This is a genomic window from Aeromonas sp. R6-2 (assembly GCF_040908155.1).
GTDB lineage: Bacteria > Pseudomonadota > Gammaproteobacteria > Enterobacterales > Aeromonadaceae > Aeromonas > Aeromonas schubertii.
Genome location: NZ_JBFODE010000038.1, coordinates 1 through 57,671, shown reverse-complemented (window position 1 = coordinate 57,671; position 57,671 = coordinate 1). Strand labels below are relative to the sequence as shown.

48 protein-coding genes and 1 pseudogene (1 of these 49 running past the window's edge) are annotated in these 57,671 nt (G+C 62.5%); 25 read left to right on the top strand and 24 right to left on the bottom strand.

Features of this window, described 5'->3' with window-relative positions; genetic code table 11:
- From AB5Y48_RS10060 to AB5Y48_RS10040, 5 genes are all read left to right on the top strand, one after another.
- Positions 1-373: the 3' end of a putative nucleotidyltransferase substrate binding domain-containing protein gene (locus tag AB5Y48_RS10060; RefSeq protein WP_368164310.1), read on the top strand. Its footprint begins 1,427 nt before the window's first position; only the last 373 of its 1,800 coding nucleotides appear in the window; its start codon lies off the left edge, out of view; its stop codon occupies positions 371-373.
- Positions 373-999: a 3'-5' exonuclease gene (locus AB5Y48_RS10055; RefSeq protein WP_368164309.1), complete on the top strand. Its 627-nt coding sequence runs from the start codon at positions 373-375 to the stop codon at positions 997-999. Before AB5Y48_RS10060 ends, AB5Y48_RS10055 begins: the two co-directional genes overlap by 1 nt.
- Positions 1,000-1,086: 87 nt before the next feature.
- Positions 1,087-1,398 (top strand): DUF485 domain-containing protein, encoded by a 312-nt coding sequence (locus tag AB5Y48_RS10050; protein ID WP_060586861.1) that lies wholly within the window; start codon positions 1,087-1,089, stop codon positions 1,396-1,398.
- Complete coding sequence (locus AB5Y48_RS10045) at positions 1,395-3,050, top strand: cation acetate symporter (RefSeq protein ID WP_368164308.1); 1,656 nt, start codon at positions 1,395-1,397, stop codon at positions 3,048-3,050. Before AB5Y48_RS10050 ends, AB5Y48_RS10045 begins: the two co-directional genes overlap by 4 nt.
- Before the next feature lie 141 nt (positions 3,051-3,191).
- Positions 3,192-4,784 (top strand): ABC-F family ATPase, encoded by a 1,593-nt coding sequence (locus tag AB5Y48_RS10040; RefSeq protein WP_050667645.1) that lies wholly within the window; start codon positions 3,192-3,194, stop codon positions 4,782-4,784.
- 120 nt (positions 4,785-4,904) lie between these two features.
- Here AB5Y48_RS10040 and rplT read toward each other — a convergent pair whose 3' ends face one another.
- From rplT to AB5Y48_RS10010, 6 genes are all read right to left on the bottom strand, one after another.
- Complete coding sequence (gene rplT / locus AB5Y48_RS10035; RefSeq protein WP_005355412.1) at positions 4,905-5,261, bottom strand: 50S ribosomal protein L20; 357 nt, start codon at positions 5,259-5,261, stop codon at positions 4,905-4,907.
- Positions 5,262-5,277: 16 nt separating this feature from the next.
- On the bottom strand, positions 5,278-5,475 hold the full coding sequence (rpmI, locus tag AB5Y48_RS10030) for a 50S ribosomal protein L35 (protein WP_005355413.1): 198 nt from the start codon (positions 5,473-5,475) through the stop codon (positions 5,278-5,280).
- Between the two features lie 87 nt (positions 5,476-5,562).
- Positions 5,563-6,090 (bottom strand): translation initiation factor IF-3, encoded by a 528-nt coding sequence (gene infC, locus AB5Y48_RS10025; protein ID WP_263434471.1) that lies wholly within the window; start codon positions 6,088-6,090, stop codon positions 5,563-5,565.
- A gap of 21 nt (positions 6,091-6,111) precedes the next feature.
- Positions 6,112-8,040: a threonine--tRNA ligase gene (thrS, locus tag AB5Y48_RS10020; protein ID WP_368164307.1), complete on the bottom strand. Its 1,929-nt coding sequence runs from the start codon at positions 8,038-8,040 to the stop codon at positions 6,112-6,114.
- A 222-nt stretch (positions 8,041-8,262) separates the two neighbouring features.
- A complete protein-coding gene (locus AB5Y48_RS10015) occupies positions 8,263-8,451 on the bottom strand; it encodes a hypothetical protein (protein ID WP_060586866.1) in 189 nt (62 codons plus the stop codon).
- A gap of 66 nt (positions 8,452-8,517) precedes the next feature.
- Positions 8,518-9,087, bottom strand: a complete 570-nt coding sequence (locus AB5Y48_RS10010) for a tetratricopeptide repeat protein (RefSeq protein ID WP_050667642.1) — start codon at positions 9,085-9,087, stop codon at positions 8,518-8,520.
- Between the two features lie 556 nt (positions 9,088-9,643).
- Between AB5Y48_RS10010 and AB5Y48_RS10005 the strand changes: the two genes are divergently transcribed.
- Genes AB5Y48_RS10005 through AB5Y48_RS09995 form a run of 3 tightly spaced genes read left to right on the top strand, consistent with a single transcriptional unit; the run spans position 9,644 to position 14,392 of the window.
- Positions 9,644-11,566, top strand: a complete 1,923-nt coding sequence (locus AB5Y48_RS10005) for a PrkA family serine protein kinase (RefSeq protein WP_224163381.1) — start codon at positions 9,644-9,646, stop codon at positions 11,564-11,566.
- A gap of 22 nt (positions 11,567-11,588) precedes the next feature.
- Positions 11,589-12,860 (top strand): YeaH/YhbH family protein, encoded by a 1,272-nt coding sequence (locus AB5Y48_RS10000; protein ID WP_136613270.1) that lies wholly within the window; start codon positions 11,589-11,591, stop codon positions 12,858-12,860.
- Between the two features lie 11 nt (positions 12,861-12,871).
- Positions 12,872-14,392, top strand: coding sequence for a SpoVR family protein (locus AB5Y48_RS09995; RefSeq protein ID WP_050667639.1), 1,521 nt, complete (start codon positions 12,872-12,874; stop codon positions 14,390-14,392).
- Between the two features lie 49 nt (positions 14,393-14,441).
- On the opposite strand, the gene fadR is transcribed toward AB5Y48_RS09995, so the two are convergent.
- Entirely contained in the window at positions 14,442-15,155 is a 714-nt protein-coding gene (gene fadR, locus AB5Y48_RS09990) for a fatty acid metabolism transcriptional regulator FadR (RefSeq protein WP_050667638.1), read from the bottom strand.
- 286 nt (positions 15,156-15,441) lie between these two features.
- Here fadR and nhaB point away from each other — a divergent pair, with 286 nt between their 5' ends.
- Together nhaB and dsbB are read left to right on the top strand one after the other, a co-directional pair.
- A complete protein-coding gene (gene nhaB / locus AB5Y48_RS09985; RefSeq protein ID WP_050667637.1) occupies positions 15,442-17,022 on the top strand; it encodes a sodium/proton antiporter NhaB in 1,581 nt (526 codons plus the stop codon).
- A gap of 81 nt (positions 17,023-17,103) precedes the next feature.
- A complete protein-coding gene (gene dsbB / locus AB5Y48_RS09980; protein ID WP_050667636.1) occupies positions 17,104-17,625 on the top strand; it encodes a disulfide bond formation protein DsbB in 522 nt (173 codons plus the stop codon).
- 52 nt (positions 17,626-17,677) lie between these two features.
- Here dsbB and AB5Y48_RS09975 read toward each other — a convergent pair whose 3' ends face one another.
- Both AB5Y48_RS09975 and AB5Y48_RS09970 read right to left on the bottom strand, forming a co-directional pair.
- Positions 17,678-18,112, bottom strand: coding sequence for a YcgN family cysteine cluster protein (locus AB5Y48_RS09975; protein WP_368164306.1), 435 nt, complete (start codon positions 18,110-18,112; stop codon positions 17,678-17,680).
- Positions 18,113-18,187: 75 nt separating this feature from the next.
- Entirely contained in the window at positions 18,188-18,475 is a 288-nt protein-coding gene (locus AB5Y48_RS09970; RefSeq protein WP_060586871.1) for a YcgL domain-containing protein, read from the bottom strand.
- A gap of 105 nt (positions 18,476-18,580) precedes the next feature.
- Here AB5Y48_RS09970 and minC point away from each other — a divergent pair, with 105 nt between their 5' ends.
- From minC to yfbR, 5 genes are all read left to right on the top strand, one after another.
- Complete coding sequence (gene minC, locus AB5Y48_RS09965) at positions 18,581-19,270, top strand: septum site-determining protein MinC (protein ID WP_224160684.1); 690 nt, start codon at positions 18,581-18,583, stop codon at positions 19,268-19,270.
- 18 nt (positions 19,271-19,288) lie between these two features.
- A complete protein-coding gene (minD, locus tag AB5Y48_RS09960) occupies positions 19,289-20,101 on the top strand; it encodes a septum site-determining protein MinD (RefSeq protein WP_050667633.1) in 813 nt (270 codons plus the stop codon).
- A 2-nt stretch (positions 20,102-20,103) separates the two neighbouring features.
- The gene (minE, locus tag AB5Y48_RS09955) at positions 20,104-20,367 is read left to right on the top strand and encodes a cell division topological specificity factor MinE (RefSeq protein WP_050667632.1); all 264 of its coding nucleotides are present in this window, start codon (positions 20,104-20,106) and stop codon (positions 20,365-20,367) included.
- A 155-nt stretch (positions 20,368-20,522) separates the two neighbouring features.
- Positions 20,523-20,957 (top strand): YccF domain-containing protein, encoded by a 435-nt coding sequence (locus AB5Y48_RS09950; protein WP_050667631.1) that lies wholly within the window; start codon positions 20,523-20,525, stop codon positions 20,955-20,957.
- 91 nt (positions 20,958-21,048) lie between these two features.
- Positions 21,049-21,639: a 5'-deoxynucleotidase gene (gene yfbR, locus AB5Y48_RS09945; protein WP_060586874.1), complete on the top strand. Its 591-nt coding sequence runs from the start codon at positions 21,049-21,051 to the stop codon at positions 21,637-21,639.
- Between the two features lie 56 nt (positions 21,640-21,695).
- Here the strand turns inward: yfbR and lolE are convergent, their stop codons facing one another.
- Genes lolE through AB5Y48_RS09930 form a run of 3 tightly spaced genes read right to left on the bottom strand, consistent with a single transcriptional unit; the run spans position 21,696 to position 24,872 of the window.
- The gene (gene lolE, locus AB5Y48_RS09940) at positions 21,696-22,931 is read right to left on the bottom strand and encodes a lipoprotein-releasing ABC transporter permease subunit LolE (RefSeq protein ID WP_224160685.1); all 1,236 of its coding nucleotides are present in this window, start codon (positions 22,929-22,931) and stop codon (positions 21,696-21,698) included.
- Complete coding sequence (gene lolD, locus AB5Y48_RS09935; protein WP_136613265.1) at positions 22,931-23,620, bottom strand: lipoprotein-releasing ABC transporter ATP-binding protein LolD; 690 nt, start codon at positions 23,618-23,620, stop codon at positions 22,931-22,933. Before lolD ends, lolE begins: the two co-directional genes overlap by 1 nt.
- A gap of 16 nt (positions 23,621-23,636) precedes the next feature.
- Positions 23,637-24,872 (bottom strand): lipoprotein-releasing ABC transporter permease subunit, encoded by a 1,236-nt coding sequence (locus AB5Y48_RS09930; protein ID WP_136613264.1) that lies wholly within the window; start codon positions 24,870-24,872, stop codon positions 23,637-23,639.
- 75 nt (positions 24,873-24,947) lie between these two features.
- Here AB5Y48_RS09930 and AB5Y48_RS09925 point away from each other — a divergent pair, with 75 nt between their 5' ends.
- Complete coding sequence (locus AB5Y48_RS09925) at positions 24,948-25,529, top strand: PilZ domain-containing protein (RefSeq protein WP_224160686.1); 582 nt, start codon at positions 24,948-24,950, stop codon at positions 25,527-25,529.
- A gap of 9 nt (positions 25,530-25,538) precedes the next feature.
- Positions 25,539-28,982 carry a transcription-repair coupling factor gene (mfd, locus tag AB5Y48_RS09920; protein ID WP_224160687.1) on the top strand — a complete coding sequence of 1,148 codons (3,444 nt, stop codon included), beginning with the start codon at positions 25,539-25,541 and terminating at the stop codon, positions 28,980-28,982.
- A 62-nt stretch (positions 28,983-29,044) separates the two neighbouring features.
- On the opposite strand, the gene nfo is transcribed toward mfd, so the two are convergent.
- Positions 29,045-29,887: a deoxyribonuclease IV gene (nfo, locus tag AB5Y48_RS09915; protein WP_136613261.1), complete on the bottom strand. Its 843-nt coding sequence runs from the start codon at positions 29,885-29,887 to the stop codon at positions 29,045-29,047.
- A gap of 175 nt (positions 29,888-30,062) precedes the next feature.
- Here nfo and AB5Y48_RS09910 point away from each other — a divergent pair, with 175 nt between their 5' ends.
- Genes AB5Y48_RS09910 through AB5Y48_RS09890 form a run of 5 tightly spaced genes read left to right on the top strand, consistent with a single transcriptional unit; the run spans position 30,063 to position 36,268 of the window.
- Complete coding sequence (locus AB5Y48_RS09910; RefSeq protein ID WP_317986307.1) at positions 30,063-31,328, top strand: MFS transporter; 1,266 nt, start codon at positions 30,063-30,065, stop codon at positions 31,326-31,328.
- A gap of 41 nt (positions 31,329-31,369) precedes the next feature.
- The gene (locus AB5Y48_RS09905) at positions 31,370-33,337 is read left to right on the top strand and encodes a siderophore amonabactin TonB-dependent receptor (RefSeq protein ID WP_368164305.1); all 1,968 of its coding nucleotides are present in this window, start codon (positions 31,370-31,372) and stop codon (positions 33,335-33,337) included.
- Positions 33,338-33,397: 60 nt separating this feature from the next.
- Entirely contained in the window at positions 33,398-34,414 is a 1,017-nt protein-coding gene (locus AB5Y48_RS09900) for an iron ABC transporter permease (protein WP_224163389.1), read from the top strand.
- Between the two features lie 10 nt (positions 34,415-34,424).
- A complete protein-coding gene (locus AB5Y48_RS09895; RefSeq protein WP_224160691.1) occupies positions 34,425-35,468 on the top strand; it encodes an iron chelate uptake ABC transporter family permease subunit in 1,044 nt (347 codons plus the stop codon).
- Positions 35,468-36,268 carry an ABC transporter ATP-binding protein gene (locus AB5Y48_RS09890; RefSeq protein ID WP_224160692.1) on the top strand — a complete coding sequence of 267 codons (801 nt, stop codon included), beginning with the start codon at positions 35,468-35,470 and terminating at the stop codon, positions 36,266-36,268. The genes AB5Y48_RS09895 and AB5Y48_RS09890 overlap by 1 nt, the downstream gene beginning before the upstream one ends.
- A gap of 26 nt (positions 36,269-36,294) precedes the next feature.
- Here the strand turns inward: AB5Y48_RS09890 and AB5Y48_RS09885 are convergent, their stop codons facing one another.
- Positions 36,295-37,011, bottom strand: coding sequence for a 4'-phosphopantetheinyl transferase superfamily protein (locus AB5Y48_RS09885; protein WP_317986309.1), 717 nt, complete (start codon positions 37,009-37,011; stop codon positions 36,295-36,297).
- A gap of 150 nt (positions 37,012-37,161) precedes the next feature.
- Between AB5Y48_RS09885 and AB5Y48_RS09880 the strand changes: the two genes are divergently transcribed.
- Positions 37,162-38,097, top strand: a complete 936-nt coding sequence (locus AB5Y48_RS09880; RefSeq protein ID WP_224160693.1) for an ABC transporter substrate-binding protein — start codon at positions 37,162-37,164, stop codon at positions 38,095-38,097.
- Between the two features lie 45 nt (positions 38,098-38,142).
- Here AB5Y48_RS09880 and AB5Y48_RS09875 read toward each other — a convergent pair whose 3' ends face one another.
- The 7 genes and pseudogenes from AB5Y48_RS09875 to AB5Y48_RS09845 form a co-directional block, all read right to left on the bottom strand.
- Positions 38,143-39,606: an AMP-binding protein gene (locus tag AB5Y48_RS09875; RefSeq protein WP_368164304.1), complete on the bottom strand. Its 1,464-nt coding sequence runs from the start codon at positions 39,604-39,606 to the stop codon at positions 38,143-38,145.
- Positions 39,607-39,638: 32 nt separating this feature from the next.
- Positions 39,639-44,180: pseudogene (locus AB5Y48_RS09870) on the bottom strand (amino acid adenylation domain-containing protein); the annotation flags it as partial.
- 15 nt (positions 44,181-44,195) lie between these two features.
- Positions 44,196-44,942 (bottom strand): 2,3-dihydro-2,3-dihydroxybenzoate dehydrogenase, encoded by a 747-nt coding sequence (gene dhbA / locus AB5Y48_RS09865; protein ID WP_368164303.1) that lies wholly within the window; start codon positions 44,940-44,942, stop codon positions 44,196-44,198.
- Positions 44,943-44,956: 14 nt separating this feature from the next.
- Positions 44,957-48,040, bottom strand: a complete 3,084-nt coding sequence (locus AB5Y48_RS09860; protein WP_368164302.1) for an amino acid adenylation domain-containing protein — start codon at positions 48,038-48,040, stop codon at positions 44,957-44,959.
- Positions 48,037-48,921 (bottom strand): isochorismatase family protein, encoded by an 885-nt coding sequence (locus tag AB5Y48_RS09855; RefSeq protein WP_368164301.1) that lies wholly within the window; start codon positions 48,919-48,921, stop codon positions 48,037-48,039. The genes AB5Y48_RS09860 and AB5Y48_RS09855 overlap by 4 nt, the downstream gene beginning before the upstream one ends.
- An 18-nt stretch (positions 48,922-48,939) precedes the next feature.
- Entirely contained in the window at positions 48,940-50,565 is a 1,626-nt protein-coding gene (locus tag AB5Y48_RS09850; protein WP_368164300.1) for a (2,3-dihydroxybenzoyl)adenylate synthase, read from the bottom strand.
- Positions 50,562-51,722, bottom strand: coding sequence for an isochorismate synthase MenF (locus tag AB5Y48_RS09845; RefSeq protein ID WP_368164299.1), 1,161 nt, complete (start codon positions 51,720-51,722; stop codon positions 50,562-50,564). Before AB5Y48_RS09845 ends, AB5Y48_RS09850 begins: the two co-directional genes overlap by 4 nt.
- Positions 51,723-51,955: 233 nt before the next feature.
- Here AB5Y48_RS09845 and AB5Y48_RS09840 point away from each other — a divergent pair, with 233 nt between their 5' ends.
- Both AB5Y48_RS09840 and AB5Y48_RS09835 read left to right on the top strand, forming a co-directional pair.
- Positions 51,956-52,768 carry a siderophore-interacting protein gene (locus tag AB5Y48_RS09840; protein ID WP_368164298.1) on the top strand — a complete coding sequence of 271 codons (813 nt, stop codon included), beginning with the start codon at positions 51,956-51,958 and terminating at the stop codon, positions 52,766-52,768.
- Between the two features lie 183 nt (positions 52,769-52,951).
- Complete coding sequence (locus tag AB5Y48_RS09835) at positions 52,952-54,040, top strand: 3-deoxy-7-phosphoheptulonate synthase (RefSeq protein WP_368164297.1); 1,089 nt, start codon at positions 52,952-52,954, stop codon at positions 54,038-54,040.
- 44 nt (positions 54,041-54,084) lie between these two features.
- Here the strand turns inward: AB5Y48_RS09835 and AB5Y48_RS09830 are convergent, their stop codons facing one another.
- The 3 genes from AB5Y48_RS09830 to AB5Y48_RS09820 form a co-directional block, all read right to left on the bottom strand.
- Positions 54,085-54,786, bottom strand: a complete 702-nt coding sequence (locus AB5Y48_RS09830; protein ID WP_368164296.1) for an SIMPL domain-containing protein — start codon at positions 54,784-54,786, stop codon at positions 54,085-54,087.
- 60 nt (positions 54,787-54,846) lie between these two features.
- Entirely contained in the window at positions 54,847-55,395 is a 549-nt protein-coding gene (locus AB5Y48_RS09825; protein WP_368164295.1) for a hypothetical protein, read from the bottom strand.
- Positions 55,396-55,466: 71 nt separating this feature from the next.
- Positions 55,467-57,671: type I secretion C-terminal target domain-containing protein (locus AB5Y48_RS09820; protein WP_368164294.1), on the bottom strand; the 2,205-nt coding region annotated here is incomplete at its 5' end.

Genomic DNA, 57,671 nt, shown 5'->3' with positions numbered 1-57,671 from the left:
TACGCCGCTCACCCTGTTTGGCCGCCTCGAGCGCGAACCTGAGGGGCTCGATATCAAGCGAGGTGGCCTCTTCGCCCTGGTCCACGGTTGCCGCCTGCTGGCCCTGGAGGCCGGGATCGCAGCGACCTCGACCCTCGAGCGAATAGAGGCACTGATCGATTCCGGCCGCCTGAGCCGGGAATATGGGAGCAATCTGGGTGAGGCCTTTCGCCTCCTCATGAGACTGCGCCTGCGCAGCCAGCTCGAGCGGGGGGAGAGCAGAGTGGCGGTGGAGAGCCTCACCAGTGCCGAGCGGGATCTGCTGCGCCACAGCCTGCACCTGGTCAAGAAGTTTCAGCAGTGGCTCGCCCTGCACTTTCGGGTGCGCCAGTGATGTTGATGAGCCTTCGCCGCCGCTGGTTGGGACGCACCTTTACAGGAGGGCCCTTCGCCCCCCTGTTTGAGCCGCCCCCTGTCGACGAGTGGGTTGCCCTGGATCTGGAAACCACCAGCCTGGATCCGACCAAGGCCGAGATAGTGGCCATAGGGGCGGTGCGTATCCGGCGCGATCGTCTGCTGCTGGGCGAGGCGCTCTCGCTGAAGATTCGTCCCCCGACCAGCCTGGACGGGAGCTCCATCGTGATCCACGGCCTGCGCCATCAGGATCTGGTCGATGGCCTCCCGCTCGAAGAGGCACTGGGCCGGCTGCTCGCCTTTATCGGCTCCTCCCCCCTGGTGGGCTATCACATCGACTACGACTTTCGTATCCTCTCACGTCACTGTCACCGGCTCTGGGGCCTGACGCTGCCCCACCAGACCACAGAGGTGAGCCGACTCTACTACGATGCGGTCAGCCGCCACCTGCCTGGCAGCCACCTGGACCTGCGCCTGTCGACGCTCTGTCGGCACCTCGACCTGCCACGCCTCGAGGCCCATGACGCCCTCAATGATGCCCTCACCGCCGCCCTGCTCTTCCTGCGCCTGCGCCTCGGCCCCGCCCCGGATTATCCCAAAGTCTAATTGTGGGAACAGCCCGTTGAATTCACATTCTGATAACAAGTGCGGCGTTCGCCGGACTGGTGCACAGACAATATGGAGAACAGGGAAATGGATGAACAACTCTACCAGCGCATCCAGCAGGATCCGCACTTCAAGCTCCTGGTGAGCCGCCGCCAGCGCTTCGCCTGGCTGCTCTCTGCCATCATGCTCGGCCTCTATCTGGCCTTCATTCTGCTTATCGCCTTCGCCCCCTCCTGGCTGGGCACTCCCCTCTCGGAAGGCTCGACCATCACCCGCGGCATCCCGGTCGGGATCGGCCTCATCCTGTCGGCCTTTGTGCTGACCGGCATCTATGTGGTGAAGGCCAACGGCGAGTTCGACGAGTTGAACCAGAAAGTTCTCAAGGGAGCACAGCAATGAAGCGTCACCTGATCCTGCTGGCGGGCCTGCTGGCCTCCCCCACCCTGTTCGCCGCCGGCGCCATCGAGGGAGAGGTCCAGCGCCAGCCCCTCAATCTGGCTGCCATCGTCATGTTCCTCGCCTTCGTGGCCGGTACCCTGATGATTACCTGGTGGGCCGCCAAGCGTAACCGCTCCGCCGCCGACTATTACGCCGCCGGCGGGCGCATCACCGGCTTTCAAAATGGCCTGGCCATCGCCGGCGACTATATGTCCGCCGCCTCCTTCCTCGGCATCTCGGCCCTAGTCTACACCTCGGGCTATGACGGCCTCATCTACTCCATCGGCTTTCTGGTCGGCTGGCCCATCATCCTGTTCCTGATTGCAGAGCGGCTTCGCAACCTCGGCAAGTACACCTTCGCCGACGTCGCCTCCTACCGCCTCAAACAGACCGAGGTGCGCACCCTCTCCGCCAGCGGCTCTCTGGTGGTGGTGGCCCTCTACCTCATCGCCCAGATGGTCGGCGCCGGCAAGCTTATCGAGCTCCTGTTTGGCCTGAGCTACCATGTGGCCGTGGTGCTGGTCGGCATCCTGATGGTGCTCTACGTGCTGTTTGGCGGCATGCTGGCCACCACCTGGGTGCAGATCATCAAGGCGGTGCTGCTGCTCTCGGGTGCCAGCTTCATGGCTCTGATGGTGATGAAATCGGTCAACTATGACGTCAGCGCCCTGTTCTCCGAGGCGGTCAAGGTGCACGCCAACGGTACCGCCATCATGAGCCCGGGCGGTCTGGTCTCCGACCCCATCAGTGCCATCTCCCTCGGCCTTGCCCTGATGTTCGGTACCGCCGGCCTGCCCCATATCCTGATGCGCTTTTTCACCGTGGGTGATGCCAAAGAGGCCCGCAAGTCGGTCTTCTACGCCACCGGCTTCATCGGCTACTTCTACATCCTCACCTTTATCATCGGCTTTGGCGCCATCCTGCTGGTGAGCACCAACCCGACCTTCAAGGATGCGGCCGGTGCCCTGATAGGCGGCAATAACATGGCCGCGGTCCACCTGGCCGATGCGGTGGGGGGCAGCCTGTTCCTCGGCTTTATCTCTGCCGTCGCCTTCGCCACCATCCTCGCCGTGGTGGCCGGTCTGACCCTGGCCGGTGCCTCCGCCGTCTCCCACGACCTCTATGCCAGCGTCTTGATGAAGGGCAAGGCCAACGAGCAAGATGAGCTGCGCATCTCCAAGATGACCACGCTCGTCCTGGGTCTGGTCGCCATGGGTCTGGGCATCCTGTTTGAGAAGCAGAACATCGCCTTCATGGTGGGGCTGGCCTTCTCCATCGCCGCCAGCTGCAACTTCCCGGTGCTGTTCCTCTCCATGTTCTGGTCACGCCTGACCACCCGCGGTGCCGTCTACGGCGGCTGGCTGGGGCTGGGCTCCGCCGTCACCCTGATGGTGCTGGGCCCAACCGTGTGGGTGAAGGTGTTGGGCCACGCCCAGGCTATCTTCCCCTACGAGTATCCGGCGCTGTTCTCCATGGCCATTGCCTTCGCCGGGATCTGGTTCTTCTCGGTCACCGACAAGTCGAGCAATGCCGCCGAGGAGCACGCCAAGTTCTTCCCGCAATTTGTGCGCTCCCAGACCGGTATCGGCGCCGCCAAGGCCGCCTCCCACTGAGTTTCACCACCGCATGCCAACGCCGGCTCCGTGCCGGCGTTTTTTTATGGACAATGCAAGGAGGTCGCTCACAAATTGGCTAAAAAACGGCGCCCGTTTGTGGCATAATCTGGCCCCTTTGCAATTAACCGGGACATCCAAGTGCTTTCCTGCAACAACATCACCATGCAGTTCGGCGCCAAGCCGCTGTTCGAGAACATCAGCATCAAGTTTGGCGAAGGCAACCGTTACGGCCTCATCGGTGCCAACGGCTGTGGCAAGTCCACCTTCATGAAGATCCTCGGCGGCGATCTCGAGCCCTCCGGCGGCAACGTCAGCCTGGATGTCAACGAGCGGATCGGTAAGCTGCGCCAGGACCAGTTCGCCTATGAAGAGATGCGCGTGCTGGACGTGGTCATGATGGGCCATGCCGAGTTGTGGGCGGCCATCGCCGAGCGCGATGCCATCTATGCCAACCTCGAGGCCACCGACGACGACTATATGCGTGCCGCGGAGCTCGAGGGCAAGGTCGCCGAGTACGACGGCTACACCGCCGAAGCCCGTGCCGGCGAGCTGCTGCTTGGCGCCGGTATCCCCCTCGAGCAACACAACGGCCCCATGAGTGCCGTCGCTCCCGGTTGGAAACTGCGGGTGCTGCTGGCCCAGGCCCTCTTCTCCAGCCCCGATATCCTGCTGCTCGACGAACCGACCAACAACCTGGACATCAACACCATCCGCTGGCTGGAAGAGGTGCTCAACGATCGTGACTGCACCATGATCATCATCTCCCACGACCGTCACTTCCTGAACATGGTCTGCACCCACATGGCGGATCTGGATTACGGTGAGCTGCGCGTCTACCCCGGCAACTACGACGACTACATGCTGGCCGCCACCCAGGCCCGTGAGCGCCTGCTGGCCGACAACGCCAAGAAGAAGGCCCAGATCGCCGATCTGCAGTCGTTCGTGTCACGCTTTAGCGCCAACGCCTCCAAATCCCGTCAGGCCACCTCGCGCCTCAAGCAGATCGACAAGATCAAGATTGAAGAGGTCAAGGCATCCAGCCGCCAGAACCCCTTCATTCGCTTCGATCAGGACAAGCAGCTCTACCGCAACATCCTCGAGATGGAGGGAGTCTCCAAGGGCTACGGCGACGGCCCCCTGTTCAAGGGCCTCAGTATGCTGCTGGAAGTGGGCGAGAAGGTTGCCATCCTGGGAACCAACGGTATCGGTAAGTCGACCCTGATCAAGACGCTGGTGGGTGAGTTCGCGCCCGACACTGGCTCCATCAAGTGGTCCGAAAACGCCCAGATCGGCTACTACGCTCAGGACCATGCCGAGGACTTCGACACCGACCTCAGCGTGTTCGACTGGATGGCCCAGTGGAAAAAGGAAGGGGATGACGAGCAGGCCGTGCGCTCTGTGCTCGGTCGCCTGCTCTTCTCCCAGGATGACATCAGAAAGCCGGTCAAGGTGCTTTCCGGTGGCGAGCAGGGCCGTATGATCTTCGGCAAGCTCATCATGCAACGCCCCAACATCCTCATCATGGATGAGCCGACCAACCACCTGGACATGGAATCTATCGAATCCTTGAACCTGGCACTGGAGATGTACAAGGGCACCCTGATCTTCGTCTCCCACGACCGGGAATTCGTCTCGTCGCTCGCGACCCGCATTCTGGAACTGACCGAAAACGGCATCCGCGACTTTAGCGGCAGCTACGACGACTACCTGCGCAGTCAGGGCATCGTCTAAGGCTCGCAGTAATACCAAAGCCCTGCACTAGCAGGGCTTTTTCTTGCCGGCTATCCCGGGCTGATTTTGGACAATAAAAAAGGAGGCCAAGGGCCTCCTTTTAGCATGACAGTCCGGCGATTAGGCCAGAGCAGCCTTTGCCTTTTCAACCAGAGCGGTGAAAGCAACCTTGTCGTGAACGGCGATATCAGCCAGGATCTTGCGATCGATCTCGATGGAAGCTTTCTTCAGACCGTCGATCAGACGGCTGTAAGACAGGCCGTTCTGACGGGAAGCCGCGTTGATACGGGCAATCCACAGCTGACGGAACTGACGCTTCTTCTGACGACGGTCACGATAGGCGTACTGACCGGCCTTGATTACCGCTTGAATCGCTACGCGATATACGCGGGAACGGGCACCGTAGTAACCTTTAGCTGCTTTCAGAACTTTCTTGTGACGAGCACGAGCGGTCACACCACGTTTTACTCTTGGCATTTCTCACATCCCTCTCTTATGCGTACGGCAGGCAGGCAACAACACGTTTCTTGTCAGAGGCAGAGACCATGGTCTTCGGGCCCAGCTGACGCTTACGCTTGCTGCTCTTCTTGGTCAGGATGTGACGCAGGTGGGCGTGCTTGCACTTGAAGCCACCAGAGCCAGTCTTCTTGAAGCGCTTGGCAGCGCCCCGGTTGGTTTTGAGTTTCGGCATTTCTAACTCCGCATTGTGAGTAACAACAAAATAGTCAGGCGAACAGGCTCGCGGGTTACCCCACGAGCCTGTCACTTGTGGGCCTGATTATTTCTTCTTGGGTGCGAGGACCATCACAGCTTGACGGCCTTCGACTTTCGGGAAGGACTCGACCACGGCCAGCTCTTCCAGATCGCTCTTGACGCGCTCCAGCACCTTGATACCAAGATCCTGGTGAGCCATTTCACGACCACGGAAGCGCAAGGTCACCTTGGCCTTGTCACCTTCCTCGAGGAAGCGAACCAGGTTGCGCAGTTTTACCTGGTAGTCGCCTTCATCGGTACCAGGACGGAATTTGATTTCCTTAACCTGGACAACTTTTTGTTTCTTCTTCTGCTCTTTGGCAGTCTTGCTCTTTTCGTAGAGGAACTTGCCGTAATCCATGATCCGGCAAACGGGCGGCTCAGCGTTAGGACTGATCTCTACCAGATCGACCCCGGCTTCAACGGCCAGGTTCAGGGCTTCCTGGATAGTGACGATACCCAAGGGTTCTCCGTCAACACCAGTCAGACGAACCTCTTTGAGACGAATTTCGGTATTGATACGATGAGCGCGGGCTTGCGGCTGCTTGCCCAGTTTTTTTCCGCCTTTTATAGCTTATTCCTCCACTCTTTTTTGTCCGCGGGTCTGAACTTCCTGAGTGAGCAGTGCAATCAGCTCCTCAACCGGATAGGTTCCCAGGTCAGCCCCCTTGCGAGTGCGAACAGCAATTTTGCCGGATTCGACTTCTTTGTCGCCGCAAACCAGCATATAGGGCACTCGCTTCAAAGTATGCTCGCGGATTTTAAAGCCAATCTTCTCATTTCTCAAGTCTGCTTTCGCACGCAGACCCGCATCATTCAATGCCTTGGCCACTTGAACCGCATAATCAGCCTGGTTGTCGGTGATATTCATGACAATGGCCTGAGTCGGTGCCAACCAGGTCGGGAAGAAGCCGGCGTACTCTTCGGTCAGGATCCCGATGAAGCGCTCGATTGAGCCCAAAATGGCGCGGTGGATCATCACGGGCACGTGACGCTCGTTGTCCTCACCCACATAGGTGGCACCGAGGCGACCCGGCAGGGCAAAGTCGAGCTGGACGGTGCCGCACTGCCAGGCGCGGTCCAGGCAGTCGTGCAGGGTGAACTCGATCTTCGGACCGTAGAAGGCACCCTCACCCGGCTGCAGATCGTACTTCAGACCATTCTGGGTCAGGGCTTCGGCCAGGGCGGCCTCGGCTCGATCCCACATCTCGTCGGTACCGATACGCTGCTCGGGACGAGTGGAGAGCTTGACCACGATATTCTCGAAGCCAAAGGTACCGTAGACGTCATACACCATGCGGATACAGGCCGACACCTCTTCCATCACCTGCTCTTCGGTACAGAAGATGTGGGCGTCATCCTGGGTGAAGCCGCGTACACGCATCAGGCCATGCAGGGAACCGGAAGGCTCGTTGCGGTGGCAGGAGCCAAACTCGGCCATACGCAGGGGCAGATCGCGATAGGACTTGAGGCCCTGGTTGAAGATCTGCACGTGACCCGGGCAGTTCATCGGCTTGATGGCGTACTCGCGGTTCTCGGACTGGGTAGTGAACATGGCGTGGGCATACTTCTCCCAGTGGCCAGAGCGCTCCCACAGGACGCGATCCATCATGAAGGGGCCTTTCACCTCCTGATAGTCGTACTCCTTGAGCTTGCCGCGGATGAAGGTCTCCAGCTCGCGGAAAATGGTCCAGCCGTCGTTGTGCCAGAACACCATCCCTGGGGCCTCTTCCTGCATATGATACAGGTCAAGCTGCTTGCCAATCTTGCGGTGATCGCGTTTGGCAGCCTCTTCGAGGCGCTGCAGGTAAGCCTTGAGCTGCTTCTTGTCGGCCCAGGCGGTGCCATAGATGCGTTGCAACATCTTGTTGCTGGAGTCACCACGCCAGTAGGCGCCGGCGATTTTTTGCAGCTTGAAGTGGTGGCAATGGCGCATGTTGGGGACGTGCGGGCCACGGCACATGTCGATGTACTCTTCGTGATGGTACAGACCCGGACGATCATCGCGGGCGATGTTCTGATCCAGGATCTCCATCTTGTAGGTCTCCCCGCGGGCCTCAAAGGCATCGCGGGCCTCCTGCCAGGAGACCTTCTTCTTGACCACGTCGTAATCTTTGGATGCCAGCTCAAGCATACGCGCTTCCAGGGCAGCCAAATCTTCGTCGGTCAGGGAGCGGTCGAGATCCACGTCGTAGTAGAAACCGTTGTCGATGACAGGACCGATGGCCATCTTGGTCTGCGGCCACAGCTGCTTGATGGCATGGCCGAGCAGGTGCGCACAGGAGTGACGCAGGATCTCCAGCCCCTCTTCGTCCTTGGCGGTGATAATAGAGAGGGTGGCATCCTCGGCGATCACCTCGCAGGCATCCACCAGCTCGCCATTGATACGACCGGCGATACACGCCTTGGCAAGACCGGGGCCGATGTCGGCGGCGACATCCATGACGGAGACGGGTTGAGCGAATTGACGTTGGCTGCCGTCGGGCAGGGTAATGATTGGCATCTTGAAATCCTTATACAGTGGTGACCCACACCAAAGGCCACATGCAAAGAGTTAAGTCTGTTGAATGGACAACACGAATACACCCGAGTGTTCGCTCTACTCTGCAAACAGGCACCAAGAGGAGACACACACAGGCGTCGTCTCAAGGGCGGATCAGGTGACGGGGCATAGTAACAGATGAGATAGAAAGGGGGTAACAAAAATAGCCGCCAAGCGCCTGCCCTACTGGATCCCTTGGCAACGACAACGGTAGAGAAACAGCCGCATGGAGGCATCAGCCTCGGCGGCGGACAACTCCCGGCAGCATGTGCCTTGCAACGGAGAGAGGCTGACGAGCAGGATGCGAGCCTGCTCCAGAGTCAAGGCACCAGAGGCCACGGCGGGCTCTAGCCAATGGGGAAGGGGTTCCATGATGTGCCTCCTGACAATCTAATGACACGCTCGATAACGCAATGCATTAATGCTGCCAAGGCTCCATCACGATTTGACGAGCCGTTCCAACTCATCGAAGGAGAAGCTCCCCTCCCCGAGTTCGTACTTGGCCATCTCTTGTAATACGCGCAGGGCCGATTCATTGCCACTCGAGGCTGCCCTCACCAGCCATCGCTTCCCCTTCTCCCATTCATGCCGGCCCTCGATCCCCAGCAGGCAGAGCACCCCAAACTTGAGCTGCGCCGCCACTACCCCACTTTTGGCGGCAATCTCCATCCATCGATAGGCTGCCCCCAGGTCCTGCCTGGTTCCCTCCCCTCTCAGATAAACCTCGGCCAGACGATATTGGCCGCTTGCCTCGCCACGTCTGGCGGCATCCTCATAGAGGGCGATGGCCGTCCGGCTATCCTGAGCGACACCGGCACCGGCCTCGTAGGCATGGGCGAGCAAAACCTGGGCTCTGAGATCACCCTGCTCGCGCAGACGTTGCCAAATTGCAACCGCATCGACAAAACGCGACTCCTGCCAGGCCTGCTGGGCACGCTGCCAATCGCTGATATCGTGAATGCGCCAGAGAGCACCGAGGATCAGCGCCAGAAACAGGATCCTTTTCATTGCACGCCCCACTTTGTGACCGTCATCACAAAGGTTGTAACAACGAAGTAAATAAGGGGCAAGAAAAAATAAGGCCCTCGCGATGCGAGGGCCAAGCCAACGGAAACGTGCTTAAACAGAGCTTTGCACCCGCAGTCACGGCTTGTCCTATGGGAAAAGAGAAGCCTGATGGCGAGGTACCCGCTCAATCTAGCCACCTCACAATGTTGCGTCAATGTAAAAAATAGAGTCTTAACTCCAACTTCGGGAAACTGATCCGAAGTCACAACGCCCAAGGAGTGGCGTCACTTGGCAATCAAAAGATTTATCTGTTATGTCTTTGACAAAGGATTGAGTAACGTGGCAAAAATAATTTAACAGTCAGTAACATAGGGCCTGTATCGAGAGACGGGCCGCAAAGTGGGAGGACCTTCATCAGGGTAAGGGCAGGAAAGAGAGTTTGTTCTGCTTTCAATACGCGATGAGACAACGAGTAGGCTTAACTTAATAGAAGCATGTCGCCGCGGCGATACGCCTTTTCAGGGTAAGCGACTATCTATTACGGGGGTAAAAGGTTATGGGCATCTTCGAGCATTATCAACAGCGCTACGAGAAAGCCAGGGAAGAGGAGTACACCATCCAGGAGTTTCTGGATATGTGCAAGCAGGATAATAACTGCTACGCCTCGGCCGCCGAACGACTGCTGGCCGCCATCGGTGAGCCGGAGATGGTGGATACCTCGACCAATCCACGCCTGAGCCGGATCTTCTCCAACCGGGTGATATCCCGTTACCCCGCCTTCAAGGACTTCTACGGCATGGAAGAGGCGATCGAGCAGATCGTCTCCTACCTCAAGCATGCCGCTCAGGGACTCGAAGAGCGTAAACAGATCCTCTATCTGCTCGGTCCTGTCGGGGGCGGTAAGTCCTCTCTGGCCGAGAAGCTCAAGTCCCTGATGCAGAAAGTTCCCATCTATCGCATCAAGGGCTCCCCGGTCAACGACCACCCCTTCTGCCTGTTTGATATGGAAGAAGACGGCGAGCTGCTCGAGCGCGAGTATGGCATTCCGCGTCGCTATCTGCGTCCCATTATGTCTCCCTGGGTAGCCAAACGTCTGCACGAATTCGGCGGCGACATCACCAAGTTCCGGGTTGAGAAGGTCAATCCCTCCATTCTGGATCAGATAGCCATCGCCAAGACCGAGCCCGGTGATGAGAACAACCAGGACATCTCCTCTCTGGTGGGCAAGGTCGACATCCGCATGCTGGAGCACTTCGCCCAGGATGATGCCGATGCTTACTCCTACTCCGGCGCCCTGTGCAAGGCCAATCAGGGGATGATGGAGTTTGTCGAGATGTTCAAGGCGCCCATCAAGGTGTTGCACCCGCTGCTGACCGCGACTCAGGAAGGGAACTACAACGGCACCGAGGGGATCTCTGCCCTGCCGTTTGAGGGGATCATCCTCGCCCACTCCAACGAGTCGGAATGGCAGCAGTTCAAGAACAACAAGAACAACGAGGCGTTCCTCGATCGAGTCTACATCGTCAAGGTGCCTTACTGCCTGCGCGTCTCGGAAGAGGTGAAGATCTACGAGAAGTTGCTGCAAAACAGCCAGTTGACCGAGGCCAAGTGTGCCCCGGGCACCCTGGAGCTGCTCGGCCAGTTCTCTGTCCTCTCTCGCCTCAAGGAGCCCGAGAACTCCAGCCTCTACTCCAAGATGCGGGTCTATGACGGTGAGAGCCTCAAAGATACGGACCCCAAGGCCAAGAGCCACCAGGAGTATCGCGACTACGCCGGCGTCGACGAGGGGATGAATGGCCTCTCGACCCGCTTCGCGTTCAAGATCCTCTCCCGGGTGTTCAACTTCGACCACTCGGAGGTGGCCGCCAACCCGGTGCATCTCTTCTATGTGCTCGAGCAACAGATAGAGCGCGAGCAGTTCCCCCAAGAGCTGCATGACCGCTATCTGGAGTTCATCAAGGGATATCTTATCCCCCGCTATGTGGAGTTTATTGGCAAGGAGATCCAGACCGCCTATCTGGAGTCCTACTCTGAATATGGGCAGAACATCTTCGACCGTTATGTCACCTACGCCGACTTCTGGATCCAGGATCAGGAGTACCGCGATCCCGAGACCGGCCAGCTGTTTGACCGCTCCGCGCTCAACAGCGAGTTGGAGAAGATCGAGAAACCGGCCGGGATCAGCAATCCGAAGGATTTTCGTAACGAGATCGTCAACTTTGTGCTGCGGGCTCGTGCCAACAATGCCGGCCGCAACCCGACCTGGACCAGTTACGAGAAGCTGCGCACCGTGATCGAGAAGAAGATGTTCTCCAATACCGAGGAGCTGTTACCGGTCATCTCGTTTAACAGCAAGACCTCGGCCGAAGAGCAGAAGAAACACGACAACTTCGTCGCGCGGATGATGGAGAAAGGGTATACCCGCAAACAGGTGCGCCTGCTCTCTGAGTGGTACTTGAGGGTGCGTAAGTCATCCTGAGCCTGATGGCCAAGGGGGGAATATGGCGCATTTCATCGATCGCAGACTGAACGGCAAGAACAAGAGCGCTGTCAACCGGCAGCGCTTCATCCGCCGTTACAAAAAACAGATAAAACAAGCGGTCTCCGATGCTGTGGCAAAACGCAGCATTCAGGATGTGGACAAGGGCGAGAGCATCAGCATACCGACCCGTGACATCACCGAGCCCCATTTTCATCAGGGGCGCGGTGGTAAACGGGAGATGGTGCACCCCGGCAACGATCAGTTTGTGGCCGGGGACAAGATAGATCGCCCGCAAGGAGGCGGCAGTGGCGGCGGCAGCGGTGAGGGCCAGGCCTCCAATCAGGGAGAGGGGGCCGATGACTTCGTGTTCCAGATCTCCAAGGATGAGTACCTCGATCTGCTGTTCGAGGATCTCGAGCTGCCCAATTTGCAGAAAACCCAGCTTAACCAATTGATGGAGGTGAAAACCTATCGAGCCGGCTACACCTCAAACGGGGTGCCGACCAACATCAATGTGGTGCGCTCCCTGCAAAACTCCCTGGCACGGCGGGTCGCCCTGCAGGCGGGCAAGAAACGTAAAGTACGCGAGCTGGAGGAGCGACTCGCCCTCTTGATGCAAGATCCCAACGAACACCATGCCGAGATAGCCCAGATTGAGCGGGAGATCCGGGAGCTGCGCAAGAAGATTGAGGCCGTGCCCTTTATCGACACCTTCGATCTGAAGTTCAACAACTTCGTGAAACGGCCGGTTCCCTCCAGCCAGGCGGTGATGTTCTGCCTGATGGACGTCTCGGGCTCCATGGATCAGGCCACCAAGGATATGGCCAAGCGCTTCTATATCCTGCTCTACCTCTTCCTGACCCGCACCTACAAGAACGTAGAGGTGGTCTATATCCGCCACCATACCCAGGCCAAGGAGGTGGACGAGCACGAGTTCTTCTACTCCCAGGAGACCGGCGGCACCATCGTCTCGAGCGCCCTCAAGATGATGAGCGAGATCGTCAGCGAACGTTATCCGGCCAGCCAGTGGAACATCTACGCCGCTCAGGCTTCAGATGGCGATAACTGGGCCGATGACTCTCCCCTGTGCAAAGAGCTGCTCATCAAGGAGATCATGCCGAGGGTTCGTTACTACTCCTATATCGAGATCACCACGCGAGCCCACCAGACTCTGTGGCACGAGTACGAATCGGTGGCCAGCCAGTTCCCCAACTTTGCCATGGAGCATATCCGCAAGCTGGAGGATATCTACCCGGTATTCCGGGAGCTGTTCAAGAAACAAGCCGCCTGAGGGGATGCGTTATGAGTGAGACTGCCATCAAGAGACATACCCCGCTCGATGACGGGCCGGACTGGAACTTCGATCTGCTGGAGATCTACCACAAGGAGATCGCCCGGGTTGCCGCTCACTACAGGCTGGACACCTACCCCAACCAGATCGAGGTGATCACCGCCGAGCAGATGATGGATGCCTACTCCAGCGTTGGCATGCCGATTGGCTACCATCACTGGTCTTATGGCAAGCACTTCATCCAGACCGAGCGTAACTACAAGCGTGGTCAGATGGGGCTGGCCTACGAGATCGTCATCAACTCCGATCCCTGCATCGCCTACCTGATGGAGGAGAACACCATGCCGATGCAGGCCCTGGTCATGGCCCACGCCTGCTATGGACACAACTCCTTTTTCAAGAACAACTACCTGTTCAAGACCTGGACCGATGCCTCGTCCATCATCGACTACCTGCTGTTTGCCAAGAAATACATCAGCGAATGTGAGGAGAAACACGGTATCGAGGCCGTCGAGAGCCTGCTCGACGCCTGTCATGCCCTGATGAACTTCGGGGTCGATCGCTATAAACGGCCACAAAAGCTCTCCCTGGCCGAAGAGAAACGGCGCCAGAAAGCCCGTGAAGACTATCTGCAGACCCAGGTCAACGAGTTGTGGCGTACCCTGCCCAAGCAGGCACGCAGCGAGGGGGCCGCCGAGCGGCGCTACCCGCCCGAGCCTCAGGAGAACATCCTCTATTTCATCGAGAAGAATGCCCCCCTGCTCGAGCCCTGGCAGCGTGAGGTGGTGCGCATCGTGCGCAAGATAAGCCAGTACTTCTATCCCCAGAAGCAGACTCAGGTAATGAATGAGGGGTGGGCGACCTTTTGGCACTACACCATCCTCAACCACCTCTACGATGAGGGAAAGCTGAGCGATCGCTTCATGATGGAGGTGCTGCACAGCCACACCAATGTCATCTATCAACCCCCCTATAACAGCCGCTACTACTCGGGGATTAATCCCTATGCCCTGGGATTTGCCATGTTCACTGACTTGCGGCGAATTTGTGAGCACCCGACCGAGGAGGACAGATACTGGTTCCCCGACTATGCCGGCACCAATTGGGTCGACACCCTGCATTTCGCGATGCAGAACTTCAAGGACGAGAGCTTCATCAGCCAGTTTCTGAGCCCCAAGGTGATGCGTGATCTCAAGCTCTTCTCCATCGATGACGACGACATGAAGAACTATCTGAAGGTCTCGGCCATCCATAACGAAGAGGGCTACCGCAAGCTACGAAGCATACTGTCGGCCCAGTACAACCTGAGTAACCTCGAGCCCAACATCCAGGTCTACAACGTGGCGGTGAAGGGTGATCGCTCCCTCACCCTGCGCTATGTGCCCCACAACCGTATCCCTCTCGGGGATTCACGCCATGAGGTGATGCGTCATCTGCATCAGCTGTGGGGTTTCGATGTGATACTGGAGCAGGATAACGGCGAGCTCAGTCCCGAGATCATCTCCCGCTGCCCCGACAAAAAGAGCAGTTGAGACCAACAAAAAGCGCGCCGGTTGGCGCGCTTCTTCTATCGGGCAATCCTCAATGATCGCAGAAGTTACTGGGCATGTGTTCACGCAACCTTGCCCAGTGCTTGCCAGACTCCACACCGTAGAGGCGCACAGCCTGGAAAACAGATTCATAGTCCTTGTTTTCCGCCAGCTTCTGCAGGGCCTGGTAGTAATCTGCTGCCGTCTGACGGGCCTGCTTGTCGGAGAAGTAGTAACGACCGACTCTGGCATACAAGCCCTTGAAACCGTTGAGGATCAGGGCATAGATGGGATTGCCCGAGGCAAAGGAGAGCTGGTGCAGCAGACGGTAATCGAAGTCGGCATAGGCTTCGGCACTGTCTTCCACATCGGCGAATGAGCGCAGGATCTCTGCGGCGCGCTCCGGATTGTTGCGCACGGCGCCCCGAATGAAGATGGTGCTGATGTTGGTACGGGCAGAGAGCAGTTGGGCCACCAGATCGGGAACCTTGTCCTGATCCAGGCGCGCCAGCGTCTCGAGGATATTGAGGCCCGAGGTCTCCCAGAAGTTGTTCACCTTGGTGGGCTTGCCATGCTGTATAGTCAGCCAGCCATCACGGGCAAGACGCTGCAGCACCTCGCGCAGGGTGGTACGAGTCACCCCGATGAGCTCGGAGAGCTCCCGCTCGGCAGGGAGGATAGACCCGGGAGGAAAGCGATTATTCCAGATGGATTCGATGATGTACTCTTCGGCAAACCCAGCCGGGCTCTGCGCTTTTATGACCATGAACGGGCTCTACAAGTGATGACAATGTTAAAGGCCCACGAATGATAGCAAAGGCAGCGACCATGGCAAACAAAAGGTCAGTCCTCTGGGCACCCCTTTATCACTTTTTTCGTGGCTAAATCGTCAAATGATTCCCAAGGCAAACGTTAGTCTAAATGTCATCCGGCAAATTATTGATTAATATCATGGGGAACTGAGTCAAACTAAGAAACTATCACCCCCCTGTCCCGTACTGCATGGTGCATACGGGTAGTAAAACGGACGTTTTCCAACCAGAGAGAACACTATGCAGGTAAGCTTCGGACGTGCCCTGGCACAAAACTTCTTGGGGCATGCGCCTAACTGGTACAAGGCCGCCATCCTGACCTTCCTCATTATTAACCCGGTCGTCTTCTACATCGATCCCTTCATCGCCGGCTGGCTGTTGGTGGTGGAGTTTATCTTCACCCTGGCCATGGCGCTCAAGTGCTACCCCTTGCAACCCGGGGGGCTGCTCGCCATCGAGGCAGTCGCCATCGGCATGACGACTCCCTCCCAGGTCAAGCATGAGCTGGCCGCCAACATGGAGGTCTTGCTGCTGCTGGTGTTCATGGTCGCAGGCATCTACTTCATGAAGAACCTGCTGCTCTATGTCTTTACCAAGCTGCTCATCCGCATCCGCTCCAAGAGCGCCCTCTCCATGGCCTTCTGCCTGGTGGCCGCCTTTCTGTCCGCCTTCCTCGATGCCCTGACCGTCATCGCCGTGGTGATCAGCGTCGCCACCGGCTTCTACGCCATCTACCACAAGGTAGCCTCTGGCAAGGGGTTTCATCACGAGCACGATCATCAGGATGACAGCGCCCTCAACGAGATAAGCCACGACGACCTCGAAGGGTTTCGCGCCTTCCTGCGCAGCCTGATGATGCACGCAGCCATCGGCACGGCATTGGGCGGCGTCTGCACTCTGGTCGGTGAACCCCAGAACCTCATCATCGGTGAACAGGCCGGCTGGCAGTTTGCCGAGTTTGCCGTTCGCATGGCACCGGTAAGCGTCCCTGTCTTCATCTTCGGCCTGCTCACCTGCCTGCTGGTCGAGAAGATGGGCTGGTTCGGCTATGGCGCCAAACTGCCCGAACGCGTGCGTCAAATCATGCTCGACTACGACGCCCATGAAGATGCCCGCCGTACCCGCCACGATCAGCTCAAGCTGCTGGCCCAGTCCCTTATCGCCGTCTGGCTGGTCATCGGCCTGGCGCTGCATCTGGCGGCCGTCGGCCTGATCGGTCTCTCCGTCATCGTGCTGGCCACCTCACTGACCGGCGTCACCGATGAGCACGCCATCGGCAAGGCGTTCCAGGAGGCCCTCCCCTTCACCGCCCTGCTGGCCGTGTTCTTCTCCGTCGTGGCCGTGATCATCGATCAGCAGCTGTTCCGTCCTGTGATAGAGCTGGTGCTGGCCGCCAAACCCGAGAATCAGTTGGCGCTTTTCTACCTGGCCAACGGGGTTCTCTCCATGGTCAGTGACAACGTCTTCGTCGGTACTGTCTATATCAATGAGGTTAAAACCGCCCTGTTGAATAAGGCCATCACCCGGGATCACTTCGACCTGCTGGCGGTGGCCATCAACACAGGGACCAACCTGCCGTCGGTGGCGACCCCGAATGGACAGGCCGCCTTCCTCTTCCTGCTCACCTCGACCCTGGCCCCGCTGCTGCGCCTCTCTTATGGTCGCATGGTCTGGATGGCCCTCCCCTATACACTCGTGCTGGCGGGGGTCGGTTTCCTCTGCATCGAGTGGGTGCTGCCGGGTATGACCCAGCAATTTTATGACTGGGGCTGGCTCACTCACCATGCCGCCAGCGCCGTCGGCGCCGCAACCGGACACTGATATGCAAGGGGCCCTGGGCCCCTTTTCTTTCCCTTTCTGCTCTGCTCTAATGCCCCCTCGACTCCCATTCAGGCGGTTCTTATGGTTGAATTCTTACGCACGCTGGCGGCCAAACGCTGGCCCTGGGCCCTCTTGGCCGGCACGGCGCTCTCTCTTGAGCTCTGCGCACTCTTCTTTCAGCATGTGCTCGGGCTGCACCCTTGCGTCATGTGCATCTATGAGCGTATTGCCGTCCTGGGTATCGTCGCGGCAGGCCTGCTCGGTACCCTGAACCCAGAGCGCCTGTGGCTGCGCTGGAGCGCCATGGTGTTGTGGGGATACAGCGCCTTCCACGGTCTGCAGTTGGCCTTGCGCCACGTGGATTACCAGGTCAATCCCTCCCCTTTCAACGTCTGCAGCCCCTATGCAGACTTCCCGAGCTGGATGCCGCTGGATCAGTGGATCCCCTGGCTCTTTATGCCGAGCGGGGATTGTTCCGAGATCACCTGGCAGTTTCTGACCCTCTCCATGCCTCAGTGGCTGGTCGGCATCTTCGCCGCCTACCTGCTGGTCTTCATCGTGGTGGCGGTGGGCAACCTGGCCAAAGGACGCTGCTGTCAGTGAATCGGACAATAAAAAACGGAGCTAGTGGCTCCGTTTTTTATATGGGGCAAGCTTAGCTGGCCCAGAAGATGATGTGATCTTCCCAGTCACCGGCGAAGGCTTCGTGTACCACCTTGCCGCGCACCGATTGGCCGGCCCTGTGCATGGCAGAGGCACTGCCGGTCAGCAGAGGGTGCCACTCGGGGAGTTGTGCCTCCTCGGCCAACAGACGATAGGCGCAGGTTGAGGGAAGCCAGTGATACTCGTCGATCTTGTCGGCAGTGATCTGCAGACAATCGGGTTCACGGGTGAAGCGGTTGGCATAGTCGGAACACTGGCAGCTCTTGGTATTGAGCAGATTACAGGCGACGTTGGTGAACACCAGCTCATCGGTCTCTTCGTCGATGAGCTTGTTGAGACAACACTTGCCGCAGCCGTCGCAAAGCGACTCCCACTCGCCGGGACTCATCTCATCGAGGCGTTTCACCTGCCAAAACGGGGTTTGCATCATCTTGTCTCACTCACAACCAAAGCGGCAGGGTTATACCGGCAGCCGGGGATAAAATCAAGGCACAGCCCCTGTTCATGGCTGCGGTGTTGCCCCCTTGAGCGAGGCCTTATGCTGTGCGAGCAGGTTCTCCTGGGGAGGAGGAAGCTGCAGATAGAACCCCTGTGCAACCAGCGCCGCCATCACCTTCTCCACATTGGAGATACTCAGGGGCTTGGCCGGGTCGAGCTTGGTCATCATCACCAGTTGCGGCGGGCCAAAGGTGCTTCTGAGCGCATCCGGTACCCGGGAAAAATCATCACGACGCTCGATAAAGAGATATGTGTCGGCTTTTTTGCGACTTTTATAGACTGCACACAACATGTAACTTGATATAATCCGTGCGATTGATTGCCTCTTGTGGGGGCAAACTATACCATCGGAATGTCAATAACAATAACGGATTGCCTTGCGGATCGGGGATGATTCATGGTCGAACGGGATAATGAAATAAAAGGCGCTACTTTTACCCTCTCGGTTCTTCACATCACCGATGCCAACCCGGACAAGATCCGTTCCTTGCTCGAGAGCAAGGTGGCCCAGGCCCCCCATTTCTTCAACTGCGCTCCTCTGGTACTCAACGTCGAGATGCTCGATGCAGTGCCCGATTTCGAGGCGCTCAAGGATTTGGTAGAGTCCGAAGAGTTTATTCTCGTCGGTATCACTGGGGCGCGCAGCGAGGCGATGAAGACTGCCGCCAAGGCGGCCGGCATTGCCGTCATGAGTTCGGGCAAGAAACGACCGGATCCGGTGGCTCCCGTCGCCCCCAAGCCCGAGCCGCCGACCGTGATCCCGACTCGTGTGCATGTGGGACCGGTTCGTTCGGGGCAGCAGATCTATGCGGCAGGGACCTCTCTGGTGGTTTTGGGCTCGGTCAGCCCGGGGGCAGAGGTCATCGCCGATGACAGCATCCATATTTATGGCACCTTGCGTGGCCGCGCCATCGCCGGCGCACGGGGTAATACCCAGGCCCGCATCTATTGCCAGCAACTGGCGGCAGAGCTGCTCTCTATCGCTGGAACTTTCCAGCTCAGTGACGCCCTGCCGGCAGGCTTGATTCAGAGGCCGGTCCACGTCCGCCTCGATAAAGAACAACTTCGTATAGACAGCATCAAATAGAGCTACAAGGAAGCGATAATGGCGCGAATCATAGTCGTAACGTCAGGTAAGGGCGGCGTCGGCAAAACCACCACCAGTGCGGCGCTCAGTACCGGTCTGGCACAGCGTGGTCATAAGACCGTCGTCATCGATTTCGATATTGGTCTTCGTAATCTCGACCTCATCATGGGCTGCGAGCGCCGTGTGGTCTATGACTTCGTCAACGTCATCAACGGTGAGGCCAACCTCAATCAGGCGCTTATCAAGGACAAGCGGGTCGAGAATCTCTCCATCCTGCCGGCCTCCCAGACCCGTGACAAGGATGCCCTGACCAAGGAGGGTGTCGAGAAGGTATTGAACCAGCTCCACGAGATGGGGTTTGACTATATCGTCTGCGACTCACCGGCCGGTATCGAAGCCGGCGCCCTGATGGCGCTCTACTTCGCCGACGAGGCGATCGTCACCACCAACCCCGAGGTCTCCTCGGTGCGTGACTCCGACCGTATCCTCGGCATCCTGGCCTCCAAGTCTCGTCGTGCCGAGCGTGGCGAAGATCCCATCAAGGAGCATCTGCTGCTGACCCGCTACTGCCCGACCCGCGTTAACCGTGGTGACATGCTGAGCGTGCAGGATGTGCAGGAGATCCTGGCCATCCCCCTGCTCGGGGTGATCCCCGAGTCCCAGGCGGTGCTGCGCGCCTCCAACTCCGGTGAGCCGGTCATTCTCGACAAAGAGTCCGACGCCGGCATGGCCTATGACGACGCTGTCTCCCGTCTGCTGGGAGAGAGCAAGGAGTTTCGGTTCCTTCAGGAAGAGAAGAAAGGCTTCTTTAGCCGATTGTTCGGGAGTTAAGCATGTCATTATTGGATTATTTCCGCTCCAACAAGAAACAGAACACCGCACAGCTGGCCAAGGAGCGTCTGCAGATCATCGTCGCCCACGAGCGCACCAGCAGAGGGGGGCCGGATTACCTGCCCCAACTCAAGCAGGACATTCTGGACGTGATCCGCAAATATGTCGCCATCGATCCGGACCGGGTCTCGGTGCAACTCGACAAGAAGAGCGATGAGCTCTCGGTGCTCGAGCTCAACATCACCTTCTCGGACGACAAGAAGTAACCACGCCTCATCATGGTCCTGATCTCCCCCCCATGACCGGAGCCTCGCCTCCGGTCATCCTTTATCTGGCAGTCCATGTCGCCTCTCGCACGCTTTTGATTGCCTGCTGGGCGGGGAGTGGTATGGTGTAGCACCATTTATCTGAGGAGCAATCCATGAGTGTCCTGCGTTTTCTGTTCAACCTGCTGTGGTTCCTGCTGGGCGGTGTCCTGATGGGGCTTGCCTGGTGGTTGGCCGGGTTGCTCTGCTTCATCTCTCTGGTCGGCATTCCGTGGGGGCGCGCCTGCTTCATGATTGGCACCTTCACCTTCTTCCCCTTTGGCAAGACCACCATCAATCGCCGCTTCATCACGGGTCGCGACGACATCGGCACCGGCACCCTGGGGCTGATCGGCAACATCCTCTGGTTTGTGCTGATCGGCGTCTGGCTCGCCATCGGCCACATCACCTCGGCCCTGGCCTGCTTTATCACCATCATCGGCATCCCGTTTGGCATCCAGCACCTCAAGCTGGCGGTGGCCAGCCTGGCCCCCATCGGCCAGACGGTGGTCACCAAACACGAGGCCGAGACCGGCCAATACATTCGCTGATACCGGAGGGCAGGTTTAACCTGCCCTCTCTCTTTTCTGGTATCCACTGATGGGTATACCCTGACCACTGGCTCGTTAACGGAAACCAAGCATGCTGCCCAGTCACTTTTTTGCCAACCTCTCGCGCATGAAGCTCATCTATCGCTGGCCTCTGATGCGCAACATCCAGTCTGAAAATATCGCCGAGCACAGCCTGCAGGTGGCCATGGTGGCTCATGCCCTCGGCACCATACGCAACACCCTGTTCGGTGGTCAGGTGGATGCCGAGCGGGCCGCCGTCATCGCCCTGTTTCACGACGCCACCGAGGTACTGACCGGCGATCTCCCTACGCCGGTCAAGTACTACAACCCCGAGATAGCCCGGGAGTACAAGAAGATTGAGCTCGCCGCCGAGCAACGCCTGCTGGCCATGCTTCCCCCGGCCCTGCATCAGGCCTATCGTCCCCTGCTCGACTCGGCGCATCTCGATACCGAGCTCACTCGTCTGGTCAAGGATGCAGACACCCTGTGCGCCTATACCAAGTGTCTGGAGGAGCTGGCGGCGGGTAACCGGGAGTTTGAGCCGGCCCGTCGACGCCTCGAGGAGATGCTGGATCAGCGCATGAGCCCGGAAATGCGCTACTTTATCGACACCTTCGTGCCGAGTTTCTCCCTGCCCCTGGACGAACTCAACGCCCACTGAGCGCCAATGCAAAGAGGGAGGCCAGTGGCCTCCCTCTTTGCATCCAGGGGTGGCGCTTAGCGCCCCAGCTCCCTGGCCGGCACCAGGCCGCTGGCCCGCCACGCCGGGTAGAGGGTGGCGATAAAACTCATCAGGATAGCGGCTCCCGTGACCAGCCCCAGATCGAGCCAGTGCAGCTCGGTGGGTAAAAAGTCGATGAAGTAGATCTCGGGGTTGAGGAAGCGATGACCGATAAGGCGCTCCAGCCCTCCCATGATGGGGGTGAGATACTCGGAGAGCACTCCGCCGAGCAGGGCGCCGAGCAGGGCACCGAGCACACCGTTGACCATCCCCTGAATGACGAAGGTCTGGCGGATCTGGGCCGCGCTCGCCCCCATGGTCTTGAGGATAGCGATCTCCCCGCGCTTCTCATTGACCGACATCACCAGGGTCGAGACGATGTTAAAGCAGGCCACCGCCACCACCATCAGCATCACCACCACCATGACGGTACGCACCATCTGGATATCCTGATAGAGATAGCCCTGGCTGTTCATCCAGCTGCGAATATAGACGTGGTGGGGAAACTTGCTGGCGGCGGCCACGGTGATGGACTGCGCCTTGAACACGTCATCCACCTTGAGGCTAAAGCCCGTGACCGCGCTCCCCATTCCCGTGATGCTCTGGGCATCGGCCAGGTGCATGAAACCAAGCAGGCCGTCGAGCTGGCCACCTATTTCGAGCAGCCCCACCACCTTGAGCAGCTGGCGTCTGGGTTGCTTGATCCCCTCACCACCCTCGGGCATCAGCAGCCCCACCGTATCGCCCACCTTGAGGCCCAGCTTGCGGGCGATGGCGGCGCCCAGAATGACCCCGTTCTCCCCCTCCTCAAGCTCGGCGAACCCCTTGCCGGTCATGTACTCGTCGGCATCGGAGATCTGCTCCTCATACTCGGGCAGGATGGCGCGCAGCTGCACCCCCTTGAGGTGGCTACCGCTCTCGAGCAGGCCGTTGATGCGGATGACGGGGCTCACCGCCGCCACCCCGGGCTGGGCCAGCAGATACTCTCTTAGCCCGGGCCAGTCGGCGATGGGCGATTCGACCGCATCGAGTTCCCCCTGGGGGATCACGGTCAGCACCCGGTTCTTGAGCTCACGCTCGAAACCGTTCATGGCCGAGAGACCGAGGATGAGCGCCATCACCCCGAGGGCAATGCCGATAAGCGACGAGGCCGAGATAAACGAGATGAAACCGTTACGCTGGCGTGAACGGCTGTAGCGCAGGCCCAGAAAGAGGGGCAGCGGCTTGAACATCAGGCAACCTCCGCCATCACGCCGCTCACCAGGGTGACCCGGCGATGCAGCTTGGCCGCCAGGCCCAGATCGTGGGTCACCACCACGAAGGCGGTGCCCAGCTCACGGTTAAGCTCGCACAAGAGCTCGTAGACGGCGGTGGCGCTGGCGTGATCCAGGTTACCGGTCGGCTCGTCGGCCAGCACCAGGCTCGGCTCCCCGACCAGGGCGCGGGCGATGGCCACTCGCTGGCGCTCACCACCGGAGAGTTCGGAGGGCCTGTGATGGAGTCGATGGGAGAGACCGACCCGTGCCAGCATGGCCGCCGCCTTGTCGCTCGCCTCCTTGACGCTGGCGCCGCCGATCAGCAGGGGCATGGCGGCGTTTTCCAGGGCGCTGAACTCCGAGAGCAGGTGATGGAACTGGTAGACAAACCCCAGCTCCCGGTTACGGAAACGGGCCTGCTCGCCGCTGCTCCAGCCGTGGATATCCTGGCCGCGAAACAGCACCTTCCCAGAGGTAGGGGTATCCAGGGCCCCGAGCAGGTGCAGCAGGGTACTCTTGCCCGAACCCGAGCTGCCGACCACCGCCAGCATCTCCCCCTGTGCCACGCTGAGATCGATCCCCTTGAGCACCGGGGTCTCAAGCGTTCCCTCCCGATAGACGTGGTTAATGGCCAGGCACTCCAGCAACGGCTTGTTCATCGACATGCTTGCAACTTCCAACTTATTCATAACGAAGGGCCTGGGCCGGACGCACACGAGCGGCACGGGCGGCAGGATAGAGGGTGGCGCTAAAGCTCAGGAGCACGGCACCGAGCAGGATCACCGCCACCTGCAGGGGGTCGACGATGACCGGCAAGCCGGCCCCCCCTGCGGCCATATAGAGGTTGAGACCGATGGCGCTGAGCAGAGGGTTGAGACCCAGGGTCAGGGCCAGTCCGGCCAATCCCCCCGCCAGGGCACCGACGACCCCGCTCGAGGCGCCGAGCACCATGAAGATGCGCACCACGGCCGATTCGGTCATCCCCATGGTACGCAGGATGGCGACCTCGCTCTCTTTATCGCCGACCACCATGACCAGAGCCGAGAGAATATTAAAGGTAGCCACGGCGATGATGAGCACCAGCATCAGTCCCATCATGCGCTTCTCCATGGCCACCGCCTGGAACAGCTCGCCTCGCTCCCGGCGCCAGTCCTGCCAGATCAGGTGATCGGGCAGCGGCTGGCTCACCACACTATCGACGGCGAAGGCGTCGTCGAGCCACAGGCGCAGACCGCCCACCTCCTCGGCGGGCAGGCGCAGCAGACGCTTGGCATCGCTCAAATTGATCAGGGCTATCTGGTTATCCACATCGGCACCCACCCCGAAAATACCGGAGACGGTAAAAAGGCGCTGGGCGGGCACTCGGCCGAAGGGGGTATAGCGGCTCCCCTCGGTCAGCAGCAGTCGCACCTGGTCACCCAGGCTCACTCCCAGGGTTCGGGCGACCCCTTGCCCCAGCACGATGTGATAACTGCCCGGTGTCAGGGTATCCAGAGTGCCGGTCTGCATCTGGCGATGGAGCAGATCATCGGCGGGCCAGCGCTTCGGGTCGATCCCCTGCACGCTGACGCCGGTCAGCTCTCCCGGGCTCTGCAGCATTCCCTCGGTGGCCAGCATGGGGGCCACCGCCTGCACATGAGGCAGGGCCGACAGGGTATCGGCCAATCCCGCCGGGGGCACCAGACGCCCCTCGCTACCGGTCACGACCACCTGGGGAATAACCCCCAGGATGCGTCCCTTGAGCTGCCCTTCGAAGCCATTCATGACCGAAATCACCACCATCAGGGCGGCGACCCCGATGGCGATGCCGAAGGTAGAGAAGAGGGAGATGAAGGAGACGAAACGGTTACTGCGTCGTGACCCTGCGTATCGCAGGCCGATGGCCAGCGCAAGTGGCTGAAAAAGTCCGGTCTTCAAGGATCTGCCGTTGCCAAGAAAATAAGATACCGGATAATAATGGGAAACCGTCCATGACAACAAGGGATAGCCGCCATGCACGAAGAGTTCTTCAGTGTCGTCCACTCGCTGCCGGTCAATGTGATTCCGGTTCAGGGGGATCACCTTCCCTCCATCGCCGAGCTGGAAGCCGAGATGCCGGAGCCGTTTCGCATCGCATCGGCGATCTCGGCGATCGATCTGGGTACCAGCCGACTGATGCGAGCCCAGGGGAGCGAGCACCTGCAAGATCTTATCGAGGTGATCAACCAGCAGTCGCGCAAGATAGACCTCATCATGGGCTATGTGCTGGCGGTGCAGGATCACCCTGAGCATCGCTTCCACACCCTGCGCCTGGGTGGCGGTGAGCTGCACTATCTCTTCCCCTTCGAGGACCACGGTGAGCCCCCCAAGAGCGGCCAGCTGGTCCGCCTCAAGATCTTCCTGCGCGAGGAGGCCTCGGCCGTCTATTGCTATGGTCGTGTCAAGGGGGTCACCAGGGGGGAGCATGGCCACCATGTGGAACTCGACTATGCCTGTATCCGTGACGAGGATCGGGAGCTGCTGGTTCGCGCCAGCCTGCATATCCAGTCCCGTCAGCTTAAACAGCGCGCCTCAGAGCGCCATCGCAATACCTGATCCAGCCCCATGACTCGACTCTCTCTACCGGCCTTGCCCCGCAAGGCCGGTCTCAAACTGACCATAGGCAACCTCACCGGTTGTGCCCTTGCCCTGACCATCGGTGAGCTGGCCCACCAGCATGACCGCCCCCTGCTGCTGGTCACCGCCGATACCCCGAGCGCCCTGCGTCTCGAACAGGAACTTGCCTTCCTGCTCGAGGGGAGCGACTGTCCCGTGCTGCTCTTCCCGGACTGGGAAACGCTGCCCTACGACACCTTCTCGCCCCACCAGGACATCCTCTCCCAGCGTCTCGAGACCCTCTATCGTCTCCCGACCATGGCACGGGGCATCATCATAGTCCCGGTTACCACCCTGATGCTGCGCTGCCCTCCTCGCAGCTATCTGGACCGCTTCAGCCTGCAGCTCAAACAGGGGCAGCGCCTCTCCCTGCAGGGGCTGCGTTCACGCCTTGCCGAGGCGGGTTACGTGGCGGTAGAGCAGGTGCTCGAGCACGGGGAGTTTGCCGCCCGCGGCTCCCTGCTCGATCTCTTCCCCATGGGGAGCCAGAGCCCCTATCGCATCGACTTCTTCGACGACGAAGTGGACTCCATCCGCCCCTTCGACCCCGAGACCCAGCGCTCACGGGAGCCCATCGAGCGGGTCAATCTGCTGCCGGCCCGGGAGTTTCCCACCGACGAGGCGGCCATCGAGCGTTTTCGTGGCCACTATCGGGAGCATTTCGAGATCTCCCGCGCCGACGGGGCCATCTATCAGGAGGTGAGCAAGGGTCGCTGGCCGGCCGGTATCGAGTACTATCTGCCGCTCTTTTTCGACGAGACGGCGCACCTGTTTGATTACCTCCCCGCCGACAGTCTGCTCATCACGGTCGGTGATACCTATGCCGCCGCCGGGCGCTTCTGGGGAGATATTCAGCAGCGTTACGAAGAGCGCCGTTGGGATCAGAGCCGACCCCTGCTCCCCCCCATGGCCCTCTATCTGCCGGTTGAGCAGCTCTTTGCCAGCCTGGGCCAGTATGGCTGGGTGGCGCTGCAGGAGGGGAGCGATACCCCCCACGATCTGGGACTGACCCGCCTGCCCGAACTCACCCTGGATCACAGCCAGGAGCAACCCCTGGCCGCCCTGCAGCACTTTTTGCAAGGCTTTGCCGGTCGCGTCCTGTTTACGGTGCCCAGTGAAGGACGGCGCGAGGCGTTAAAGGATCTGTTGGCCCGTATCGATCTCAGACCCGCCACCGTGCCCACGCTGGATCACTTCTTTGCCGGTAGCGATCCCCTCGCCATCCTGGTCTGCCCCCTCGAGGGGGGTCTGATCCTGCCGGGGGGAGAGCTTGCCATCATCACCGAGAGCGAGCTGCTCGGTGGTCGGGTGCGCAGCCAGCGCAAGCGAGAGCGCGCCAAGCAACTGAGCTCGGATGCGGTGATCCGTAACCTCGGCGAGCTGACTCAGGGTCAGAGCGTGGTGCATCTGGATCACGGTATCGGTCGTTATCTGGGACTCGAGACCCTCACCGCCGGCGGCCTGCCCACCGAATTCCTGACCCTGGAGTATGCCGGTGGCGACAAACTCTTCGTGCCGGTCACCAGCCTCCATCTCATCAGCCGCTACACGGGCTCGGACAATCCCCCCTGTCACAAGCTCGGCGGTGAGACCTGGGCTCGCGCCAAACGCAAGGCCGCCGAAAAGGTGCGCGATGTGGCGGCCGAGCTGCTCGACATCTACGCCCACCGGGCGGCACGCAGCGGCTTTGCCTTCCGCCACGACAAGGATGCCTACCGCCAGTTTGCGGCCGGCTTCCCGTTTGAGGAGACCGAGGATCAGCTCAATGCCATTAACGCCGTGCTCGGCGACATGTGCCAGGGCAAGAGCATGGACCGTCTGGTGTGTGGCGACGTGGGTTTTGGCAAGACAGAGGTGGCCATGCGCGCGGCCTTTGTGGCCGTGCACGGGGGCAAGCAGGTGGCGGTGCTGGTGCCCACCACCTTGCTCGCCCAGCAGCACTATGACAACTTCCGCGACCGCTTCGCCAACTGGCCGGTGCGGGTCGAGGTATTGAGCCGCTTTCGCTCCGCCAGGGAGCAGAGCGCCGTGCTGGCCGATCTCAACGAGGGCAAGGTCGACATCATCATCGGCACCCACAAGCTCTTGGGATCCGATCTCACCTTCAAGGATCTGGGCCTGCTCATCGTCGATGAGGAGCACAGGTTCGGGGTGCGCCAGAAGGAGAAGATCAAGGCCCTGCGGGCCGATGTGGACATCTTGACCCTGACCGCCACCCCGATCCCGCGCACCCTCAACATGGCCATGTCGGGGATGCGCGATCTCTCCATCATCGCCACACCACCCGCCAAGCGACTGGCCATCAAGACCTTCGTGCGCCAGCACGACCCGGCCGTGGTGCGCGAGGCGGTGCTGCGTGAATTGAAGCGTGGCGGTCAGGTCTACTACCTGCACAACGACGTGGAGAGCATCGACAAGTGCGCCGGCGATCTGGCCGAGCTGATCCCCGAGGCCCGTATCTCGGTGGCCCACGGCCAGATGCGCGAGCGTGAGCTCGAGCGGATCATGTCGGATTTCTACCACCAGCGTTTCAACCTGCTGGTGTGCACCACCATCATAGAGACCGGCATCGACGTGCCGAGCGCCAACACCATCATCATGGACCGGGCCGATCATCTGGGGTTGGCCCAGTTGCACCAGCTGCGCGGTCGGGTCGGGCGCTCCCACCACCAGGCCTATGCCTATCTGCTCACCCCTCATCCCAAGCTGATGACCAAGGATGCCGCCAAGCGGCTCGAGGCCATCGCGTCGCTCGAAGATCTCGGTGCCGGCTTCGCCCTGGCCACCCACGATCTGGAGATCCGGGGCGCCGGTGAGCTACTCGGCGACGATCAGAGCGGCCAGATCGAGTCGGTGGGCTTCACCCTCTACATGGAGATGCTGGAGCAGGCGGTGGAGGCGCTCAAGAGTGGCAAGGAGCCCTCCCTCGACACCCTGCTCTCGGATCACACCGAGGTGGAGCTGCGCCTGCCGGCCCTGTTGCCCGACGACTACCTGCCGGACGTTAACATGCGTCTGTCCACCTACAAGCGGATCGCCAGCTGTACCTCGCAAGAGGAGCTCGATGAGCTGAAAGTCGAGCTGATCGATCGCTTCGGCCTGCTGCCCGAGGCGACCAAGACCCTGCTCGAGATCGCGGCCCTGCGCCTTGGGGCAACCCGCCTCGGGATCAAGCGCCTGGAGATGAGCGAGCGCGGCGGCTATCTGGACTTTTCCGAGAAGACCACGGTCGACCCCACCTTCCTGGTGCGCCTGCTCACCGAGCAGCCACGCATCTACAAGATGGAGGGGCCGAGCCGACTGCGCTTTAACGTGGTGACCGGCGATCGCGAGAGCCGCCTGAGGGTGGTCGGCGATCTGCTCGCCGAACTCTCCCGCCACAAGATGGCGTGAGTCGATAACAAAAGAGGGCAGCCGGATGGCTGCCCTCTTGCTATGGCCTGGTGGCTCCGCCCTCAAGCGGCCAGGCTACGCAGCCAGGCGATCTCTTCGCCCCAGATGGTCTCGTCGATGGTCTCGAGGATGAGGGGAATGCGATCGAAACGGGCATCCTTCATCACATAGTGGAACACCGCCTCACCAAGGTTCCCCTCGCGCAGGCTGTGGTGGCGATCGACCCGGCTGCCGAAGGTGCACTTGGCGCCGTTGATGTGCATCCCTTTGAGGTAGCCAAAGCCCACCATGCGCTCGAAGTCGCCAAATACCCGCTCGCACCCCTCGGGAGTGCGCAGATCATAACCGGCGGCAAAGGCGTGGCAGGTGTCAAAGCAGATGCCGACCCGCGACTTGTCCTCCACACCCTCGATGATGGCCGCCAACTGCTCGAACGACCAGCCGAGGTTGGTTCCCTGGCCCGCCGTGTTCTCGATCACGGCCGTGACCCCCTGGGTCTGCTCCAGGGTCCAGTTGATGGACTCGCTCACCAGCTTGAGGCTGACCGCCTCGGGGATCTTGCCGAGGTGGCTGCCGGGGTGGAAGTTGAGGTAACAGAGCCCCAGCTGCTCACAGCGGCGCATCTCGTCCAAAAAGGCATCCCGGGACTTGGCCAGTCCCTCGGGCTCGGGGTGGCCCAGATTGATGAGGTAGCTGTCGTGGGGCAGCACCTGCTCGGGCAGGAAGCCGGCCCGCTCCATGCCGCGCTGGAAGGCATCGATAGACTTGGCCGTGAGTGGCGCGGCCTGCCACTGACGCTGATTCTTGGTAAAGAGGGCGAAGGCGTTGGCGCCGATGGCCTCGGCGCGGGCTATGGTGTTCTCCACGCCACCGGCGGCGCTGACGTGGGCTCCGATATATTTCATGGTCTCTCCTTATTGCGCCGCCATTATGCCCTCCCCCCGTTCACACACCAACCGCCCCCAGGCGATAGGGCCAAACGATCCGCTCGATGATGTCCCATTTGGGGAAAAACAAAGCAACACAAACAACAATGAAAACAATTATCATTTGTTGTCATGAAAAAAAGGCTCGGCTACAATGCCGGCTCTTTGCTTCGAGAAGACTCTTGTGATCCCAGCCCATACCCGCGTCAACCCGGCGGCTCCCATTCACCTCGCTTTATTAATCAATATGTTATCCATGGGTAGCATGATGATGGTGATGCCGCTTGGGCCAGACCTGGCCACGGCGCTGGGAATGCCGGCTGAGCAGACCGGTTACTTCAGTGGTGGCGCCACCCTGGGGGCCGCCCTGACAGGGCTCGTGGCCGCGCCCTGGCTGGATCGCTTCAACCGGCGCAGCGCCCTGCTGCTGCTACTGAGCCTGCGCTTCACCCTGCTGATGGCCTGCGCACTGACCTCGAGCCGTGACTGGCTGCTGCCTCTCTTTGTTCTCTCCGGCTGCGTCGCCGGCCCCCTCGGTGCCGTGGTGATGGCCGCCGTGCTGGACTTGGTCCCCCCCGCCGAACGGGGTCGCCGCCTGGCCTATGTGGCCATGGCCTTCTCCCTGGCCGCAATCTTGATCGTGCCCGTGGCCCTGACCCTGGCCCAGTGGTGGGGCTGGCAGAGCCCGTTCCTGCTGCTGGGGGGCTGCGGCCTCCTGCTCGCCCTGCTCGCGGCCCTCTGCTTTCCCTCCCTGCCGGTCCAGCGGGTGGCTGGCAACCGGGTCGGCGAGCTGCTTGGCTCCCCCCTCTGTCAGGGAGCATTGCTGGTGCTGAGCCTGCAGATGTTTGGTCACTTCCTGCTGATCCCCCACTTTGCCGCCTATTTCCAGTTCAATCTTGCCTTCCCCCGCACCGGGATCCCGACCCTCTATCTGTGCGGCGGGCTGGCCAGCATGGCCACCATGCGCCTGTGCGGCCGCTGGATAGACAAAGGCCAGGCCCTGGCCACCAGCCTTGTCACCAGCCTGCTGCTGCTCACCCTGACCTGGGCTGGATTTGCCGCGCCGGTAGGCGTGCCGGTGATCCTGCTCTTTACCCTCTTCATGGCGCTGAGCTCGGCACGCTCGAGCACCACCCTGGCCATCACGGCGGCCATTCCGGCCCCCCATCAGCGCGCCGCCTTCCTCTCCCTGCAGGGGACGGTCACCAATGTGGCGGCCGCTCTGGGCAGCCTGCTCTCGGCCCGCTATCTGGTGTCGCAACCAGAGGGGGCCCTGCAGGGCTTTGCCGAGCTGGCCTGGATCAATATTGCCTGCGGCCTCATGGCCTGCGGCGGTGTCTGGCTCCTCATTCGGGGGCTGACACCCACCCAAGATAACAACAAACCCGAGTCTGGCCGTGCCAGACAAGGAAGTCAGTGAGCCATTGGCCGACTCGGCCACCCCTTTTGTTCATGGAGTTTTTGACAATGCAGCCAGCCGTTTTCCGTCTCAATCCGATCCTTATCGCCTTTGGACTCGCCTCCCTGCCCGCCATGGCGGCGCAGCAAAACAGCGATGAAACCATGGTCATCACCGCGACCCAGACCAAACACACCGAGCTCTCCGCTCCGGCCAGCGTCTCTGTGATCACCCGCGCCGATCTGGATCAGATGAATGCCAACAATATAGGGGATGCCCTCAAGCACGTGACCGGGGTGAACGTGGTCGCGACCAACCCCACCGGCCGCAACGAGATCAAGATCCGCGGCATGGGAGGCGACTACACCCTGCTGCTGGTCAACGGCAAACGGGTCAATGCCCGCGAGACGCTGGGCAGCGCCTATGGTAACGACTTCGATTTGAGCTCCATCCCCATGGCCGCCATCGAACGTATCGAGGTGATTCGTGGCCCCGTCTCCTCCCTCTATGGTGCCGATGCCCTGGGTGGCGTGGTCAACGTCATCCTGCGTCAGGCCAAAGAGACGCCCGAAGCCGCCCTCGGTTACACCCACACCATGCCGACCAAGGGGGATGGCGGCAACGGCAATCGCGGTAGTGCCTATGTATCCGGTGCCCTCATCGAGGACAAACTGCTCGGCAACCTGGTGGTGGAAGGGTACCAGCGGGATCGCTGGCACAGCGATCAATCCAATAACCCGGATGCGGATGCCCTGGAGAAGCGCGAGGTGGTCAACCTGCTCTCCAACCTGAAGTGGCTGGTGACCCCCAACCAGGACATCGACCTGGATCTTGGTTACAACAAGAACGACATGGACAGCTACTTCAACAACGTGCCGCGGGCCCCGACGGCGCCGGCCACTCCCCACAACGTTCAAAAGCTCGATCGCCTGAGCCTGGGCCTCTCCCACACGGGTCGCTGGGAGCATATGGACAGCCGCCTGCGCTACTACTTCGAGCAGACCGATCTGATGGACGACTCCCAGCTCAACGGGGGTGCCGCCGACATTACCCAGAGCAACAACACGGTCGACGGCCAACTGAGTGGCTATCTGGGTGATCACCTGCTCACCGGTGGTGCCGAACTGCGCAAGACCGAGCTCGAGCATAGCCGTAATATCACCAGCGGCAGCGTCGATGCCAGCCAGAGCGCCGTCTATCTGCAAGATGAGTTCGCCCTGGGCGATCTGGCCCTGACCCTGAGCGGTCGCCTCGACCATCACGACACCTATGGCACCGAGTTCAGCCCCCGAGCCTATGCCCTCTACAGCCTGAACGATCAGTGGGTGATCAAGGGGGGCGCCGGCAAGGCGTTCAAGGCACCGACCCTGGCCCAGTCCAGCGAAGGCTTTGCCACCACCGCCTGTCGTGGCGCCTGCAAGGTGGTGGGCAACCCCAACCTCAAGCCCGAGACGGCCGTCAGCTATGAACTGGGGACCGCCTATGAGGCGGATCGCTTCGGTGCCGGTGTCACCGCCTTCCACAACGAGATCGAGGATCTGATCCAGAGCGATCAGTGGGGCCCGGGCTACCGCCCCTCCGTGATGACCTACCTCAACGTGAAGAAGGCCCGCATCAAGGGCCTGGAGCTCAACGGCTGGTTTGATCCCGTCGAGAGTGTCAAGGTCAGCACCAACTGGACCCTGCTCGACTCCGAGGATCGCAGCACGGGTCAGGATCTCATCAAGACTCCGGACTACACAGGCAACCTCATCCTGGCGTGGCAGGTGAGCGATGTGGTCAGCACCCAGCTGGCCTGGCAGTACGTGGGTAGCCAGTACATCAAGGTGCCCATGCGCAACGCCCAGTCCTTCAAGTCCGACAGCTATCAGACGGTAGACGTCAACACCAACTGGAAGGTCACCAAGGCGCTGGACTTCAAACTCGGCATCACCAACCTGACCAACACCAAGCGGGATCAGGTGGCCACCGATGCGGACTTCATCCTGGAAGGCCGTACCGTCTACGCCGGCATCGACTACAAGCTGTAACCCCGAGGGCCCGGGCAACCGGGCCCCTCTCTTGCTATCGACAAATGAAGGAGTCTTCGGGTGCTTAGCCATCACGCTCGCCTGCTCTGGCTGGGACTGGCGCTCGCTCTGCTGCTCTGTGGCCTCTCCCTGGCCACCGGTGCCGGCCTCTATGGTCCCCGTGAGGTCGCCGGCTATCTGCTGGGAGACCCTCTCTTCGTGGCCGACGAGAAGCTGGCCATGATCATCGACACCCTGCGCCTGCCGCGGACCCTCAGCGCCCTGGTGGTGGGGCTGTGCCTCGCGCTGGCCGCCTCTTTGCTACAAAGCGCCACCCGCAACCCCCTGGCCGAGCCCGGCCTGCTCGGGGTCAATGCCGGTGCCGTTCTCGCGCTGGTCATCGGCCTCACCTGGTTTGGGGTCGAATCAGCCTATGGCTACCTGCTCTGGTCCGGCATGGGGGCCCTCGCGGGCAACCTGATTGTGCTGGGTCTGGGCCTCATGGTGGGTCGCGCCCACCCCCTCAAGCTTATTCTGGTCGGGGTGGCCCTCTCGGCCACCTTCGGCGGCCTCTCCAACTATCTGCTGCTCTCCAGCAAGGTCGTGCTGGAGCAGTTTCGCTTCTGGAATCTGGGCTCGCTCAGCGCCTCGACCCTGGAGGGGGTGCTCACCGTCGCCCCCTTCGCTCTCGCCGCCTTGCTGCTGACCCTGCTATTGTGCCGGCCCCTCACCCTGATGCAGATGGGGGATGGCCAGGCCCAGGCACTGGGCATACGGCCAACCCGGGTACGCCTTGGGGTGCTGCTGGCCACCACCCTCTTCACCGCCTGCGCCATCGCCATCGCCGGACCCATCGGCTTTATCGGTTTTCTGGCCGCCTACTGTGCACGCCGGGTGGCGCCGGTGCACCTGGCGCTGCAGATCCGCTTCTCGGCCCTGTTCGGCGTGCTGTTTCTGCTCTCGGCCGACATTCTGGCGCGCTGGCTTGTTCAACCCTTCGAGCTGCCGAGTGGGGTGATCCTGGCCCTTATCGGCGCCCCCGTGCTCATCCTGGTGGTGCGCAGCGGCGGCTTTCGCTCCATGATGACAGTGAAATAAGGGCGCACTCATGCACACCGTTTCCCCTGCCGGCACCCTGCGGCTGCGCCTTGGCACCGGCTCACTCCTGCTCAACCGCCGCGCCTGGCTTGTCACCCTCGGCCTCTTGCTGCTGCTCGTCCTGCTCTGCGCCCTGGCACTGAGCCTGGGCTCGGGGCGACTCACCATGGGAGGGGTCGTTCAGACCCTGCTGGGTCAGGGTAGCCGCCTCGATGAGATCACCGTCTTCAAGATCCGCCTGCCCCGCATCCTGGCGGTGCTGGTGGCAGGCATGGCGATGGGGCTCTCCGGCTGCCTGGTGCAGACCCTGGTGCGCAACCGTCTCGCCACCCCGGACATGATAGGGGTCAACGAGGGAGCGTCGCTGGCCATCATCATCTTCTCTCTCTACCTCACCCTGGGCAGCTGGCCCTGGTGGGCCGCCCCCCTCGGTGCCCTGTTTGCCGCCCTGGTGCTCTATGCCCTGTGCAACAAGCCGGGGGAGCAGGCTTATCTGTTTGTGGTGATCGGCATCGGTGTCTCCGAGCTGATGAACGCCCTGGGCGAATTTATCATGTCCACCCAGCCCCTGGTGCACCTCACCAGCCTCTATCTGTGGAACATGGGGAGCTTCGTGGGACAGGGCTATAGCACAGTGGTGCCGGTGGCCCTGCTGATCCTCATCTTCTGCCCCTGGATCCTTGCCCTCTCCCGGGATCTGGCGGTGCTGCGCCTCGGCCCCGTCACGGCCCAGAGCCTGGGGGTGCGGGTAAACCGGGTCCAGCTGGCCGTGCTGGTGCAAGCCATCATGGTGGCGGCGCTCGGCACCGCCATCGGGGGGCCTGTGGTCTTTATCGCCATGGCGGCGCCCATCCTCGCCTCCTGGCTGACCCGCGATCGCGTGGTTCCCCTCTGGATTGCCGCCCTGTGTGGCGCCCTGCTGCTGCTCGCCAGCGACACCCTGGTGCGGGTGCTGGCCGACCCCCATGAGGTCGCCACCGGCATCATGACCCGTATTCTCGGCGGCCTGCTGCTGCTGATCACCTTGCTTAAAGACCGACAAGGGGCCGACTGATGACCCTCTCCGCGACTCACCTTCACTTTGGTTATGGGCAGACACCCCTGTTCCGCGATCTCTCCTTCACCCTGCCCCGGGGCAAGCTGGTGGGGGTGGTCGGCCCCAACGGAGGAGGGAAATCCACCCTGCTCAAACTACTGGCCGGGCAGATCCGCCCCGATGCCGGAGAGGTAACCCTCAAGGGAAAACCCCTGGCCCACTACGGCCACAAGGCGCTGGCCAGGGAGCTCGCCTACCTGCCCCAACGCCCCCTGGTGCCCGCCGGTATCGAGGTGGAGCAGCTGGTGCAATATGGTCGCCACCCCCACCAGGGGTGGTTCAATCAATGGAGCGAGGAGGATGCGTGCAGGGTACGCTGGGCCTGCAATCAGATGCAGCTGGCGCCCATCTTGCGCCAGAGCGTCGCCTCCCTCTCCGGCGGCCAGGCCCAACGGGTATGGCTCGCCATGGTGCTGGCGCAGAATGCAGATCTCATCTTGCTCGACGAGCCCACCAGCGCCCTGGATATAGGTCACCAGACCGAGGTGATGGAGGCGATCGCCCGGATCACCGCCGAGGGCAAGACGGTGCTCATCGTCATCCACGATCTGGCCACCGCCGCCCGCTACTGCGACGAGTTGATTGCCCTGGGGGACGGCACGATTCAGGCCATGGGCCCCGCCCGTGAGGTGATCACCAAGGGCCTTGTCGACCGCCTCTACCAAACCGATGTGGATATACTGCATGCCCCGGGAGACGGCGCCCCCGTCATAGTGCCGCGCCGCCGGGATGCATCCCCCCGGCGTCAGGCCGGGTAATAAGACACCGCCGTGATGGCGGTTTCTTATTCCTGGAGCAGCAACCAGGTGAGCACGCCCCCCTCCAGGGGGCGCCAGCGCAGGGTGCAATGCCAACCGGCGGGCAGGCTGCCGCTGAGGGGGGTATTCAGAGCGAGGGTGATCTCCCCCTCCCTCAGGCAAAGGCAGCTGGCATCGAGAAAGTCGAAGTAGCGCCCCACCCTGGGGTAGAGGGCCTTGAAGAGGCTCTCCTTGGCCGAGAAGAGCAGGGTCAGAGCGCGGGCCTCCCCCAGGGATGAGCGCGCCAGGCGCCCCCACTCGCCCTCATCGGCAATGACAGGCCACAGGCGCGCGGCCTCTCCCTCATCGAGCCAGGCCTCCATGTCGAGGCCAATGCCGGCCGCACCCGGGCGTACCGCGCACAGGGCCACGCCGACCGAGCCGAGCACGGTGTGGCTGATGCTCCCCTCAAACCCAACAGGCCAGACGGGGGCACGATCCGCACCGATCCCTACCTCATGGCCCGCCATCCCCTGCTCGAGCAGGGCCTGATGCGCCGCGAGCCGGCCCGCCAGATACTCCCCCTGCCGCTTGGGGGTGGCCCGACGCAGTGCCTCGGGCGACGTCATTCCGACCTGGTCCCAGACCGACTGGGTAAAGCGTGAGGGATCGAAGCAGACCCTGTGGCCCCACACCCCGGGGGCCAGCAACACCCGGTCTCGCTCACCGATAAAGCCACTCACCGCCTGCCTCTGCACTGTCACTCTCTCCTGCTCCCGGGGCTCCTGAGTCTGGGGAGAGGAGTGTAACAGCCTGGTACAAGCGTCACCATAAATACAAACCATTACCATTTGCGTTTATGCTATAGTGAGCCGCCCGTTTGACCCCTGTTTTGCCACCATAAGGACATAGCGATGAAGTTTCCCCCCCCTCTGGCAGCCCTGGTGATGCTCCTGTGTGCCCTGCCGACCCAGGCAACCGACAGCCGCCAGGTTACCGATGCCGATGGCACCACCCTGAGCGTGCCCGCTCACCCGACCCGGGTGGTGGTCCTGAGCGAGATCGATCTCGACACGGCGCTCACCCTGGGCGTGCAGCCGGTCGGCACCAGCAACGGACGCGGACAGAACACCTTGCCCCGCTATCTGCTCCCCAAAGCGGGCTCGGGGATCGCCATCGTCGGGGATCTGGATAACCCCAATCTGGAGCGCCTCATCGATCTGGAGCCGGATCTGATCCTGACCGGCCAGACCAAGCCAGAGCTGCTGCAGCTGCTCAACGAGATCGCCCCGACCGTGGTCACCGGCAAGTGGGGCGAGCCCTGGAAAACGGTGTTCGAGCGCAGCGCCAGGGCCCTGGGCCGCGAGGCCGAGGCTGAAGCCTTCCTCAAACGCTATGCCGAGCGCCTCCAGGAGTCCCATACCCGCCTCGCCGCCCACCAGGGTGAGCGCCTGAGCATAGTGCGCTGGAATCCCAAGGGGCCGAGCTATATGCACGGCTCGACCTTTGCCAGCAGCGTGGTCACCGAGATGGGGCTGACCCGTCCTCCCCACCAGATAGGTGACAGGACGCCTCACTCTGCGGCCCTGAGCCTCGAGTCCCTCAACCTGCTCGACGGTGACTGGCTGGTGATCGGCACCCTGAGCACCAGTGGCGATGCGGTCGATGCCATGCGTCAGGCCGAGCAGACCCCCGCCTTCCAGCAGCTGACCGCCATCCGCGGCAAGCGCTTCGCGGCGGTCGATGGCTCCCTGTGGACCTCGGTCGGTGGCCCTCAGGCAGCCCTGCGGGTGATAGAAGACGTGGAGCGACTGCTGACCAAACCCAATGCAGCCCCCCTCACCCGCTGAGCCCGCCCCCAAAAGAGAAAGCCCGCTGTCGCGGGCTTTTTTGTTTTAAGGAAGGGGCAGGGCCTTTCTGTCTATCTTGCCGCTGCCGCCCTTGGGCAGGGTAGGCAGCAGCATGAGGCGGGCCGGCACCATGTAGTAGGGCAAGATGGCCTGCAGCCCCCGGCGCAAGGCGGGGCGGCTCAACGAGACACCGGCTTTGGCCTCCACATACCCCACCAACATGGCCTCGTCCCCCTCCCCCCAGAGACGCACCGCCGCCTCCTGCACCCCGCTCTGGCGCCGCAGGGCCGCCTCTACCTCTCCCAGCTCGATACGAAAGCCGCGCAACTTGACCTGATCGTCACGGCGTCCGAGATAGAGAAAACGATCCGCCCCCAGCCGGCGGACCCGGTCCCCGGTGCGATAGAGGCGACGGCCGGCGTGGGTCAGCTGGGCCGCCTCCCCAAGGTCGGGCCGCTCCCAGTAGCCGTCGAAGAGGGCCTCGCTCTCGATACAGAGCTCCCCCTCCCCCCGCTCGATGGCCGTCCCGCTTTCGTCGATGACCCAGTGGCGATAGCCGGACAGGCTATTGGTCAGGGTCACCTCTCCCGCGGCGCTCGTCACCTCACCGACCATCGACCAGACGGTGGCCTCGGTCGGACCGTAGCAGTGCCACAGGCGCCGGGTGCGCCGGCACAGCTCGGCGGCAAGCCCGGGGTCCAGAGCCTCCCCTCCGCACAGGGCGGTGAGGTTCTCTGTGCCTTGCCAACCCGCCTTGAGCAACATGCGCCAACTGGCGGGGGTCGCCTGCAGCCAGTTGAGACTGGCGTCCCCCTCGAGCAGGGCCAGGATCTTCGTGGGATCCTTGTGCTCCTCGCCGCTGGCCACCGTCAGTCGCCCCCCGCCCCAGAGGGGGCCCAGCATCTCGAGCAGGGAGATATCAAAGGCCGATGTGGTGATAAAGAGCCAGTGACACTCAGGGGTGAGACCGAGGCGCTCGGCAATCGCACTCAGGAAACGGTGCAGGGCGCGGCGGCTTATCACCACCCCCTTGGGCTCGCCGGTGGAGCCCGAGGTGAACATCATGTAGGCCGCCACCCCGTCGTCGACCCGGGGCCAGTGATCCGCACTGCCCAAGCCGGCGCCACTCAGCGCCAGCCTGGGGATGCCCACATCCGGCCCCCCCTCGCCGTCGCACAAGAGGGCCGAGAGACGGGCCCGCCGGGCAATCGTCTCGAGACGCGCCGCCGGGAAGGCGGGATCCAGAGGCACAAAGGTCAGCCCCAGGCGCAAACAGGCAAGAAGGCTTGCCACCAGATCCGGTGAGCGGGTGAGATAGAGGCCCACCCGCTCACCGACCGCCAGCCCCTCGAGCAGCCCCGCTATCTGGCCGACCCGCTCAATGAGCGCCCCATAGCTCAGGGTTTGCCCTCCCATGGTGATGGCCGGGGCGTCGGGGTTTGCCGCGAGGCGAGCCCGCAGGCTGCCGGCCAGATCGGCAGAGGCCTGGGCCCCGCTCACGGCGCTCATGCCATCACCTCTGCCGGGCTCTGGGCCTGCTCGCAGCAATAGGCTACCAGGGCCCTGAGGTTGCCCTCGAAGCGCGCCATCAGCGCCTCGCTCGCGGCCCCGTTGAGCGAGCCCACCTGACGCAGGGTCAGCTCGCCATCGAAGACGCCGCCGTGCAGGCTGATGAGCTCGGGGGGCAGGTTATCGGGATCGGACGGGCGACCCGGCGCCACCGGCAACGGCTGCCAGGGGCTGGCCGCCTCCCGATGGGAGACCCCCAGGTAGTTAAAGAGGATGGGGGCCAGGGGCAGCGTTTTCCCTTCGGGATGGTGGCTTCGCAGCACGTTAAAGCCCACCCCCTTGTCTGGCACCGACCTTAGCAGCCCCTTGATGGCCTGCAGCGACGCCCCCCAGTCGCACCTATCCTGCAAGGCCAGGGGATAGGTGCTGGTAAACCAGCCCACGGTGCGGCTGACATCGAGATCCGGGGCGATTGCCTCACGCCCGTGCCCCTCGAGCATCAGGGTGTGGCGCTCCCCGTATCCCAGCTCGCGCAGGGTGCGCATCAGGGCGGCGAGCAGCAGCTCGGCCACCCGGCTCTCGAAGGGGCGATTTGCCTCGTCGATGAGACGAGCCGTGGTCTGCCTGTCCAGCCGCAGCAAGGCGGCGGCCGCTCGCCCGTCCACGGCGCGCGCCGCCAACAGGGGGGCCGAGGCGGGCAGCAGCTGGGCACGCCAGAAGGGGAGCTGCTCTGCCGCCTGCGCCGTGTAGGCGGTAAGCCCCTCGCCCCACTGGCGATAGCTGCTCCCCTTCTCCCCCAGCGGCTCGCCACGGCCGAGGCGGGCCAGATCGTCGACCAGGATGCGCCAGGAGACGGCGTCAGTCACCAGGTGGTGCAGGGCCATGAAGAGCCCCTCGACCCGCTCTCCTTCCACGAGCAGGTTGTGCACGCGCGCCCAGGCCAGGGTGTGACCGCTGGTAGGATCGAACCCCTGTTGCAGGGCGGTGAGCCGTCCCTGCAGGGCCGCGTCATCGAGCCCGGCGGCATCGATGCGGTGCAGAGGGGGCAAGGGCAGCACCTTGAGGTAGTTCTGCCCCCGGGGCGTCACCGCCAGGCGCAGGGCATCGTGGTGATCGCGCAGGGCACGAAGCAGCCCCATGAGCCGGTCATCCTCGATGCCGGCCGGCAGGCGCACTATCACCCCCTGGTTCCAGTGCTCGGCGCGCTCATACCCCTGCTCGAAGAACCAGTGCTGAATGGGATGCAGGGGGAAGGCCCCCTCGAGCAGCCCCTGCTCGCTGCGAGCCTGGGCCCGGGAGGTACCGAGCAGGCGGCAGAGGCGGCGCACCGTCTTGGCCTCGAACACCTCCTTGACGCTGCAGTGCAGCCCCGCCTCCCGCAGCCGGGTGGTAAGGGCAATGCTCAGGATGGAGTCGCCCCCCAGGCGGAAGAAGTCATCCTCCACCCCGAGCGGTTGCTTGAGCACCGCCTGCCAGATCCCGAGCACCTGACGCTCGAGCGCCGAGTCCGGCTCGGCGCGGCTCTCCTGCCACTCGATGGGGGGCAGGCGGCGCAGATCCAGCTTGCCGTTGGGGGTCAGGGGCATGCTCTCCAGCCAACACAGACGCGCCGGCACCATGTACTCGGGCAGCAAAGTGCCCGCCTGTTGCAGCAGGGCCTCAGGGTCGGGGGTCTCGCCCCCTTGCTGCGTGGCATAGGCCACCAGGCGCCCCTGCATCACCACCACCTTGATTTGGCCGATGGCCGGGCAGAGCTCGGCCAGACGACTCTCTATCTCGCCGGGCTCGATGCGATAGCCTCTTAGCTTGATCTGCTCATCGAGGCGACCCAGATACTCATACTCCCCATCCCGGCGCAGCCGCGCCCGATCCCCGGTGCGATAGAGGCGCACCTCGCTCCCCGCCAGGGTGCAGGTGATGAAGGCCTCCTTGGTGCGCTCGGGCAGGTTGAGGTAGCCCCGAGCCAGCCCAAGGCCCGCCAGACAGAGCTCTCCCGGCACGCCGGCAGGCACGGGGTGACCCGTTTCATCGAGGATCACAGCCCCGACCCCCTGCACCGGACGCCCGATGGTGATGGGCTCACCGGGGCGAAGCCGGGTCGAGAGGGCCGTCACCGTGCACTCGGTCGGGCCATACATGTTGTGCAGGGCCACCCGGTCGCCCCAGCGCTCGACCAGGCGCTCGGGGCACGCCTCGCCCCCCACACCGATGGCACGGACAGCGCCGAGACTCGCGGGGGGAGCCAGGTTGGCCAGCAGGGCGGTGGGCAGGATCAGGTGGCTGACGCCACGGGCAATGGCCTCTTCGATCACCCCTTCGCCGGGCTCGGCGAAGTGCAGGGCGGCGCCGCAATAGAGGGGAAGCAGGGTGGTCATGTTGCCCGCATCGAACGAGAGAGACATGCAGTTGAGCATGGCGCCCTCCGGCGCCAGCTCGAGGCGCGCCTGGTGATCTCTCATCAGATTGAGCAGGGCCCCCTGCTCCACCATGACCCCCTTGGGCAGGCCAGTGGTACCCGAGGTGTAGATGATCTGGGCCAGCATGCCAGCGTCGCGGGGGCTGTGCGGGGGCTCGGCACCCTGCGGGCTCGGCTCGTGCAACGCCAGCTCGCCCAGCGGCTGGTAGGCGATGCCCCGACGCTCGCACGCCTCGCCAAGGCGCGGGTCGGGAGCGCCCCCCAGCACCAGGGGAATGGCCGCATCCGAGATAAGATGGGCGAGGCGCTCGGCAGGATAGGCGGGATCGAGCGGCACATAGGCCGCGCCGGCCTTCCAGCAGGCGAGCAGGGCCACCACGAAGGCCGACTCGCGCCGGGCCTGAATGCCGACGGCCGCCCCCGCGTTCACCCCGCGGGCTTGCAGCCAGTGGGCCAGCCGGTTGGCCCTGTGCTCCAGCTCGGCATAGGTCAGGGCGCCATCGTGGTCGCACACCGCCACCCCCAGGGGGCGCCGGCGTGCCCCCTGCTCTATGTGGCAGAGCAGGGTGTCGCGGCTCGGGTATTCCTTGGGCAGGGTGGCCAGCTCGGCGCCAACGCGCGCCTCTAGCCCCTCCTCCAGCGGCAGCTGCCACACCGAGCTCTCCGGCGCCTCGAGCACCGCCTCCATCAGGTGCAACAGGCGATCGGCATAGGCCTCTATGGTCTCGCGCTCGAACAGGGCGGTGGCAAACAGCCAGTCCACCCTGACCGACTCCATCAGCTCGGTCACCTTGACCGAGATGTCGGTCTTGGCGGGGAGCACGGGGGAGGTCTCCTCCACCATGCGGCAACCCGGGATGAGATCGTCAAAATCCACCTTGGCCTGATAGACCAGCATGATCTGGAAGATGGGGTTGATAGCGGTGGTGCGATCGGCGCCGATCGCCTCGGCCAGCGCCTCGAAGCGGTAGAGCTGGTGATCGAAGGCCGCCAGATCCTCCTCCCGGCACTGCTGCAGGTAGTCGATAAAGCTCGGGTTCCCCTCGATGCGGGTCCTCAGCACCAGGGTGTTGACGAAAAAGCCCACCAGAGACTCTATCTCGTGGCGCTCCCGATAGGCGAGCGGGGTGCCTATCACCAGCTCCCGCTCGGCGCTCTGGCGCACCATCAGCAGGGCGAAGAGGGCATGCAGGCCGATGAAGCTGGAGGTGTTGTGACGCTGACACAGACGCTTGAAGCGGGCCCAGAGCCCGTTGTCTATGGTCGAGAAGACCAGCTCGCCGCCGCTCTCCTGATGGGCGGGCCTGGGCTTATCCAGAGGCAGCCCGTGCACCTCGGGGCTTCCCTGCAGCCGCTCGACCCAGAAGGGGCGAAACTCGGCGTGGTAGTCGAGAAAGCGGGGGGAGTTAAACCAGTGGGCATAATCGAGATAGTTGAGGGCCAGCGGCGCCGGGGCATGGGCCTGTCCGGCCTGGAAGGCGAGGAAGGCCGGCTTGAGGTCGGCAAAGAGGTTTTTGACCGACCAGCCGTCGGAGATGATGTGATGCTGGGTGATAAGCAGCACATGCTCCCGGGGCTGCACCCGGATCAGGTGCACCCGGGTCAGATCCCCCCGGGTGAGGGAGAAGGGACGCTCGATCTCCTCGCGCACCCGCCGCGCCACATAGGCCTCGCGCTCGGCCACGGAACGCTCGCTCACCTCCTCTATGGTCAGGGTGAAGGGGGTGTGGGGCAGGATCTCCTGACGGCCCCGCCCCGCCTCGTCACGCACGAAGCGGGTACGCAGGCTGGGGTGACGGGCAAACAGGCTGTCGAAAGCAAACTCCAGCGCCGCCGTGTCGAGCTCACCACGCACCCGGAAGTAGACCGGCATGTTGTAAAGGTGCGAGCTCTCCTCGTACTGCTCGATAAACCAGAGCCCGCTCTGGGAGGAGGAGAGCGGCCCCACCGCCAACCCCTGCGCCTCGATGGGGGCCTCAAAGGCCGCACGGGCACTCAGGCAGCGCACCAGCGCCTCCTTGTGCTCGCGGATGAGGGCGCCGATGGCGGGGGTGAGTGCCTCCTTGCTCGACTGGGAGACCAGTTGCCCCTTCTCGTTGAGGGCCAGCTTCACCCCCTGACGTTCCAGCTGCTTGAGCAGCCCTATCATGTTGTTCATCGTGTCTCTCCGGGGTCAGGCGCCGAGGGTGGCGCCACCGTCGACCACCAGGTCTTGTAGTGTTATATGGCTGGCCAGGTCCGAGGCCAGGAAGAGGACGGCGGCGGCGACTTCCGCCGTGTTCGCCAGCTTGGCCAAGGGGATCCCCAGCTTGAACTGCTCCGGCAAGCCGGCGATGGTGCGGCTCAGCGCCCCCTCATCGGGCAGCATGCCCCGCAGCATAGGGGTATCGGTCGACCCCGGTGAGACCAGGTTGACCCGCACCCCGAAGGGGGCGAGCTCCAGCCCGGCGGTCCGGGTCAGGCTGCTTACCGCCGCCTTGGAGGCGCAGTAGGCGGCCATCTGCATGCGCGGCACATGGGCCGCGTTGGAGCTCACCGTCACTATGCTGCCCCGCCCCTGCCCCTTGAAGTGAGGGGTGACGACGCGCAGCAGGGAGAAGACGGCCCCCGCATTGACCCCCATGCAGTCGTGCCAATCCTCATCGCTGAGGTGCTCGAGACTCCCCAGGCGCAGCACGCCGGCGGCGTTGACCAGCACATCGAGCCCCTCCTCGAGGAGCTTGGCGGCGCAGCGGCTGAGCGCGGCCCCGTCACGCAGATCGAGCTCGCACACCCCGTAGGCGTAAGGGGGCTCGGGGAAGTGGAGATCGAGCCCCACCACAGTGGCCCCCGCCGCCACAAACTGTTCGGCCACGGCGCGACCTATGCCGCGCCCCGCCCCCGTCACCCAGACCCGCTTGCCGTCAAAGTGCCATCTCATCTCGCTGTGCTCCCTCACCACACCATCTCCACACTCTCCTCCTTTGCGACCTGCTGGCCGTCGAGGAAACGACAAAAATCATCGAGACAGGGGTGATCGAAGAGATCCGACACCTTGACCTGCAGGCCAAACTCGGCCGCCAAGCGGTTCACTATCTGGATGGTCTGCAGGGATTGCCCCCCCAGCTCGAAGAAGTTGTCGGTGGGGGTGATGGCGCCAATGCCCAGGATCTGCTGCCAGATGGCCGCCACCTTCCCCTGGGTCTCGCTCTCCATCGTCACCCGGGTCTCGCTACTCAGGTAGTCGGCCAGCAGCCCCTTGCGGTCAATCTTGTTCGAGCCGGTGCGCGGCAGCCTGTCGTAGTGGCGATAGTCGGTCGGGATCATGGCGGCAGGCAGCGCCCGGGCCAGCTGCCCCTTGATGGCGCGGCAGTCTCGCTCGCTGCCGGCCACGAAGGCCACCAAGCGGCGTATGCTCCCCTCGCTCACCCCCTGCACACAGGCCTCATCGACGCCGGGCAGGGCCAGCAGCCTCGCCTCCACCTCGCCGGGCTGGATGCGATAACCGCTTATCTTGAACTCGTTGTCGCGCCGTCCCAGATAGACGAGGCGCCCCTCCCAGCGCACCCGATCCCCGGTGCGATAGACGCGGCGCTCTTCATTGCCGACCCGAAGCGAGTCGAAGCTGCCGCTGACCCCGCCCACATAGCCGTCGGCCAGTTGGGGACCGAGCAGCACCAGCTCCCCCTCCTCGGCGGGGAGATCCCCCTCACCCAGGATCAGGGCCTGCATCCCCGGCAGGGGCAGACCGATGGGCAGCTGGACCTGGGCGGGATCTTCCTCTTGCAGATCCTGGCTGGTCACCACCACGGTCGTCTCGGTGGGGCCATAGGTGTTGATGAGGCGCACGTCGCGCCGCCCCTGGCGTTGCCACTGGGCGAGTTGCTCCGGATAGACGGCCTCCCCCCCGATGATCACCACCTCGAGCGGAGCCGGAATCCCGACCAGCCCGGCCCCCAGGGCAACCACCCACTCGTTCCAGAAGGCGGTGGGAAGATCCAGGTGGCTGATGGCCAGGGTCTCAATCCCCTGGGCGAAGGCAGGTATGGAGTCGAGCAGGGCGTCGGTGCGCAGTACCAGGGTGGCGCCGGCACTCAGGGTGGCAAACACCTCCTCGATGCTGGCGTCGAAGTTGAAGGGGGCAAACTGCAGCACCCGCGCCCCCGCCTGCAGTCGATAGCGGCACCGCGCCGCCGCCGCGAAGTGGTTGAGGGCCCCGTGCCCCACCGCCACCCCCTTGGGCAGGCCCGTGCTGCCCGAGGTAAACATCAGGTAGGCGGGCGTCGCCTCACTCGGTGCCAGCCAGAGGCGGTCTTCGCTCACCAGTTCGCTCACCGGCAGCACACGGCCGCCAAAGATGGGCGCCAGGGTATGGCGATAGGCCTCTTCGGTGATGAGGGTGGCGATCTCCCCCAGACGCACTATGTGCCCCTGGCGCTCGCCGGGCTGATCGGGGTCGAGGGGTACATAGACGGCGCCGGCCATCAGGATGGCGAGCTGGACCATGACCGCCTCGGGGCTGCGCGAGAGCATGACCCCCACCCGCTCACCGGGCAGGACCCCGACCTCTTGCAGGGCGGCCGCCATCTGCTCGCAGCGGCGCTGCAGCGCCCCGTAACCGATGCGCCGCTCCCCCTGCTCGAGGGCCACCCGCTCGGGGTGCTCCCGGGCAACCTGGGCCAGGGCATCGAGCACAGGGCGCACCACGAGCGCCTCCTCTGCAGGCCCCGCGATGAGGGCGTGCGCGCGCGCCTCGGCCAGCCAGGCGCCCTTGAGGGCCGCAAGGCTCAACTCGGGCTGTGCCAGCCAGCGCCCCAGCAGCGTCAGCAGGGTGTCGGCGATGGTGGCCAGCGCGGCGGTGGAGTAGCAGGCGGGGTTGGCGTCGAGATCCAGCGTCGGCACCCCGTTAGCCCCCATCTGCACCTCGATGGTGAGATCCTCGACCGGTCCGGCACTGATGTTGAGGGTACGGGCGCTCAGGGGGCCGAAGCGGCGGGCATGATCGAAGGGCATGATATTGACCAGGGGGCCGAACAGGCGCTTATCGCCCCCCACCAACCCCAGATCCCGGCGCAGGCTCTCGTAACGGTAGTGCTGGTGCTTGCGCACCGCGCGCTTGGCGGCGGCCACCTGGCGAGCGGTGCCGGGCAGATCGCCCGTCTCCTCCAGAGTCAGCGCCAGGGGGGTGATGTTCATCTGCATGCAGGGCACGGTCAGCGACGCCGAGCCGATGCGGTTCATCATCATCAGGCCAAGCAGGGCATGGGGCTCGCGACTTCCGAGGGAGAGCTGGCCGGCCAGGGTGGCCAGCAGCAGATCGGGCCAACCGAGGCGATGCTGGTCGGCCACCCGCACCAAGGCCTGCCACAGGGCCGGAGGAAAGGCGCGGCTCTCGCGAATAAACTCGGCGGCGATGGGGGCGCGGGTAGCACTGAAGCTGCGCACCGCAGGCCAGGCTTGCAACTGGCTCAGCCAGAAGTCGCGGGCGGCGGCGTTCTTGCCGCTCTCTTCACGCTGGCGCTCCTCGGCCAACACCTCATCGAGGCGGCCGAAGGGCGAGGCAGGCCCCTCCTCCCCCGCCAGGGCCGCCTCATAGAGGGCGGCGACGCGCTGGAACAGCAAGGTGGTGCCAAAGCCATCGAGGGCGATATGGTGTACGCAGCTGTAGAGGTAATCCCCGGCCTCTGCGCGCAGCAGGGCAAAGCGGCAGGGAGGCTCGCCGGTGAGATCGAATGGACGGCGCAGATCGCCCCAGGCCCAGGCGCAGACAGCCTCTTCGCCACCACTCAGGGTGAGCACCTGCCAGGCCAGGGGGGCCTCGTCGGCCACGAAGCAGACGGCGTCCCCATCGGTCTCGACATGTCCCTGCAGCGCCTGACACTCGCGCACCGCTTGCCACAGCGCCTGCTGCAGCAGGACAGCGTCTACCCGGCCGTCGAAGGCGATGCACTCGGCCGTGTTGAACATGGCCTTGTCGTCGTTGAGCAGATGGGCAGACCAGAGCCCCTGCTGGGGAATGGTGAGGGGGAAACGGCTCACGCTGTCACCTCCAGGGCGCTGCGTCTTTGCTCGACCAGGCGCCACCAGGCGTTGAGGGTGGGCACGCGCGCCAGATCCACAAAGCTCAGCTCCACCCCGGCGGCGCGCCACTCGGTGAGCAGCCCCATGATGCGCACCGAGTCGAGACCATAGTCGATCAGGCTCTCGTCGGGGTCGAACGCCTCCTCCTCCTCATCGATGTGGCTGAGCAGCCGCGCCTTGAGCCCCTCATAGGTGAGCAGAGGCATGGCGGCAGGCTCCATGGCCAGCGCCTCGGCGCAGGGGATCACCTTGCCGCAGCGGGTCGCCACGTAATCGAGGGCCATTTGATGCTCCTCTTGAGAGAAGTCGGCGATGCCGTCGGCCAGGAAGAAGGGCTGAATGTCGCGCATGAAGGCATCACAGGCGGTCATCATGCAGCCGATGTGGCCATAGATGCCGCCGATGATGAGCTGATCGCGCCCCTGCTCACGCAGCATCTCCTCGAGGGGAGAGCGATGAAAGGCGCTGTAGCGCCACTTGACCAGCACAGTGTCGTCGTCCTCGGGGGTGAGCGCCGCGACGATGGCCTGCTGCTCGGGGCGCTTGGTGAGCCCGGCACCCCACATATCATTGAGTAGCGCTCTCTCCTCGGCGCTCTGCTCCTTGGGCTGGGCCGTGTAGTAGACCGGAATGCCGAGGGCCTTGCAGTGGCGGCGCACTGTGGCCAGACGCTCGACAAGGGCCACGACCATGGGGCTCTGCTCGCCGTAGAAGGCGGTGAAGTACTCCTGCATGTCGTGAATGAGCAGGGCGGCGCGCTTGGGGTCGAGGCGCCAGCTCACCTTGTTGCTCTTCCACTGGGTCGGCATGGGGTAGGAGGTCAGGGTTGGGATAGCCATGAATATCGATTCCTTGTATCAGTTCGTGTCGAGAAGCCGCGCGATGCGGGCGCGCAGCCCCTGTTTGTCAATCTTGCCCACCGCCGTCATGGGCAGGGCGTCGAGCCGCTCGACGCGATCGGGCAGCTTGAATTCGGCCACGCCGCGCCCGCGCAGGAACTTGCGCAGGGCCAGGGGCTTGAGGGAGGGGTCAGAGGTGACGATGAAGGCGCAGCTTTTCTCCCCCATGACGCTGTCGGGCATGGAGACCAGGGCCGCCTGGCTGATGGCCGGGTGGTGGAGCAGCTGGTTCTCGACCTCTTCGGCGGCGATCTTCTCCCCGCCCCGGTTGATCTGATCCTTGAGACGGCCGACCACGGAGAGGTAGCCGTCGACGTCCTGCACCACCAGATCCCCGGAGCAGTAGAAGCCCTCGGCATCGAAGACCCGGGCGTTGTGCTCGGGGCTCTGGAAGTAGCCGCGAAAGGTGTAGGGCCCCCGGGTGTGGAGGGCGCCGCTCTGACCGGGGGGAACCGGCAGCCCCGCTTCATCCAGGATGCGGATCTCGTCATCCGGGCACATGGGGCGCCCCTGGGTGTGCAGTACTTTTTCCTCGGGATCCCCCAACCGGGTGTAGTTGACCAGGCCTTCGGCCATGCCAAACACCTGCTGCAGGGCGCAGCCGAGCTCGGGCTCCACCCGCCTGGCCACCGCCTCGGGCAGCTTGGCGCCGCCGACCTGCAGCAGGGTGAGCGACGAGAGTCTGGCCCGGGCGGCCGAGTCCAATGCCACCGCCTCGAGCCAGAGAGAGAGCGCCGGTGGCACCAGGGCCGTCATGGTGACGCCGTGACGCTCGATGAGGGGGAAGCAGCCATCGGGGCTCGGGTTGGGGGCCAACACCAGGGCCCCGCCAGCCTCGAACACCCCCAGAGCCCCGGGGGAGCTCAAGGGGAAGTTGTGCGGGGCCGGCAGGGCGCACAGATAACGGGTTTTCGGACTCAACCGGCAGATCTCGGCACTGCGCCGGACGCTGTAGTAGTAGTCGTCGTGGGTGCGCGGAATGAGCTTGGGGGTGCCCGTGCTCCCCCCGGAGAGCTGGAAGAAGGCCACCTCGTCGGCCGGCGTCGGGGCAAAACCGCTCACCTCCCCTGGCACCAGCCAGTGGGCGAGACCCTGACCCCCTTCGACGCCGTCGAGCAGGGTCAGCTCGGCCCCGATGTCGGCCAGCAGCGCCTCTCCCCCGTCACTGCCGGCAAAGAGGGGATGAGCAACGGCACCGATGAAGAGGCGTGGACGAATCTGCCCGGCATAGGCCAGCAGCTCGAGGCGGCTGTGGCTGAAGAGGGCGTTGACCGGCGCCACCCCGACTTTGAGCAGGGCGAAGAGGACGATGTAAAACTCGGCCACATTGGGTAGCTGCACCAGGGCGGTGTCACCGTGCCCCAGCCCCCGCCGGGCCAACTTTCCTGCCAGCAGACTCGAGGCGGCATCGAGCTCACGGTAGGTAAAGACGCGCTCGCCGCAGAAGATGGCCGGTGCACTCGGGTCGCGCTCCCATTGGCGACGCAGGATCGCCGTGAGCGGCTCACCGCGCCAGTACCCCTGGCGGCGGTAATGCTCGGCCAGATCATCGGGCCAGCGGCTGTAGGGAATGGGGCGACTCACAGGGCCACCTCACAGTCCACGCCCAGGGCTCTTAACATGGTGCCGAGCTTGGTGCCGGTCTCGGCCCACTCCATGGCGGGATCGGAGCCTGCGACTATGCCGGCCCCAGCAAAGAGCTCGACCCTGTGGCCATCGAGCACGCCGCAGCGGATCACCACGGCCCACTCGCCGTTGCCCCGGCTGTCACACCAGCCGACGATGCCGCTAAAAAGGGCACGACGAAATGGCTCTCGCTCCCGGATAAACTGGCGCGCCAGCTCGGTGGGATAACCGCACAGGGCCGGCGTGGGATGAAGGCGACAGGCCAGGGACAGCACGCCCACCTCATCAGAATGAAGCTCGCCCCGGATCGGGGTGCCCAGGTGCCAGAGGGTATCGGTGCTCATCAGGGTGGGGCTCGCCGGGATCGCCAGCGCCCGGCAGTGAGGGGCAAGCACGCGGCGGATCTCGTCGATCACCAGCCGGTGCTCATGCTGATCCTTGCCCGAGGCGAGCAGCGCGCTGGCCACCGCACGGTCTTGCTCGGGGGCGCTGCCCCGCTTGGCCGAGCCGGCCAGGGGATGGGTAAAGATCTCGCCGTCGCGCACTCGCAGCAGCAGCTCGGGGCTGGCCCCAAGCAGGCAGCGACCGCCGCCCAGGGGAAGGGAGAAGTGAAACGCGTGAGGGTTTTGGCTGACCAGCCGCTCGAGCACGCGCGCAGGCTCGACGGGCTGGCGCAGCTCGAGGGCAAGCTTTCTCGACAGCACCACCTTGGCCAGGGTGCCAGATGCAAACGAGTCGAGGGCCGCGCTCACCGAGGCCTTGAACTCCCCGGCTGCAGGCAGGCTCTGTACCGAGATAGCCTGATTGGTGAGGGGCTCGCTCGCCCTGGGCTGCGGCCTCGGCCCCCGCTCGATCCTGCCCGGCACATAGAGGCAAGACGCCTCGGCCGGATCGAAGGCAAAGGCTCCCATCAGCAGGGGGTTCTCCTGACCGGCACGCCGGGCCTGCTCCAGCGCATCGGCAATCTGGCGCTCTAAACGAGCCCACTCCCCCGCCGGCGTCACCATAGGCTCGCCGAGCTCGTAGGCCCGGATCTCCCCCTGCTCGGATGAGAAGAGCAGATCGGGCATGAGTGCCTGCTCCGGGGTACGGGTTTCCATCATGTGAGTATCCATATCAGACCCAATCAACATAAACACTAATGATAATGATTATTGATATCAGATTAGGGTCGCTAAAATACTCGCACTGAAATCGCCCGGTCAATGGAATTTGTCCTCTCAATGAGGCTCCGCTTATTGACAACATCAACTATAGGCGCTCACTCTCTACCCGTCTGGACGCCGTATATTGATAATTATTTTCATTTAAACAAGAATGGGCCCCACTTTCTGATGGAGCCCTCCCCATGTCTCACTCCCTGCCAGTCAACCGTCCACGGCAGCTCACGGTCAAACGCATCACCGACCTCTCCAAGGGGCTACGCCGCCTCACCCTGAGCAGCCCCGATCTGGCCGACTACCCCTTCACCTGTGGTGGGGCCCATATCAAGATCATGCTGCCGCGCCCCGAGCAGAGCGAGATAGTGCTGCCGACACCCACTCCCCAGGGGCCTCGCTGGGACGATCCGGCGACGCGCCCCATCATCCGCACCTTCACCCTTCGCGCCTTTCGCCGTGAACGGCTGGAGCTCGATATCGACTTCGCCCTGCACGGGGAGCTGGGCCCTGCCAGCCACTTTGCCCTGCATGCCGTCCCCGGCGACAGACTGGCCATCTCTGGACCTGGCGGCCCAAACCCCATGCTGCAGGAGGCCGACTTCTACTACATGGCCGGCGATCTCACCGCCCTGCCCGCCATTTGTGCCATGGCCGAGGTGATGAGACCCGGGGCCAGGGGGGAGATCGCCTTGCTGGTACCGGATGAAGAGGAGATCCACCCCCTGGCGCTGCCATCCGGGGTCAATCTAAGCTGGTTTGTCGGTGGAGCCGAGCAGGCTCAGGCCCTGATCGCGCATCTCACCGCACTCCCCATGGAGCGCGAGAAGAGCTATTTCTGGTTTGGGGGCGAGGAGGGGCTGGTGCTGCCACTGCGACGGCACACGCGGCGCATCCTGGATGTGGATCGCCGGCAAGTTTACGCTGTGCCCTATTGGCGACTTGGCAAGAGCGAGGATGCCTATCATCAGGATCGCCATGAGGCCATGGAGAGCGAGGCATGAGGCTCAAGGGAGTGATCCCGGAGCAACTCACTTAATTGACTTTGAAATCAATAAAATATCCCCCCATTAGCAGGGGTTGCATATGGGAGTTAAAGATCGATAATGCGAATCACTATCATTTATTGCTAAGCGAGCATGCCCCCAGGCAGCGCTCGTGATGCCACGCTTCACAAGGTAATACGGATGTCACTGCACAACTCGGTCATGCGCGCCCTCCCCGTAGAGGCCCTCCCTACTCCGGCCCAACTGCTGGCTCGACTCCCCTGTCCTGCCGCCACTCACGGGATGATCCAGGGTGCTCGCCATCAGATCCGGCAGATCCTGAGCGGTCAGGACGACCGCCTGCTGGTGGTGATAGGCCCCTGCTCCCTGCACGATCCCAAGGCAGCGCTGGAATATGCGCGGCGCCTTAAAGGGCTGGCCGATGAACATCAAGAGGATCTGTGCATCGTCATGCGCGCCTATTTCGAGAAACCACGCACCACCATAGGGTGGAAGGGACTCATTTTCGACCCTCATCTCGATGGCAGCCACGATATCAATCATGGGCTGCAACTGGCTCGGGAACTGCTGCTTGCGATCAATGAGATGGGGCTGGCGACGGCTACCGAGTTTCTCGACACCACCAGTTTCCTCTACCTGGCCGACCTGGTCAGCTGGGGCGCCATCGGTGCACGGACTACCGAATCCCAGGTACACCGTCAACTCGCCTCGGCGCTCCCCTGCCCGGTAGGCTTCAAGAATGGCACCGACGGCAACATCAGAGTCGCTATCGACGCCATTCTGGCGAGCCAGGCCCCTCACCTCTTCACCGCCCCGGGTCATCAGGGGGGCATGATGGTGGTGAGCAGCGAGGGCAACGAGGGGGCCCACATCATATTGCGTGGCGGGCAAACCCCCAATTATCACCAGAATGATGTGGAGGCGGCAGCCGCACGGTTACAACGGGAAGGGCTGGCCGCGCGGCTGATGGTCGACTGTAGTCACGGTAACAGCCAGAAACAGCACAGCAATCAGAGCCGGGTGGCGGCCGAACTGGCAAGACAGATGGGTAACGGGAGCGAGTATGTCGCCGCCGTCATGGTCGAGAGTTTTTTAAAAGAGGGGAGCCAAGCCCCCGCCCCACTGGCAAGTCTGCACTATGGCCAGTCAGTGACCGATGCCTGCCTCGGCTGGGAAGCGTCCGTGGCGCTTGTCGGCTTGCTGGCAGAGGCGGTGCAGGCTCGCAGGTACCATCAGGGTAGACGCCATGAGGTTCTGCTGGCCGGTTAACACAGGCCCGAAGCAAAGCGGGGCAGCCAAGCTGCCCCCGGCATTTACTCCAGAAGGAAAACGGCCTCAACCCTGTCGCTGAGCACTATGCTCTGCTGCTGATAGGTGTTTTCCTGGGCATCGGGCGCCGCCATCGCCATCATCTTGTAGTTGCGCCCATAGACCGGGGCGGGCTGCTGCGCGTCATACTCCACCGCATAGATCTTGCCCAGCTTGGCGCCAAAGCCGTTTGCCAGGCTTTGGGCCTTGGCCTTGGCATCCTCCACGGCGGCGAGGCGAACCTTCTCCTTCTCCTCTTTGGCATCTTTAAGCCCGTACTCGATCTGGGAGACGCTCTCAAGGCCTGCCCCCAGTGCCGTTTCCATCAACTGGCTAAGCTTTTCAAGCTGATAGAGCCTGACCGAGAGCTGGCGTTGGGCACGATAACCCAGCAGCTGCGGCTTCTTCTCGGGGGCATATTGATACTCGGGAGAGACCACCAGATTGCCCGCGTCCACATCGCTGCGCTTGATCCCCAACCCCTCAAGCTTGCCGAAAAAGGCGGCCACCTTGGCATCCACCTGTTGTTTGGCCTTGAGACCATCCTTTTGCAGGGCCGTCACCGAGACAGAAAGGGTCGCCATATCGGGCTCCACCTTGCGCTCGGCCACTCCGCTGACGCTCACATGCGCCGCCGTCGGCGCCTCGATGGCCCAGGCTGGCGAGAGCAGGAACAATACGGAAAGGGGAAGAATCGATTTGAACATCACACTCACCTCATGGGGATACGAACACACGAGGGATTATGCCACGAAGCGGGGAACGAACTAGATGGGGTGATGGGGCGGAATATCGAGCACGCTGTGGATATCGACCTCGCTAAAGAGCAGCCCCTCATCCAACCCGGGCAGGGGCGTCACCGTTCCTTCCGAAGTACCCAACCATTCGGGTTGATCATCCTGGAAGGCAAAAGAGTCCCACGTCAGGATCTGACCCGTCTCGGCAGAGAGGCTCTCCTGGCCCGGTTCAAGGGGTTGCTCCCAGAGTAGTGCCTCATCTCCCTGCGCCAACAAGTCGCCCCACTCGTTGCTCACCAGAGAAAAGAGGCTGAGCTCACTTTGTCCCTCCTCCCCACCGATCAGCAGGCTCAGCCCTTCAATGTCGGCACCGGGAAGGGGGGTAAAGGTGAGCTGCCCAGTGGAAAAATCCACATTCAGACAACCGGCCGGCTCACCTTCACGGTTCTCAATCTCGAGCTGGGAGAGGGTATGACCATCGAATCGGGTATGGTAGCCAAACTGGCCATGGCAATCGATCTGGTCACCGCTACAACTGTAACGAACCCCATCGATGTCCACCCACGATAATGCAGCCATACCTCACTCCTCATCTCAATAGTGGCGTCATATTACCAGATGTGGCGGCCATCAGAAGATGGCCACCCCATTTATGGATCAACCTTGAGATTGCCGTTAAGCAGCATCTCATCGATGATCTGCTGGTCACTGCGGGTGCCACCCATGGTCAGGTCGATGTTATCGAACTGAATCGTCTGGGTAGTGGTACCGGCACCGCTACCATCCAGGTCGATCACCAGGGTCGTTTTACCGCTACCAGGCCCAGAGCTGAAGGTCAGGAATTGATCCAGTGAGGTGGCATTGGCGTGCTCACCACTGAGCAGCTCGCTCAGATCCAGCACATCACCACCGACCCCCACCTGGAAGTCCTTAATCACATCCACTCCGGCACTGGCATCACCGCTGCCCCACTTGAAGGTGTCGCTGCCGCTGTCACCAACCAGAATGTCAGCCCCAAGACCACCGATCAGCGTGTCATTTCCTGTACCGCCAATCAGCTTGTCAACACCGCCCATACCACTGAGGATATCGTTGCCATCCCCCCCGAACAGTATGTTGTCAAGGCTGTTACCTGTGATGGTGTCATGATGGGCAGAGCCTATCGCGTCGAGCTGGCTTCCCCCCAGAGTAATCACAGTATCACTGGCCGCTGCGTGCATATCGACGGTAAAAGGAGCATCAGGCATCAGGTTGATATTGAGGCTGGAATTAGCCGTATCACCATCCCCGTCAGTCAATGTCACACCGAGATCAACGTTAACCGGAACCCCGGGAGTCGGGACCGAGACGCCAAAATCACCGATCTTGAAGTCACTACCACTGGCATAGTGAAACTCCAGACTGTTGTAGCCATCGGCCGTATAGGCCGAGAGCCGGGTGTTATCCACCACCCCGGCCACAGTGGCCACGTAGGTCACTCCGGGGCCCGGGTCTCCATCAACAAAGCTCACGGTAAAGCTATGGCCTCCGACAGAGACAGTCTGGGTCAGACCTGCGGCCAGGCTAACGATGCGTGTAACGCCGCCATAAGCGATTGCGATTGCGGTCAGTGATTCCATGACCCCATCACCAATCACATTGTCCACCGAACTGGACGAATCACTATCCTGGCGGGCGATCACCTTGACCGTGCTGCCCGCCCCCTTGATCGCCGTGAAGAGGGCAGAACCACCGTTGACATCATAGTGACCGTCGAAACTATGATTGTGGGTCGAGGAGTCCAGATAGCCACTGCCACCACTACTGGGCGAACCCGCCAAATCGATGACGAAGTCTACGCGCATCGCCTCACCACTGCCGACCGAGGCACCACCGCCGATCCCGCCTGTCGTTGCCGTGGTATTGACGGTGCCATCACCCATAGGGGTCAGCAGCAGGTCTTTGCTGTCATCGTTTGCAGCAGTGACAAAACCCGCCCAGGCCGTGTTACCACCGACGAAGTCATACCCGACATTACTGAAATCGACTGAGGTATGCCCCCCATCCACCGATCCAACCATGTTGACGGCATAGGTGCCATTGGCCGGATTCAGTACGACGGTAAAGACGGTTCCGGCCCCCGTTGACCCAGTCAGCGTCAGCCCATCGACCGATAGAGTATAGGTAATGGGCAAACCACCGGATGTCAGCCCACTGTTGACACCATTGAGGGCCGAGCTAAAGCGCAATGTGGCACCATCAGCACCATAGTTGTTGGCCACAGAGCCATCCAGATCGAGCAGGAAAGAGGCGCTGCCTGCAGCGTTCATCATCACCGCCGTATCGGGCCTGATCACGGTCGGGGTGTCGTCATCCACGTTAATGGTCAGTACACCATCGGCCGTGTCGCTGTCTGCATCCGTGACCCGGTAGGTCAGGTTGAACACGGCGTTGTTTTCGTCACTGCCCGCCGCATGCTGGATCGGCGCGTTCTGGGTCACGCTGTAGGCGCCGGTTGCGCTGTTGACCGTCACCGTCAGCACCGTCACCACTCCCTGCTTCACCAGCAGCGAACTGCCCGACAGCTCGTAGCTAAACCCGGCCGGGGCCCCCGAGGTCAGCCAGGCGATGCTGCCTGCCCCATCGGCCCCAAAGCTGTGGCTCAGGGTACCGCTCACGTTGGCCGCATCCGCATCGTCACCCACCCCACCGGCATTGCCGCCGGACAGGGCATCGTCATCGAGCTGCACCAAGGCATTGCTGCCCACACCAGGCACGTCATCCAGCACCGTCACATCCAGGCTGCCGTTGGTGCTGTCACCGTCCTCATCCACCAACACCACCGCGAAGCTCTCGCCCAGGCTGGTGTCGTTGCC

Coding starts and splice junctions, on each gene's coding strand:
- AB5Y48_RS09855 (WP_368164301.1), bottom strand. CDS start 48,921: ATGGCTATCCCAACCCTGACCTCCTACCCCATGCCGACCCAGTGGAAG.
- rplT (WP_005355412.1), bottom strand. CDS start 5,261: ATGCCAAGAGTAAAACGTGGTGTGACCGCTCGTGCTCGTCACAAGAAA.
- minD (WP_050667633.1), top strand. CDS start 19,289: ATGGCGCGAATCATAGTCGTAACGTCAGGTAAGGGCGGCGTCGGCAAA.
- mfd (WP_224160687.1), top strand. CDS start 25,539: ATGACTCGACTCTCTCTACCGGCCTTGCCCCGCAAGGCCGGTCTCAAA.
- AB5Y48_RS09840 (WP_368164298.1), top strand. CDS start 51,956: ATGTCTCACTCCCTGCCAGTCAACCGTCCACGGCAGCTCACGGTCAAA.
- AB5Y48_RS10015 (WP_060586866.1), bottom strand. CDS start 8,451: ATGGAACCCCTTCCCCATTGGCTAGAGCCCGCCGTGGCCTCTGGTGCC.
- nfo (WP_136613261.1), bottom strand. CDS start 29,887: ATGAAATATATCGGAGCCCACGTCAGCGCCGCCGGTGGCGTGGAGAAC.
- AB5Y48_RS09830 (WP_368164296.1), bottom strand. CDS start 54,786: ATGTTCAAATCGATTCTTCCCCTTTCCGTATTGTTCCTGCTCTCGCCA.
- AB5Y48_RS10010 (WP_050667642.1), bottom strand. CDS start 9,087: ATGAAAAGGATCCTGTTTCTGGCGCTGATCCTCGGTGCTCTCTGGCGC.
- AB5Y48_RS09975 (WP_368164306.1), bottom strand. CDS start 18,112: ATGCAAACCCCGTTTTGGCAGGTGAAACGCCTCGATGAGATGAGTCCC.
- AB5Y48_RS10050 (WP_060586861.1), top strand. CDS start 1,087: ATGGATGAACAACTCTACCAGCGCATCCAGCAGGATCCGCACTTCAAG.
- AB5Y48_RS10000 (WP_136613270.1), top strand. CDS start 11,589: ATGGCGCATTTCATCGATCGCAGACTGAACGGCAAGAACAAGAGCGCT.
- AB5Y48_RS09890 (WP_224160692.1), top strand. CDS start 35,468: ATGACCCTCTCCGCGACTCACCTTCACTTTGGTTATGGGCAGACACCC.
- AB5Y48_RS10055 (WP_368164309.1), top strand. CDS start 373: ATGTTGATGAGCCTTCGCCGCCGCTGGTTGGGACGCACCTTTACAGGA.
- AB5Y48_RS09880 (WP_224160693.1), top strand. CDS start 37,162: ATGAAGTTTCCCCCCCCTCTGGCAGCCCTGGTGATGCTCCTGTGTGCC.
- AB5Y48_RS09995 (WP_050667639.1), top strand. CDS start 12,872: ATGAGTGAGACTGCCATCAAGAGACATACCCCGCTCGATGACGGGCCG.
- AB5Y48_RS10045 (WP_368164308.1), top strand. CDS start 1,395: ATGAAGCGTCACCTGATCCTGCTGGCGGGCCTGCTGGCCTCCCCCACC.
- minE (WP_050667632.1), top strand. CDS start 20,104: ATGTCATTATTGGATTATTTCCGCTCCAACAAGAAACAGAACACCGCA.
- nhaB (WP_050667637.1), top strand. CDS start 15,442: ATGCAGGTAAGCTTCGGACGTGCCCTGGCACAAAACTTCTTGGGGCAT.
- AB5Y48_RS10005 (WP_224163381.1), top strand. CDS start 9,644: ATGGGCATCTTCGAGCATTATCAACAGCGCTACGAGAAAGCCAGGGAA.
- AB5Y48_RS09970 (WP_060586871.1), bottom strand. CDS start 18,475: ATGTTGTGTGCAGTCTATAAAAGTCGCAAAAAAGCCGACACATATCTC.
- dhbA (WP_368164303.1), bottom strand. CDS start 44,942: ATGAGATGGCACTTTGACGGCAAGCGGGTCTGGGTGACGGGGGCGGGG.
- AB5Y48_RS09925 (WP_224160686.1), top strand. CDS start 24,948: ATGCACGAAGAGTTCTTCAGTGTCGTCCACTCGCTGCCGGTCAATGTG.
- AB5Y48_RS09825 (WP_368164295.1), bottom strand. CDS start 55,395: ATGGCTGCATTATCGTGGGTGGACATCGATGGGGTTCGTTACAGTTGT.
- AB5Y48_RS09895 (WP_224160691.1), top strand. CDS start 34,425: ATGCACACCGTTTCCCCTGCCGGCACCCTGCGGCTGCGCCTTGGCACC.
- AB5Y48_RS09835 (WP_368164297.1), top strand. CDS start 52,952: ATGTCACTGCACAACTCGGTCATGCGCGCCCTCCCCGTAGAGGCCCTC.
- lolE (WP_224160685.1), bottom strand. CDS start 22,931: ATGTTCAAGCCGCTGCCCCTCTTTCTGGGCCTGCGCTACAGCCGTTCA.
- rpmI (WP_005355413.1), bottom strand. CDS start 5,475: ATGCCGAAACTCAAAACCAACCGGGGCGCTGCCAAGCGCTTCAAGAAG.
- thrS (WP_368164307.1), bottom strand. CDS start 8,040: ATGCCAATCATTACCCTGCCCGACGGCAGCCAACGTCAATTCGCTCAA.
- lolD (WP_136613265.1), bottom strand. CDS start 23,620: ATGTCGATGAACAAGCCGTTGCTGGAGTGCCTGGCCATTAACCACGTC.
- yfbR (WP_060586874.1), top strand. CDS start 21,049: ATGCTGCCCAGTCACTTTTTTGCCAACCTCTCGCGCATGAAGCTCATC.
- fadR (WP_050667638.1), bottom strand. CDS start 15,155: ATGGTCATAAAAGCGCAGAGCCCGGCTGGGTTTGCCGAAGAGTACATC.
- dsbB (WP_050667636.1), top strand. CDS start 17,104: ATGGTTGAATTCTTACGCACGCTGGCGGCCAAACGCTGGCCCTGGGCC.
- AB5Y48_RS09910 (WP_317986307.1), top strand. CDS start 30,063: ATGCCGGCTCTTTGCTTCGAGAAGACTCTTGTGATCCCAGCCCATACC.
- minC (WP_224160684.1), top strand. CDS start 18,581: ATGGTCGAACGGGATAATGAAATAAAAGGCGCTACTTTTACCCTCTCG.
- AB5Y48_RS09845 (WP_368164299.1), bottom strand. CDS start 51,722: ATGGATACTCACATGATGGAAACCCGTACCCCGGAGCAGGCACTCATG.
- AB5Y48_RS09875 (WP_368164304.1), bottom strand. CDS start 39,606: ATGAGCGCCGTGAGCGGGGCCCAGGCCTCTGCCGATCTGGCCGGCAGC.
- AB5Y48_RS09950 (WP_050667631.1), top strand. CDS start 20,523: ATGAGTGTCCTGCGTTTTCTGTTCAACCTGCTGTGGTTCCTGCTGGGC.